Source organism: Segatella copri (assembly GCF_002224675.1).
Classification (GTDB): domain Bacteria; phylum Bacteroidota; class Bacteroidia; order Bacteroidales; family Bacteroidaceae; genus Prevotella; species Prevotella copri_U.
On sequence record NZ_NMPZ01000020.1, the window covers coordinates 1 to 57671 of the forward strand.

At 49.0% G+C, this 57671-nt stretch carries 46 protein-coding genes and 1 tRNA gene (1 of these 47 running past the window's edge); 27 read left to right on the top strand and 20 right to left on the bottom strand.

Annotated features, from left to right (window positions below; translation table 11 throughout):
• Window positions 1-477 precede the first annotated feature (477 nt).
• From CFT61_RS11785 to CFT61_RS11795, 3 genes are read left to right on the top strand one after another with little or no spacing between them, the layout of a single operon-like run.
• Window positions 478-1278: a polysaccharide biosynthesis/export family protein gene (locus CFT61_RS11785; protein WP_089544623.1), complete on the top strand. Its 801-nt coding sequence runs from the start codon at window positions 478-480 to the stop codon at window positions 1276-1278.
• 12 nt (window positions 1279-1290) lie between these two features.
• Window positions 1291-3810 (top strand): GumC family protein, encoded by a 2520-nt coding sequence (locus CFT61_RS11790; RefSeq protein ID WP_254918961.1) that lies wholly within the window; start codon window positions 1291-1293, stop codon window positions 3808-3810.
• 9 nt (window positions 3811-3819) lie between these two features.
• Complete coding sequence (locus CFT61_RS11795; protein WP_254918962.1) at window positions 3820-4554, top strand: tyrosine-protein phosphatase; 735 nt, start codon at window positions 3820-3822, stop codon at window positions 4552-4554.
• Between the two features lie 131 nt (window positions 4555-4685).
• On the opposite strand, the gene CFT61_RS17455 is transcribed toward CFT61_RS11795, so the two are convergent.
• From CFT61_RS17455 to CFT61_RS11815, 5 genes are all read right to left on the bottom strand, one after another.
• Entirely contained in the window at window positions 4686-4820 is a 135-nt protein-coding gene (locus tag CFT61_RS17455; RefSeq protein WP_158573412.1) for a smalltalk protein, read from the bottom strand.
• A gap of 17 nt (window positions 4821-4837) precedes the next feature.
• On the bottom strand, window positions 4838-5350 hold the full coding sequence (locus tag CFT61_RS11800; protein WP_089544625.1) for an N-acetylmuramoyl-L-alanine amidase: 513 nt from the start codon (window positions 5348-5350) through the stop codon (window positions 4838-4840).
• 45 nt (window positions 5351-5395) lie between these two features.
• Window positions 5396-5929 (bottom strand): hypothetical protein, encoded by a 534-nt coding sequence (locus CFT61_RS11805; RefSeq protein WP_089544626.1) that lies wholly within the window; start codon window positions 5927-5929, stop codon window positions 5396-5398.
• A 223-nt stretch (window positions 5930-6152) separates the two neighbouring features.
• Window positions 6153-6362 (bottom strand): DUF4248 domain-containing protein, encoded by a 210-nt coding sequence (locus CFT61_RS11810; protein WP_089544627.1) that lies wholly within the window; start codon window positions 6360-6362, stop codon window positions 6153-6155.
• A 159-nt stretch (window positions 6363-6521) separates the two neighbouring features.
• Window positions 6522-8834, bottom strand: coding sequence for a BT4734/BF3469 family protein (locus CFT61_RS11815; protein ID WP_089544628.1), 2313 nt, complete (start codon window positions 8832-8834; stop codon window positions 6522-6524).
• Between the two features lie 385 nt (window positions 8835-9219).
• On the opposite strand from CFT61_RS11815, the gene CFT61_RS11820 reads away from it, so the two are divergent.
• On the top strand, window positions 9220-9636 hold the full coding sequence (locus tag CFT61_RS11820) for a hypothetical protein (RefSeq protein ID WP_089544629.1): 417 nt from the start codon (window positions 9220-9222) through the stop codon (window positions 9634-9636).
• A 281-nt stretch (window positions 9637-9917) separates the two neighbouring features.
• On the opposite strand, the gene CFT61_RS11825 is transcribed toward CFT61_RS11820, so the two are convergent.
• Together CFT61_RS11825 and CFT61_RS11830 are read right to left on the bottom strand one after the other, a co-directional pair.
• Window positions 9918-10337: a hypothetical protein gene (locus CFT61_RS11825; protein ID WP_089544630.1), complete on the bottom strand. Its 420-nt coding sequence runs from the start codon at window positions 10335-10337 to the stop codon at window positions 9918-9920.
• Between the two features lie 20 nt (window positions 10338-10357).
• On the bottom strand, window positions 10358-12853 hold the full coding sequence (locus CFT61_RS11830) for a GH36-type glycosyl hydrolase domain-containing protein (protein WP_089544631.1): 2496 nt from the start codon (window positions 12851-12853) through the stop codon (window positions 10358-10360).
• Between the two features lie 159 nt (window positions 12854-13012).
• Between CFT61_RS11830 and CFT61_RS11835 the strand changes: the two genes are divergently transcribed.
• The 3 genes from CFT61_RS11835 to CFT61_RS11845 are packed head-to-tail and all read left to right on the top strand — an operon-like array spanning window position 13013 to window position 20515.
• Window positions 13013-18541: an alpha-2-macroglobulin family protein gene (locus CFT61_RS11835; RefSeq protein WP_089544632.1), complete on the top strand. Its 5529-nt coding sequence runs from the start codon at window positions 13013-13015 to the stop codon at window positions 18539-18541.
• Between the two features lie 31 nt (window positions 18542-18572).
• Window positions 18573-19637: a DUF1573 domain-containing protein gene (locus CFT61_RS11840; RefSeq protein ID WP_089544633.1), complete on the top strand. Its 1065-nt coding sequence runs from the start codon at window positions 18573-18575 to the stop codon at window positions 19635-19637.
• Window positions 19637-20515 carry a 4-hydroxy-3-methylbut-2-enyl diphosphate reductase gene (locus CFT61_RS11845; RefSeq protein ID WP_089544634.1) on the top strand — a complete coding sequence of 293 codons (879 nt, stop codon included), beginning with the start codon at window positions 19637-19639 and terminating at the stop codon, window positions 20513-20515. Before CFT61_RS11840 ends, CFT61_RS11845 begins: the two co-directional genes overlap by 1 nt.
• A 270-nt stretch (window positions 20516-20785) precedes the next feature.
• Here the strand turns inward: CFT61_RS11845 and cmk are convergent, their stop codons facing one another.
• Together cmk and porQ are read right to left on the bottom strand one after the other, a co-directional pair.
• Entirely contained in the window at window positions 20786-21478 is a 693-nt protein-coding gene (cmk, locus tag CFT61_RS11850) for a (d)CMP kinase (RefSeq protein WP_089544635.1), read from the bottom strand.
• A gap of 57 nt (window positions 21479-21535) precedes the next feature.
• Window positions 21536-22483, bottom strand: a complete 948-nt coding sequence (porQ, locus tag CFT61_RS11855; RefSeq protein WP_089544636.1) for a type IX secretion system protein PorQ — start codon at window positions 22481-22483, stop codon at window positions 21536-21538.
• A gap of 159 nt (window positions 22484-22642) precedes the next feature.
• On the opposite strand from porQ, the gene CFT61_RS11860 reads away from it, so the two are divergent.
• The 10 genes from CFT61_RS11860 to CFT61_RS11905 all read left to right on the top strand — a co-directional run bounded on the left by CFT61_RS11860 (window position 22643) and on the right by CFT61_RS11905 (window position 31212).
• Entirely contained in the window at window positions 22643-23380 is a 738-nt protein-coding gene (locus tag CFT61_RS11860; RefSeq protein WP_089544637.1) for an energy transducer TonB, read from the top strand.
• Window positions 23381-23454: 74 nt separating this feature from the next.
• A complete protein-coding gene (locus CFT61_RS11865; RefSeq protein WP_089544676.1) occupies window positions 23455-24429 on the top strand; it encodes a polyprenyl synthetase family protein in 975 nt (324 codons plus the stop codon).
• 19 nt (window positions 24430-24448) lie between these two features.
• Window positions 24449-25225 (top strand): TatD family hydrolase, encoded by a 777-nt coding sequence (locus CFT61_RS11870; RefSeq protein ID WP_089544638.1) that lies wholly within the window; start codon window positions 24449-24451, stop codon window positions 25223-25225.
• 71 nt (window positions 25226-25296) lie between these two features.
• Window positions 25297-27834, top strand: a complete 2538-nt coding sequence (locus CFT61_RS11875) for a beta-N-acetylglucosaminidase domain-containing protein (RefSeq protein ID WP_089544639.1) — start codon at window positions 25297-25299, stop codon at window positions 27832-27834.
• 284 nt (window positions 27835-28118) lie between these two features.
• Window positions 28119-28206, top strand: a tRNA-Ser gene (locus CFT61_RS11880).
• Between the two features lie 33 nt (window positions 28207-28239).
• Window positions 28240-28953 (top strand): MotA/TolQ/ExbB proton channel family protein, encoded by a 714-nt coding sequence (locus CFT61_RS11885; RefSeq protein ID WP_089544677.1) that lies wholly within the window; start codon window positions 28240-28242, stop codon window positions 28951-28953.
• Window positions 28954-28969: 16 nt separating this feature from the next.
• Window positions 28970-29494 carry a hypothetical protein gene (locus tag CFT61_RS11890; protein WP_089544640.1) on the top strand — a complete coding sequence of 175 codons (525 nt, stop codon included), beginning with the start codon at window positions 28970-28972 and terminating at the stop codon, window positions 29492-29494.
• A 49-nt stretch (window positions 29495-29543) separates the two neighbouring features.
• Entirely contained in the window at window positions 29544-30143 is a 600-nt protein-coding gene (locus tag CFT61_RS11895) for an ExbD/TolR family protein (RefSeq protein ID WP_089544641.1), read from the top strand.
• Entirely contained in the window at window positions 30140-30604 is a 465-nt protein-coding gene (locus tag CFT61_RS11900) for an ExbD/TolR family protein (protein ID WP_089544642.1), read from the top strand. Before CFT61_RS11895 ends, CFT61_RS11900 begins: the two co-directional genes overlap by 4 nt.
• A 104-nt stretch (window positions 30605-30708) precedes the next feature.
• Entirely contained in the window at window positions 30709-31212 is a 504-nt protein-coding gene (locus CFT61_RS11905) for an Lrp/AsnC family transcriptional regulator (RefSeq protein ID WP_089544643.1), read from the top strand.
• 27 nt (window positions 31213-31239) lie between these two features.
• On the opposite strand, the gene CFT61_RS11910 is transcribed toward CFT61_RS11905, so the two are convergent.
• Together CFT61_RS11910 and CFT61_RS11915 are read right to left on the bottom strand one after the other, a co-directional pair.
• Window positions 31240-31761: a dihydrofolate reductase gene (locus tag CFT61_RS11910; protein WP_089544678.1), complete on the bottom strand. Its 522-nt coding sequence runs from the start codon at window positions 31759-31761 to the stop codon at window positions 31240-31242.
• 55 nt (window positions 31762-31816) lie between these two features.
• A complete protein-coding gene (locus CFT61_RS11915; protein ID WP_089544644.1) occupies window positions 31817-33244 on the bottom strand; it encodes a methyltransferase RsmF C-terminal domain-like protein in 1428 nt (475 codons plus the stop codon).
• A 137-nt stretch (window positions 33245-33381) separates the two neighbouring features.
• On the opposite strand from CFT61_RS11915, the gene CFT61_RS11920 reads away from it, so the two are divergent.
• The 3 genes from CFT61_RS11920 to CFT61_RS11930 are packed head-to-tail and all read left to right on the top strand — an operon-like array spanning window position 33382 to window position 35164.
• Window positions 33382-34137 carry a DUF6249 domain-containing protein gene (locus tag CFT61_RS11920; protein WP_142990631.1) on the top strand — a complete coding sequence of 252 codons (756 nt, stop codon included), beginning with the start codon at window positions 33382-33384 and terminating at the stop codon, window positions 34135-34137.
• Between the two features lie 33 nt (window positions 34138-34170).
• Complete coding sequence (locus tag CFT61_RS11925; protein WP_089544646.1) at window positions 34171-34710, top strand: RNA polymerase sigma factor; 540 nt, start codon at window positions 34171-34173, stop codon at window positions 34708-34710.
• Window position 34711: 1 nt separating this feature from the next.
• A complete protein-coding gene (locus CFT61_RS11930) occupies window positions 34712-35164 on the top strand; it encodes a DUF5056 domain-containing protein (protein WP_176425596.1) in 453 nt (150 codons plus the stop codon).
• Between the two features lie 16 nt (window positions 35165-35180).
• On the opposite strand, the gene CFT61_RS11935 is transcribed toward CFT61_RS11930, so the two are convergent.
• From CFT61_RS11935 to carB, 3 genes are all read right to left on the bottom strand, one after another.
• Complete coding sequence (locus CFT61_RS11935) at window positions 35181-37253, bottom strand: OmpA family protein (protein WP_089544648.1); 2073 nt, start codon at window positions 37251-37253, stop codon at window positions 35181-35183.
• 97 nt (window positions 37254-37350) lie between these two features.
• The gene (locus CFT61_RS11940; protein WP_089544649.1) at window positions 37351-39489 is read right to left on the bottom strand and encodes a DNA topoisomerase 3; all 2139 of its coding nucleotides are present in this window, start codon (window positions 39487-39489) and stop codon (window positions 37351-37353) included.
• Between the two features lie 249 nt (window positions 39490-39738).
• A complete protein-coding gene (gene carB / locus CFT61_RS11945) occupies window positions 39739-42969 on the bottom strand; it encodes a carbamoyl-phosphate synthase (glutamine-hydrolyzing) large subunit (RefSeq protein ID WP_089544679.1) in 3231 nt (1076 codons plus the stop codon).
• A 314-nt stretch (window positions 42970-43283) separates the two neighbouring features.
• Here carB and CFT61_RS11950 point away from each other — a divergent pair, with 314 nt between their 5' ends.
• From CFT61_RS11950 to CFT61_RS11960, 3 genes are read left to right on the top strand one after another with little or no spacing between them, the layout of a single operon-like run.
• On the top strand, window positions 43284-44021 hold the full coding sequence (locus CFT61_RS11950) for a (Fe-S)-binding protein (protein ID WP_089544650.1): 738 nt from the start codon (window positions 43284-43286) through the stop codon (window positions 44019-44021).
• A complete protein-coding gene (locus CFT61_RS11955; protein WP_089544651.1) occupies window positions 44018-45391 on the top strand; it encodes a lactate utilization protein B in 1374 nt (457 codons plus the stop codon). Before CFT61_RS11950 ends, CFT61_RS11955 begins: the two co-directional genes overlap by 4 nt.
• 40 nt (window positions 45392-45431) lie before the next feature.
• Window positions 45432-46010, top strand: coding sequence for a LutC/YkgG family protein (locus tag CFT61_RS11960; protein WP_089544652.1), 579 nt, complete (start codon window positions 45432-45434; stop codon window positions 46008-46010).
• 49 nt (window positions 46011-46059) lie between these two features.
• On the opposite strand, the gene CFT61_RS11965 is transcribed toward CFT61_RS11960, so the two are convergent.
• The 5 genes from CFT61_RS11965 to CFT61_RS11985 all read right to left on the bottom strand — a co-directional run bounded on the left by CFT61_RS11965 (window position 46060) and on the right by CFT61_RS11985 (window position 50707).
• Window positions 46060-46998, bottom strand: coding sequence for a GNAT family N-acetyltransferase (locus tag CFT61_RS11965; protein ID WP_089544653.1), 939 nt, complete (start codon window positions 46996-46998; stop codon window positions 46060-46062).
• Between the two features lie 23 nt (window positions 46999-47021).
• Window positions 47022-47435 (bottom strand): sugar 3,4-ketoisomerase, encoded by a 414-nt coding sequence (locus CFT61_RS11970; RefSeq protein WP_089544654.1) that lies wholly within the window; start codon window positions 47433-47435, stop codon window positions 47022-47024.
• A gap of 5 nt (window positions 47436-47440) precedes the next feature.
• Entirely contained in the window at window positions 47441-48622 is a 1182-nt protein-coding gene (purT, locus tag CFT61_RS11975) for a formate-dependent phosphoribosylglycinamide formyltransferase (RefSeq protein ID WP_089544655.1), read from the bottom strand.
• Between the two features lie 68 nt (window positions 48623-48690).
• Window positions 48691-49314: an AAA family ATPase gene (locus tag CFT61_RS11980; RefSeq protein WP_089544656.1), complete on the bottom strand. Its 624-nt coding sequence runs from the start codon at window positions 49312-49314 to the stop codon at window positions 48691-48693.
• Between the two features lie 19 nt (window positions 49315-49333).
• Window positions 49334-50707, bottom strand: a complete 1374-nt coding sequence (locus tag CFT61_RS11985) for an MATE family efflux transporter (protein WP_089544657.1) — start codon at window positions 50705-50707, stop codon at window positions 49334-49336.
• A gap of 270 nt (window positions 50708-50977) precedes the next feature.
• On the opposite strand from CFT61_RS11985, the gene CFT61_RS11990 reads away from it, so the two are divergent.
• From CFT61_RS11990 to CFT61_RS12005, 4 genes are all read left to right on the top strand, one after another.
• Entirely contained in the window at window positions 50978-52402 is a 1425-nt protein-coding gene (locus CFT61_RS11990) for a S8 family peptidase (RefSeq protein WP_437176827.1), read from the top strand.
• Window positions 52403-52474: 72 nt separating this feature from the next.
• The gene (xseA, locus tag CFT61_RS11995; protein WP_089544659.1) at window positions 52475-53776 is read left to right on the top strand and encodes an exodeoxyribonuclease VII large subunit; all 1302 of its coding nucleotides are present in this window, start codon (window positions 52475-52477) and stop codon (window positions 53774-53776) included.
• Window positions 53777-53954: 178 nt separating this feature from the next.
• Window positions 53955-54149, top strand: coding sequence for an exodeoxyribonuclease VII small subunit (gene xseB, locus CFT61_RS12000; RefSeq protein ID WP_089544660.1), 195 nt, complete (start codon window positions 53955-53957; stop codon window positions 54147-54149).
• A 188-nt stretch (window positions 54150-54337) separates the two neighbouring features.
• Window positions 54338-55354, top strand: coding sequence for a branched-chain amino acid aminotransferase (locus tag CFT61_RS12005; protein ID WP_089544661.1), 1017 nt, complete (start codon window positions 54338-54340; stop codon window positions 55352-55354).
• 200 nt (window positions 55355-55554) lie between these two features.
• Here CFT61_RS12005 and CFT61_RS12010 read toward each other — a convergent pair whose 3' ends face one another.
• Window positions 55555-57671: the 3' portion of a glycosyl hydrolase 115 family protein gene (locus CFT61_RS12010; protein WP_089544662.1), read on the bottom strand. Its footprint extends 10 nt past the window's final position; the window shows 2117 of its 2127 coding nt (coding positions 11-2127); its start codon lies off the right edge, out of view; the stop codon is at window positions 55555-55557.

Consider the following 57671-nt stretch of genomic DNA (forward strand, 5'->3'; position numbering starts at 1 on the left):
TATGTTTTTTTCCATAAGAAATTATATGTAATTTAAATTTTTCGATTTCTCTTCTTAGAATATAAATTCCTCGTAAATTCGACCGCAAAGTTAGCAATAAAAACTGAATTCCCCAAACTTTTCCCCATCTTTTTTCCCTCCGCAAATCCCTCCTGTTCTCCCCCTCAATAATTATTTTAAAATCAACTGTTTTTTTTTGTTAAAAATCACTTTTGTAAAGTGATATATTCTTTATTATCAATAAAAACCATTAATTTTGCAGCCGGAAAAAGCATTCTGGCTGCAAACCCGCTCAGAATCCTGGCGGCGCTATAGCAGAGCCAGCTACATCCTTCCCTTCAGAGAAAGGAAGGTTTGGTTAGAATGTGGAGCTCCCTTTGGGAAGGGATAATCTTCTATCATTTACAAATAGAAATATATAAATGAAGAAAAGGATAAAGGTATATGATTAAAAAAATGCATTATCTAGATAAAAAAATGAAATTTCGTAAATTTATGCTGTTAGGAGCCCTAGGGGTAGCGCTCTTAACTGCTACTTCTTGCGGCACACCGAAGGATGTAGCCTACTTTCAGGATTTAAACAACAATCCTGATACCGTTATCACCCTGCAGAACAAAGTGATTACTGTAAAGCCTACTGATAAGATCTATATCGGAGTAAAGAGCAAGGATCCGCAGATCTCACAGCTCTTCAATCTTACAGGCGGTACAAACAGCGGTGGTACTTACAATATGTCGCAGGATGCCTATTACTATACTGTAGATAGCAAGGGAAATATCGATTTCCCTGTAGTAGGAACCATTCAGGTAGCAGGATTAACCCGTGAGCAGATCGCAGAAAAGGTGAAGAAATCACTCCTCGACGCAAGTCTCGTCAAGGACCCAACAGTGACTGTAAGTCTCAGCAACCTCCATTATTCCATGATGGGCGAAGTGGCAAAGCCAGGTCAGTATGCCATTGATGAAGAAAAGGTAACCATCCTCGATGCTATCAGTAAGGCAGGTGATCTCACCATTCAGGGACGCAGAAACGATGTGATGGTACTCCGTCAGGAAAACGGCCACCAGAAAGTTTACAAAATCGACCTCTGCTCCGGCAAGGATATCTTCAGTTCTCCTGCTTACTATCTCCAGCAGAACGATGTGGTATATGTAACACCTAACGATACCAAGAAGAGAAGCTCTACTCTCAATGGAAATACTGTGCAATCTACGGGATTCTGGATGAGCATCTCATCTCTCATCGTTACCATTCTCACATTCTTGAAAGTTAATTAATATCAACAAAAAATGATACAGAATACAACTCCGGCGAATCAGCCAGCACAGCCAAATCCGATGGCTCGACCTAACCAGGAAGAGGATTTCATCCGTATTCAGGATCTCCTCTATCTCTGTCTGACACAGTGGCGTTGGTTCATCCTCTCACTGGTTGTAACCTGCGGCATCGCCATTTATTACAACCTCACCACCCCTAATGTATATCAGCGTACTGCATCCCTGATGATCAAGGATGAGAGCAAGGCGCAGGGCATTGGCGGCGATGTAGCTTCCATGTTCTCCGATATGGGTATGGGAAACATGAAGAGCAATGTAAACAATGAACTCATTGCCATTCAGTCACCAGCCGTTCTCCTCGAGACTGGTAAGAGATTGAAACTTGATGTGGATTATGCCATCGATGGACGTTTCCATAAGGAGGCACTCTATGGCGCAGATCTCCCAGTCACAGTAGATTTCGTAGGATTCACCGATGAGCAGAGCGGAAGCTTTAAGCTCCAGCTCAAGGGCGATGGCTCTTATGTTATCAGTAAGCTCAAGGGAGTTACCCGTGATAATCTCCCAGTAGATGACAGTGATGAAATCACCGGTAGAATCGGACAGATCATTCGCACTCCATTGGGTAAGATTAAGGTGGATAAGGCTCCTGCCTTCACACAGTTTGTTTCTGGTGAAGACGAATCGGTACTCTATGTATCACGTTCCAATGTTTATGCAATGACCGACCGCATCAAGGGTTCACTCTCTGCTAGTCTGAGCGATGTGAAATCTACCGTCATCGACCTTACTTATAAGGATGTGCTTGCTAAGCGTGCAGAAGATGTCATCAACAACATCATCATCGTTTACCGCAAGAACTGGTTGGAGGATAAGAACCAGATGACCATCTCCACCTCTCACTTCATCACTGAGCGATTGGGCGTCATCGAGCGTGAGTTGGGCGATGTTGATAAGAATATTTCAGCCTTCAAGAGCAGCAATCTCCTGCCTGATGTAGAGGCTGCCGCACAGCAGTATATGCAGAAGAGCACCGAGGTTGATAAACAGATTATGGATCTCAATTCCCGTCTCGCCATCGCTCAGTATATCCGAAATTATCTTACTGGTAAGGTTGGCAAGAACCAGCTTCTTCCAACTAATACCGGTATCGAGAGCCCTGGTATCGAACAGCAGATTACCGAGTACAATAAGAGTCAGTTGGAGCGCAACAATATCGTCGCCAACTCCAGCGAGCAGAACCCATTGGTAGCAGATTATGATCAGAGCCTTACCTCTATGCGCAAGAGCATCTCTGCTAGTCTCGATAACTTCGTGGTAACCCTGAAGACTCAGTTGGGCACCCTTCAGGCTAACGAGGCTGCTACTACTTCTCAGATTGCCAGCAATCCTAACCAGGCGAAGTACCTGCAGACTGTTGGCCGTCAGCAAAAAGTTAAGGAGGCGTTGTATCTCTTCCTTCTCCAGAAGCGTGAGGAGAACGAGTTGTCTAAGGCGTTTACCGCATACAATACCCGTATCATCACCCCTCCAACAGGAGACAACACCCCTGTGGAGCCGGTTCGTCGCAAGATCTTGCTCATCGCTTTGGTATTGGGCTTCCTTATTCCAATGGTAGTCATCTATATCCGTGAGAAGGCAAATACCACCGTTCGTGGCCGTAAGGATCTCAAGAAGGTCAACGTACCATTCCTCGGCGAGATTCCATTCTCTATCAGCCGCAAGAACCGTCCAACTCTCGAGCAGCGCATCAAGTTCTGGAAGAAACCTAAAGAGGTTCGTATGATTGTGGTGAAGGCAGGCAAGCGCGATATCGTCAACGAGGCTTTCCGCGTATTGCGTACCAACTTCGAGTTCACCATCGGAACCCATCCGGAGCAGAATGTCATCGTGTTCACTTCATTTAATCCAGGTTCTGGTAAGAGTCATATTGCTGCCAATATGGCGATGTCGCTCGCTATCAAGAAAAAGAAAGTTTTGTTGATAGATGGTGACCTCCGCCATGGTTCAACCTCTATGTTGATTCATAGTCCGGGCGAGGGATTGAGCGATTACCTGAATGGTAGAATCGCCGACATCCACGACATCCTCTATAAGGGTGAAGAAAACGGATTGGTTAAGAATTTTGATGTGATTCCTATTGGAACCATTCCTCCCAACCCAACCGAGCTTCTCTTCACTCCATTGCTTGAGCAGATGATTAAGACCATGCGCGAGGAGTATGATTATGTATTCATCGACTGTCCACCTATCGAGGTCGTCGCAGATACCCCAATATACGAACAGTTTGCCGATCGTACAATCTTCGTGGTTCGTGCCGGCTTGATGGAGCGTAGTATGTTGCCTGAGGTGAATGCCCTCTACAAGGAGAAGAAGTTCAAGAACATGACATTGATTCTGAACGGAACCAAGGCGCATGGCGGCAGATATGGCAGTCACTACGGTTACGGTTACGGCTATGGTTATGGCTATAACTATAATAAGGAAAAGAATGGGGGGGGCAAAATCTTAAATAATTGGATTATAGAATAATAGAAACAAATGTTTAAATTCTTCCAGAAAATATTTAATCAGAGTATGCCATCAGGGGAGCGAGAGCTTCTCCCTGGTGGCATTGATTTTCATTGTCATATCCTTCCAGGGGTAGATGACGGATTTCAGGATCCGGAAAAGAGTCTGGAGCAGTTGAGAATCTATGAGGCGAGCGGCATGAAGGAAGTGTGGTTCACCCCACATATTATGGAGGATGTACCGAATGAGCCGGAAGAACTCCGCCGTGTCTTTGCAGATTTCCAGGAGAAGTATCTTCAGGATTTTGCCCAGCGACATCCTGGATATCAGGCATCAGGAGCTGAAGGAACGAAGCAATCTTCTGCGACCGATGCAGAGCCGTTGCAATTGCATTTGGCAGCCGAGAATATGTTGGATGCTCTTTTCGAGCGTAGATTAAAGGCGAACGATCTTCTTCCGTTAGCCGAAAAGTATCTCTTGGTAGAGACTAGTATATTCGCCCCACCGATGAATTTCCGAGGCTTGTTGGAGCGCATCAAGAATAAAGGCTATACCCCGATTCTTGCTCATCCCGAGCGCTATCTGTATATGAAGAAAGAGGATTACGAGGCATTGAAGTCTCAGGGCATCAAGTTCCAGCGCAACCTGTTCAGTCTGAAGGGGCAGTATGGAGAGCGAGTTCAGAAGCGTTGCCGTCAGCTTCTGAAGTGGCAGATGTATGATTTCGTAGGCACCGATCTCCACCGCCTCTCGCGATTGGAGTAAAAATGGCAGCCGAGGACGGGCTAAAAGCCCCCAAGTACCTAGGTGCCTCAAAGAACGTAACCCCGGCGGATTTGCGTTCTTGAAAAAGTAAAAAAGGGTGCGCCATAGACTTATGACACACCCTCTTCTTTTTATCCTCTGCAGGATTGGACACAAACTGCAGAAGCAATTGCGGTTAAAACCGTAATAATCAAATCAATGATTTTTTTAAGAGTTTCTTTTTTCATAGGCACAATCAGATTTATAGGAAAATAATCATTCATCATTAAGAATCATAAAGTAATCAGAAAGGAAACAATTCTGCCGCATTAAAGCACGGACACTCCTTAGGAGTGGCACCCGGCAAATCCCTATGCCCAACGATTTCAGCCTGAGGAAACAGAATCTTCAACTGTAGCAGCAGATGACGAATCACCCTGTACTGAGCATGCGTCAGCGTGTTGGCAGGGCGACCCTCCTCATCCAAGCCACCCTCGTAGCAGATACCGATAGAACATCTGTTGTAAGGTCTGGCATGAGCACCCACCTCCAGCAGTTTTCTGAACTGCGTCAGGCTGCCATCTTTTCTGCAGTAGAAGTGATACCCCACGGTGCGGAAACCACGAGCCTTGTGGTCACGGAGAAGCTGCTTCTCCGTATAGTTGCGGTTGCATTTCGTTGCACTGCAGTGAATCACCAGAAAACGGACACTCTGGGGAGAATCCATCATTTTGCCGTCTTCGTTGTAGGCAAGGAGAAGGTGCTCATTGAGCACCTCCTCATCACCAATGGTCATAGGAAATTTTTCAGTTACCATCGTTTAGAGTTCTTTAAGATTCATTCAATCAATCAGTTAGTAAATCTAGAGACTTACGTTATCACCAGATTCGGAGCCGCCCTGCTGAGGGGTGTCGGAACCTCCCGATCCTCCCTGCGAACCGTTCGGATCGGTAGTAGTACCGCCACCACCATCATCAGAGGCATTTTTCTTCTTCTTCTTAGGTGCATGTCTCTTCAGGTTAGCATCCAAGTTCAGATTCACGAAGCGGAAGTCGCCGGTAGCACGTGCTCTCATTCTCACGCCCAGAACATTCTTGAGCACCGAGAAATCATCCTCAGTAGCTGCACCCTCCTTGTTCTTGATGCCAATGTAGAAAATGGCGAGGTTGTCCAGTTTCACGTTCTTACCAGCGAGCAGAAGCTCCTTGATGTGTACCACGGCATCAGTCAGGATGCCCTGAATGGTGCCGGCAGAGAAAGGCGAATTGAAGGTGTGCATCTGTTCTGCCAGAGCTTCCAGGTCAATCGTCTCAATAACGTGAGGCTTGGCATAATACTTGCCGTAAGCCTTCTCGTTCTTCTTGTTGTTGTTTTTCTTTAAATCGTACTCGATCATAAGGCATTAAAGGTTTGGGTTGTTGTTGTGTTTCTGTTAAGCGCTGCGCTATGAGACAGAGTACCGGCGGAAGGGCCCGGTCCGCGAAGTATTTCTGAATCACGATGCAAAGATACAACATTGCCAACCCCCCAAAGTACGATGGATATACGATGGTAGTACGATAGTCACCGAAATGGGCAAAACCACTTTTCTGAGTACGGTTTAAGGGTGGTCAGCCCCCTTATGGCTCGCCCAGATACTCGTAGATCAGCATCACCATCCGTAGGCTGAAAGTCTTGTCCCTGGGATGATAGCCTTCGTTCTTGAGCGCCGTTACCAGTGGAGTACAGTGGTTGATGAGTCTCATCAGATGATTCACAGCCACATGCTTGGATTGCAGAGGATAGTAGAGCCATGCCAGCTCAAACTTATTGTATATTTTTATCTTCATGTGATAGGTATTTTTTTGAAATGATACTCTTCATTGTTCAAGACGTCACTGAGAGGTCGTCAGAACGTCTCCAAGAGGTCGTCAGAACGTCACTGAGCACCCCTCAGAAGCATCCTGACGCATCGTCAGAAGCATTCCGGCGACCTCTCAGAACGTCACTTACTTTTTCTTCTTCTTATCATCCTGCATTTTGATAGTCAGATCCATCAGATAACTATTCTTCTGGCATCCGTCCCATTCCGATGGCGAGATGATCGCCTCGATGTTGATTTCGCCCGGCTGCTTCTCTATCACCGCCCATCCGTTGCCGTAAGAGCGGTGAATCTTCCTGAATCCCAGACTGATCATCACGCTCGCCAGGTTCTGCTGAGCCAGATTGTGGTTCATCGCATTGCAGCAGCCGATGCGCTCCATGATTTCGGAAGAGAAGCGGAACTTGATGAGACTCGGATCCGTGTCAGGCTGAGGTACACGATAGTAGCGCAGGATCTGGTCGGACATCAGGTTCACGCCCATGAACATCTCGTTGTGCGCCTTCATCTCCTGGATGTCCTCGTTGGTCAGCCAATATACCCAACCATCCTCCTTCTTCTTCTGTCGCTCCGTCACCTCCTTGCCCAGAGCCACCGCTTGACTATATACGTGGGTATAGTCGATCGGGTTGCTGATAGGGCTCACGATGTTCTCCACCAGCCAAGGGCAGTAGCGGCGGTTCTCAGGGTCCGTAATCAGGTGCATCGTATTGCTGGTGCCGCAGAGCGCCGCACGGTGCATCAGTTCTGAGCGGTACTTGTCGTAGGGGCGACGGATGGAGAACACCAGTTTGGTGACGTTGCTCTTGAAGGCACTCTGGTTCTTGCCCGTCACCTGGTCCAGCTCATCGCAGCACATCAGCGCCTTGCTGGCGAAGGCTTCCATCACATCCTTGTCGGTATAGTTGGCAGTAGATTCATTGATGAAGTACTTGCGCAGGATAGGAGGCAGGGTGTAGTAGAAGGAGGTAGTCTTGAAAATGCCGCCCCTGCCCACGAAGATGAGCATGGTCTGCGCCACCACGTTCGGCGTTACCCATGCCACCACCATCGCCACAAGCCATTTCTTGAAGTAATATCTGAATCGCTCCTGGGTATGACCGTAGCCCGGACAGTAAGCCACTGTCACTCTGTCGGCAAGTTCAGAGATGTAATCCTTCTTGCCGTCCCATTTGGGCAGATTCGAAAGATAGTCGTACATCGGATCCCAAGGCTCGCTGAAGTCGCTGTTGATCACGGAGTGCAGCTTCTGCGGGGTAATCGCCAGCCCCTCCTCATCCATCTTCGACCAGATGGAGTTCTCGATGTTGTCGTCTATCTGCGTCCAGTGATGGAACTTGCCTTTCAGGCTCAGGCTGAGGATCTCATAGTATCCGGTCACCATGTTGTGATGGAACTCATATCGCATGCTGAGCCACTGCTTGATTACCTTGGCAGAAGGGCGTTTGCCGTAGGTCTCACCCTTCTCGTAGAAGTGCCAGGTGCCTTTTCTCTCCACGTGCTTGTAGCAGGAGTTGATTACGCTCGCCGTATCGGGGTAGTCCTTGCTGAAGTGCTCGGTGGCATAGTTGAGCACCTCCTGCTGGTCGATGCCGTATCTCAGACAGATGTTGCCGAAATGGCAGACATACTCGTTGTGGCTGTTACTTTGGAAGATATAACCCTGTTCATCCATCATTTTCAGGATCTTTTCAGCGGCTTGTTCCATACTAGGCACACCTTTTGCTAATAGAATCATTTTCTGGGATGGCTTTTTGCGGGTGCGTTTCGCATACTTCGCCTGCAGCGCCTTCTTGGTATAGAGCTTCTTCAGGTCTTTCAGATTCAGGCTAAAGGTCAGGGCATTCCAGTTGAAATAGGCATGGGAGTCGTAGGCAAGTCCGCACATGCGGGTGATGTCCGTGCACTTGTCATCGGCAGTGATGCCGAGCAGCGCATTGTAGTACTCCATCGCCTTCTGCAGGTTGGCCTCGAAGAGTTCCAGAGCCGAGAGCTCATCATCATCCACGCTGTCGTAGCTGGCGATGATGCGGAATCCACGGCCGCTTGCCGTAACGAAGAGCACCTTGGTGTGCGGATCCGCCTTCGCCTTGCGGATGCACTCTTCCATGAGCTGTGCGTCCACGTGGTCGTAATCCAGGGCGATGTTGCGAAGCACCTTCTTGATGTTTCGCATCTCCTTGCCGTAACCATCCATCAGAGCAGCCACAGTGATGCCCGGCATCTGGATTTTCACCTCCTGTGCAAGCTGCTTGCTGATGGCGAGGCGCTGACGGTACTCCAGGGTACGTGCCTGGGTGAGAGGATCCTTGGTGATGATTCTCTCTAACTCCTCCCAGCTGGTGAGAGGACGACTTTCACTTGATGCGATAGCGTAGAAGAAAGAGGGCAAGATAGCCTCTGCATTCTCTTGATTGTTTGATGTTGTAGGTATCATCATTACTATTGTTTAAAATTGTAAGTGTTTATGCTGATAAAGGCATCAAGGATACAGGTGTGTGAAGGGGGGATATGAAAAAACTAGCGTTAAAGCACTGTTAAAAACAGTATCTAACTAGTTGATATTCATTTCTTTTATCTTTCGCGTACGCTGTTATATCAAAGATGTTAAGCCACCCCCTTCACATAAGCGTATGATTTGACGTGATTGTCAACTGGGCACAAAGGTAAGACAAAGGTTTGAAATAACCAAACGCGATTTCCGCATATCGGAAACCGTTAAATTAAATTTAAATAAAAATGAAAGTTTTAGTTTTCGTTAAGAAAGCAATGGCGTCAGCCATTCAGTTTGCAGGGAAAAAAAAGGCGTAGCCCGTTCCCTCGAAGTGTTCAACCGTTTACTCCGTCTGGTATATGATGGGGTACAGAAAGGCGTCAACAACGGCAGTCTTCAGGATCCTCATCACACCTGGGTGTTGAACAACAAGGATCTTCCAGCTGCCTATGGTGTATCGGGAGGTTTCATTCGTCGTGGCATGAACGACGATTTCGACCCCTTGTTGAGTGATGCGATTCGAATGACGGTCTGGTTATTGGATCATGATTTTCCGGTGACGGATCATCCGACGGAGCGAGAGGAGAAGGAGTATGAGAAGCAGCGAGTAGAGTTGCTGTTATCTTTGTTGGATGCGTTGTTGTCAGACAGTGAGCACATCTCGTATCATCACCGTAATCTCTTCAGTGCTCCCCTGAAGGATTTGGTTCTGAAGAACTTCTCGTCACCAGGCGGTTCAAAGAATTAATCCCCCCGAATCCCTCCGAATCCCCTCCCTCCCAACATCCCTTACTCGCCAAACAATGAAAAGCACCATCCCCCTCTCATCATCCCTTACTCGCCAAACAATCACAAACCATCCCCTCTCATCATCATCCCTTACTCGCCAAACGGGATTTTATGATTAGTTGATAGGCTTTAGCATATTACGAAAGTTCAGTTAAGTGATTTGAAATCCTGGTTGAATGAAATATGAAAAAGGCTAGCGTGCGTTTTTGCATGCTAGCCTTTTTTAGTGCTTGGGGTGCTTTATTCCTTTGTTTTGAGCTCCACTTCCTCCACATATTTCACTAATGAATCCTTGCCGTTGAGCAGGTAGTAATCTACGCGGACCACGTGGTTGATATCGGCATTACCCTTTACCTTGATGTGGCGGGTCTTGCTGTATATCATTGTATCGCGGCGGGATGGATAGGAGACGAGCTGGATGATGTCCTTGGTGGAACCACTGCCGATGTAGTAGATGCCCACACTATCCTTTCCGGCCTTGATTGCCGCCATCTTCGCCATCTTCTTGGCGTGGATAGCTGATGTATCTATCGGATAAAACTCACTGGCAGCTACCGTGTCACCGTCGTGCTGATCGGGTGCAAACTTGCAGCTTGTACTGGTTGTTGTGATAAAAGTTGTGGCAGCCAGAGCTGCCACAAAACATAAAATTTTCTTCATTATTATTTTGAATTAATCAGTTACATTTCAACCACCACTTCGTGCTTGCCTTCCAGGCAAGGAACGATGGTGCCTGCGATGGCTTTGCCATCCACCGTAATTTGCTTTACGCCTTTCTCCCTTCCTTCTGGGTTCTTCACCACGATGTGGTATTCGCCACCACGGAACTTGCGGGTTACCTCGTATTCATGGGCGGTGCTTGGGAGACATGGGTCGATGTTCAATCCCTCGTAATCCGGTTTGATGCCGAGGATGAACTCCGACACGGTGTACCACATCCAGGCGGCAGTGCCTGTTAACCACGAGTTCTTGCCCTCGCCAGGCTTGGCGGCATCCTTGCCGGCTACCATCTGGCAGTTGACGTATGGCTCCACCTTGTGCAGGGTCTGGTATTTCTCCTCTACATAGCTTGGCAGAATCTTGGTATAATGGTTCCAGGCATCATTGCCACGTCCGGCAACGGTTTCGCCGATGATGACCCAAGGATTGTTGTGGCAGAAGATGCCGGCATTCTCCTTGTAACCTTCCGGATAAGATGATATCTCACCCATCTCTACATGATAGGTGGTGTAGGCTGGGTTGTTCAGCACCATTCCGTGCTCGCACTCCAGGCGCTCCTTGGCGCTATCCAGTGCCTTGGCGCAGAGGCCTTCTTCCAGTCCGATGCCAGCCATGGTACACCAGCCCTGACTCTCGATGAAGATCTTGCCTTCCTCGTTCTCGTTGCTGCCTATCTTGTTGCCGAAGAAATCGTAGGCACGCAAGAACCATTCGCCGTCCCAGCCATGCTGCTTCACGGCTTCGCTCATCGCATCTACTGCCTGCTGCATGCGCTCGGCTTCTACCAGGTAATCTTCCTCGGCAAGTCCGGCAATCTCTCCTTCACGGCTATTGGATGCCTCCTTGGCAAGCTGCTTGCACAGCGCCACGTAGTCCTTTCCGGTTACAACGAAGAGTCCGGCAATCATCAGGCTCTCTGCCTTGCTGCCTTCGCCCTTGTTCTCGGTGGTCTGGAAACTCTCGTTCGGATCCCAGGAGAAGCAGTTCAGGTTCAGACAGTCGTTCCAGTCGGCTCTTCCGATGAGTGGAAGCTGGTGAGGACCCTGGTTGTTGATGACGTGGTTCATCGAGATCTTCAGATGTTCAAAGAGACTCACCTCGCTGCCTGGCTGGTTATCGAATGGTACCTGCTCGGAGAGGATGGAGAAGTCGCCCGTCTCCTTGATGTAGGCTACGGTTCCGAAGATGAGCCAGCATGGGTCGTCGTTGAAACCGCCACCTATGTCGTTGTTGCCACGCTTGGTGAGTGGCTGATACTGGTGATAGCAGCCGCCGTCTGGGAACTGGGTACTGGCGATGTCGATGATGCGCTGGCGGGCACGGGTAGGTATCTGATGGACGAAGCCTACAAGGTCCTGGTTGGAATCACGGAAGCCCATGCCTCTGCCGATGCCGCTCTCGAAGAAGCTTGCAGAACGCGACATGCAGAAGGTTATCATACACTGATACTGGTTCCAGATGTTCACCATGCGGTCGAGCTTGTCGTTTCCGCTCTTCACGGTGAAGATGTTCAGCAGGTTATCCCAGTACTGGTTGAGTTCAGCAAAGGCTGCATCCACCTTTTCGGTGGTATCGAACTTCTGGATGAGCTGATGTGCCTTCTCCTTGTTGATCACCTTCTTGGCAGAGAACTTCTTGTCCTGTTCGTTTTCTACGTATCCCAGGAGGAAGATGAGGTCGCGGCTTTCGCCCGGCTTCAGGGTTACCTCTATATAGTGTGATGCGATAGGGCTCCAGCCATGTGCAAAACTATTGCGTGGCTTGCCTTCGAGTACAGCTTCCGGTTCGGCAAACTCGTTGTAGAGTCCGATGAAGCTTTCACGGTCGGTATCGTAGCCCTGAATCTCTGTATTTACAGTATAGAAAGCGTAGTGGTTGCGGCGCTCACGGTATTCCGTCTTGTGATAGAGGGTAGAGCCTTCTACCTCCACTTCGCCTGTAGAGAAATTGCGCTGGAAGTTCTCCATATCGGTAGCGGCATTCCAAAGGCACCATTCTGCAAAGGAGAACACCTTGAGGGTCTTTGCTTCCGCAGTCTGATTCTTCAGCGTCATTTTCTGGACTTCAGCCCAGGTGTGGAGTGGAACGAAGAAGAGAACGCTTGCCTCTACGCCGTTCTTGCTGCCCGTGATGCGGGTATAGTTCATGCCGTGGCGGCACTCATAGCTGTCGAGTGGCGTCTTGCATGGTTTCCAGCCTGGATTCCATACGGTATCGCCATCCTTGATGTAGAAGTAGCGACCACCGTTGTCCATAGGTACCCCGTTGTAGCGATAGCGGGTGAGACGACGGAACTTTGCATCCTTATAGAAAGAATACCCACCTGCTGTGTTGGAGATAAGCGAGAAGAAATCCTCGTTACCCAAATAGTTGATCCAAGGCCATGGAGTTTTTGGATCTGTAATCACGTACTCGCGATTGGCGTCATCAAAATGACCATACTTTTTCTCTACCATTGTTTTTTTAATGTTTATTTTTAGGATTTTTGCATGAATTTGGTGCAAAGATACTAAAAAGTTTCAGTTTATAGGTTAGAAAACAGATATTTTTTGTATTTTTGCATTGAAAAGTTAGATGTTTAACAATTTGCGATTAACATAACATACAATTGGCTTATGAAAAGAAACATTATAACACTCCTCATAACCGTGTTTGCCATGCTGCAAGCAACGGCTCAAACCTACGACAACTTGTGGAAACAAGCTGATATCATCGCTCAGAAGGACCAGCCTAAGAGCGAGATAGGGGTGATGAAGAAAATCATCTCCAAGGCTACGGCGGCGAAAGACTACGGCCAGCTGCTGGCGGCTGAGATAAGGCAAGCTATACTCTGGAGAGAGATTTCGCCCGACTCGCTGACACCCAATGTGAAGCGGATGGAAACGGAAGCACTGAAAGCGAAAGACCCCGTGCTGAAGGCTGTGAGATATGCCGTGCTCGGCAAGGTGTATAGGGAGGTGAATGGGAAGAAGAGCGAGGAGTTCTTCAAGAAAGCCCTGGAGCAGCCTGAACTTCTTGCCAGAAATGCTTCTACCGGGTATGTGCCGCTGACGCTGAAGGGTGTGGATGGCAGTTCCTTCAACAACGATTTGCTGCATCTCATCGGTTTCGAAGCTGACAGCAAGGAGGCGTATCTGCTGATGTACACCTATTATAATAAGGTGGAAAATCGGGGTGCAGCCTGTCTCTGTGCCTACAAGCTTATCGAGAAATACCGCCAGGATGACGTAAGAGAGGTCAGAAAGTCGAAGTATCTGAATACCATCGACTCGCTCATCCACGTATATCAGGATATTCCGGAGGCAGGCGAACTTGCCGTGGAGCACTTCCGCTTCATGGAAGGTGCCACCGATGCCAAACCGCAGGATAAGCTCAACTATATCAACTATGCACTGAATAGATGGGGCGGATGGTCGAGAATGAATGTGCTGAGGAATGCGCAGAAGCGACTCACCGAACCGATGTTCCAGGTGCAGGATATGCCATTGGTGCTTCGCCCTTCGGAAAAGAAGTGGGTGCATCTGAATGTGCGCAATCTCCAGAATCTGAACATTCGGCTTTCCCGTCTCAATATCACAGCGGATAATGAATATGATGCCCAGAATGAGGCAACCTATAAGATGCTCCTGAAGAAGACCACGAAGCTGCATCAGAAGGATTTCAGCCGCAACTACTATGGTCGCCCGGATTACGAAGAGGTAAAGGATTCCATCGAAATCGGTGGCAATCTGCCATTAGGCGCCTATCTGATGGAGGTGACTTCGGATAATACAGGCATTGCTCCGCAGCGAGAACTCTTCTATGTCAGCAATCTGGCGGTGATGATCCAGCAGTTGCCTGATGACAGGCATCGTTATGTGGTGGTGAATGCTACCGACGGACAGCCAGTACCGGGTGCGAAAATCATGCTCTATGACAGGGATTATGATGTGAAGACGGGCAAGTGGAAGAGGCTGGTTCATGCCCGCTTGACTACCGATGAGAACGGCGAGGCTTACTTCAAGAATGTGGATGGAAACGTCTTGATTTCCACCAGCAATGACAAGTTTACGCCTGCTAAGGATATCTACCTCTCACGTGCCCGCTATTACGAGAAGAAGGATGATGAAACGAAATATCAGCTGTTTACCGACCGTGCCATCTATCGTCCGGGACAGAAGGTGCATGCCACTGCCGTTTCCTATATCGTGAAGAAAGGCCTGGATGCCAGTGTGCCGGGAAAGAGCATGGAACTGAAGTTTATCCTGAGGGATGCCAACTGGAAGCAGGTGGCTGAGCAGAAGGCTACAACCGACGAATATGGTACGGCATCTGTGGATTTCGAATTGCCTCAAGGTGGACAGACAGGCATGTATCATGTATCCGTGAATAACCGAGCTAACAGTTCCTTCCGTGTGGAGGAATACAAGCGTCCAACCTTCGAGATTACCTTCCCGAAGGTGAACGAGAAATATAACTGGGGCGACACCGTAGTGGTGAAGGCTTCGGCAAAGACCTACGCCGGTGTACCAGTGCAGGGCGCCAAAGTGGAGTATCAGGTGATCCGCAGAAACCAGCTCTGGTGGTGGGGCGCAGGTTCTGCCGGACAGTTGGTGAAGACTGACAGTTGCGTGACTCGTGAGGACGGAACCTTCGACGTGGAGATTCCGCTGGAGGCTTCCTTGTCAGGAAAAGACGAGGCTGATATGAGCGATTTCATGCGCATCGCCCGTTTCTTCAACTTCGAGGTCTCAGCCATCGTTACCGACATCAGCGGCGAGAGCCACGAGGGCGTGATGAGTCTGCCTCTGGGCACCAAGCCAACCATCCTCACGGTGAATCTTCCTAAGCGTATTGAGGCAGACAGTCTGAAGACGGTGACTTTTGCTTACCGCAATGCCAGCGGTATGGAGATATCCAGCAACCTGAAGTACCGCATCGACAAGGGCGAATGGAAGGATGCCGAGGCGAATGCGCCGATTTCTATGGCTGTATTGCCATCAGGTGTGCATGAGATGGAGGCAATCTGCGGACAAGACACCCTGCAGCAGAAGTTCACCCTCTTCAGCATCAAGGATACCCATCCGATGGAGCCAACCACTGAATGGTATTATCAGACGGCGAAGACCTTCCCGCGTGATGGAAAACCGGTATATGTGCAGGTGGGTTCTTCTGAAAACGGAGCGCACATTGTTTATTCCATCATCGCTGGCAACAAACTGCTGGAGAAGGGTGCCTGGGAGTTGGGCGACAGCATCGTTACCCTGCCATTCACCTACAAGCCGGAATATGCTTCGGGTGTGGTGATTAATTATAGTTTCGTGAAGAACGGCGAATGCTATACCAGAAAAATCAGCATCGCCCGTCCTTTGCCGGAGAAGAAGTTGAACATCACCTGGAAGACTTTCCGCGACCGTCTCACTCCGGGACAGAAGGAGAAGTGGACCTTGCAGATTACGACTCCCGACGGCAAGCCAGCCAAGGCACAGCTGATGAGTGTACTTTATGATAAGTCGCTCGACCAGTTGGCTGACCACACCTGGAAAATGTCGCTGGGATTCAGCCAGTGGTTGCCAGACTGCTATTGGAAGAGCAATCTGAAGTATTATGAGATGGGATTGTCGGGTACTTATCCTACCAAGTATTATGATGAAAAGGAGCTGGATGTGGATCAGTTTGATGGCAAATTCTTTAGCTATTATGCTTATATGCAAGCGGTGGAGCTGAGCAAGTTGGAACGTTCTTCTGGCGGAACCGTTGAGGCTGTTCGTATACAGAAAGACGAGCTGGTACGAGAAGAAGCGAAAGTCATGAGAATTCGTGGTTCTAAGATGGCTCGTGTCGGTGCTTTTGCTCCATCTGTCAACAAGGTTTTTGATGTAGTAGAGGAGATGCCGCAGTTTGCTGGCGGTTCTGGCTCAGACGCAGGACAGTTCCTCGACAAGGTACAGGTGCGTGAGAATATGAACGAGACCGCCTTCTTCTATCCTGCCTTGGAGAGTGACAACAATGGCAACGTAGCCATCAGGTTTACCCTACCAGAGAGCGTGACTACCTGGAAGTTCATGGGATTGGCTCATGACAAGGAGATGCGCAACGGTTTGCTGGTGGATGAGGCTGTGGCTCAGAAGACCGTGATGGTGCAGCCTAACATGCCTCGCTTCCTGCGTGAGGGCGATAAGAGCACCATCGTGGTGAAACTCTTCAATACTTCCGACAAGAAGGTGAGCGGCAACGCCCGTATGCAGATTCTGGATGCCGAAACCCAGAAGGTGGTTTGGCAGAAGACCCAGGGCTATCGCATCGATGCCGAGGGCTCTGCTACCATCTCCTTCGATGTTCAAGGTCTGAAAGAGGGTGTATATATTAATAAGGTGGTGGCTGCCGGTAATGGCTACAGCGATGGTGAACAGCACTATCTGCCGGTTTTGAGCGACCGTGAACTCGTGGTGAACACCCTGCCTATCACCCTGCATCAGAAGGGTGAGCAGAACTTCGACCTGAGCAAACTTTTCCTGAACAAGGAGGGCAAGCAGGCGAAGGGCGCTGAAGAGGCAAAGGTAACCATCGAGTACACCAACAATCCTAGTTGGCTGATGGTGAAGGCGCTGCCTGCTATCAGTAATCCTACCGAGGAGGATGCACTCTCCTTGATGGCTGCCATCTATGCCAACACCCTCAGCCGCCATATCCAGAAGACCTTGAACGTGAATGCCAAGGACATCGACGATGCTTCGGGCTTGGCATCGGCTTCTGATACCTTGCAAAAGAAGGTGAACAAGTATGTCGCTCTCCTGAAGAAACTCCAAAACAAGGATGGTTCCTTCTCTTGGTGGAAGGGCATGAGCGGTAGCAGATATATGACCACGGCTGTGGCAGAGATGATGGTTCGTCTCAATGCCATCGTGGGCAGACAATCCTTTACCGCAAGTATGCTTTCGGGAGCAATCGACTATCTGCGTCAGCAAACGGCTCGTGAGGTGAAGGCGATGAAGGAGGATGAGGCAAAGGCTGCGCAGAAAGCCGCTCGGAATGGCAAGGCTTACCAGGCTACGCCAAGCGAGATGGCTTTGCATTATCTCTATATTGTCGCAATGGATGGGACTTGTGTGAAACTCAAAGCTCCTGCTTTGAATGACATGGATTATCTCCTCGGAAAACTGAAGAAGATGACGGGTTCGTTGACCATCTATGGCAAGGCGAAGGCTGCTGTGATACTCGCCCTAAACTACGATTACAAGACGGCTGCCGACTACTTGAAGAGCATGGAGGAATATTCCGTCTATCGTGAGGATATGGGCAGATATTATGATACTCGCAAGGCGTACTATAGTTGGAGAAACTATAAGATTCCAACGGAGGTGGCTGCCATCGAGGCTCTGCAGGCTTTGGATGCTCAGTCTATAGCTGCTATTTCATCAGCATCGTCTGCTATTAGCAAACAGCAGACCATCGAGGAGATGCAGCGCTGGCTCCTGATGTCGAAACGCACCCAGGTTTGGGATACGCCGGTGAACACCGTGGATGCCGTCTATGCCTTTATGAAGGGTAATGAGAGCAACTGGAACAAACGGGCTGAGAATGCCGTGCTGAAACTGGATGGCAAGCTGTTGCCAATGCCGCAGGATTCTACTACGTTGGGTTATGTCAAGACCGAAAAGGCGGGTAAGGCATCTACCCTGAGCATCAACAAGAAAAGCGATTATACCAGTTGGGGTGCCGTGTATGCAGAGTTCAAGCAGCCGCTTAGCGAAATAGCCTCTGCCGAATCGGGCATCAAGGTGCGCCGTGTCATCGTTCCTGCTGAATCGCAGGGCAGGGGCAAGGCTCAGGCGAAGGTGGGAGAGAAGGTGAAGGTAACACTCATCATCACCGCCGACCGTGACTACGATTTCGTGAAGATTGTGGACAAACGGGCAGCCTGTCTGGAGCCTGTCAATCAGCTGAGCGGTTACCAGTGGGGTATGGAATGTTATGTTTCTCCTAAGGATAATACAACAAATTTCTATTTTGATCGTTTATCTAAAGGTAAGCATTTCGTAGAAATGGAATATTATGTTGACCGTAAGGGCGATTACCAGTCGGGCTCCTGCACGGCAGAGTGTACCTACAGTCCGGAGTTTGGAGGTCGTACGGAGGCATATAAGATGACAGTTAATAATTAATATAAGGATTGATAATTACGAATAGAATAGTATGAAACGAATGAATATATTGATGCTTTCATCGCTGTTGGCGGTGTCTGCGTCGGCACAGAAGATAAGTACTCAGAACGAGATCGTGGATTGTGGACAGGTAGTATTCCGCAAGCCGGTAACCGCTGAGTTCCTGATGAAGAATGAGGGCAGCAAACCGCTGATCATCCATCAGGTGTATAAGAGTTGCGGATGTACAGAAGTGGTGTATCCGAAGAACAGTGTGGCTCCTGGCGGCAGCTTCTTGGTCAAGGCGGTGTATGATGCGAAGCAGATGGGTACCTTCCACAAGCAGATATGCCTCTATAGCAATGCATCGGAGGAACCTTTTATCCTCTCTATGCGTGGTAGGGTAGTGAGCAATGTGGTAGATTTCGCAGGTCCATATAATGAACTGCTTGGCGAACTCAAGTCGGATGTCCAGGAGGTGGAGTTTGATGACGTAAACCGTGGCGACCGTCCGGTACAGCGCATCCATATCTTCAATCCTACAGAGGAGATGATGGAACCAGTGGTCATGCATCTTCCTAACTATCTCCAGGCGGCGGTTTCGCCTTCCAGGGTGGCTCCTCACCGTTCCGCAGAGATTACCTTTGTGCTGGATTCGAAGAAGTTGCGTGATTTCGGCTTGAATCAGACTTCTGTTTATCTGGGGGAGCGTCCTGGCGACAAGATTGCTCCAGAGAAGGAAATCGTGGTTTCTGCCGTCCTCCTGCCAAGTTTCGACAAGTTGACTGCCGAGCAGAAGGAACAGGCTCCGAAGGTTGAACTCTCTACTACCGATCTGAATCTGGGTAACTTCAACGGCAAGAAGAAGCGGAAGGGAGAAATCCTGGTTAGCAACCAGGGTAAGTCAGTTTTGGATATCCGAAGCATGCAGATGTTTACCATGGGCTTGCAGGTACAGCTGAAGAAGAGTAAGATTCAGCCGGGAGAGACCGTGAAGATGAAGGTGACAGCCGTGGCTGCCGATCTGAAGAAGTCGCGTGCCAAGCATCCTCGTATTCTCATGATTACCAATGATCCGGAGAATGCCAAAGTTGTAATTAGAATAAATGTAAAGTAATGCAGATAGAAATAGATCATGGTAGTGGTTTCTGCTTCGGCGTAACCACTGCCATCAAGAAAGCTGAAGAAGAGTTGGAAAAGGGCAGTACACTCTACTGCCTGGGTGATATTGTGCATAATGGTATGGAGGTGGAGCGCCTGCATGAGGCAGGGCTGATTACCATCGACCATGAGGAGATGAAGGAGCTTCACGGTGTGAAGGTGCTGCTTCGTGCACATGGTGAACCGCCTGAGACTTATGCGCTGGCAGAGAAGAACAATATTGAGATTATTGATGCTACCTGTCCGGTAGTACTCCAGTTGCAGCGCCGCATCAAGAAGCAGTATGTGAGCAATCCGGAGGCGCAGATTGTCATCTTCGGAAAGAAGGGACATGCCGAGGTGCTGGGACTGGTAGGACAGACCGAGAGTCATGCCCTCGTGGTAGAGAAGTTTGAGGATGTAGAGCATCTGAAGGAAATAGGTAAATTGGATTTCAACCGTGATATCTATCTCTATTCCCAGACCACCAAGAGTCTGGATGAGTTCCATCGCATCATCGAGTATTGCCAGGAGCATATCGTAGAGGGCGCAACCTTCAAGAGCTTTGATACCATCTGCCGCCAGGTGGCTAACAGAATGCCAAACATTGCATCCTTTGCCAGCAAGCATGATGTCATCCTCTTTGTCAGTGGCAGAAAGAGCAGCAATGGAAAGGTGCTCTTCAAGGAGTGCAAGAGCGTGAATGCCAACAGTTATCAGATAGAGAGTGCCGAAGAAATCAATATGGATTGGTTGAAGGGCGTGAATACCGTAGGCATCTGTGGTGCTACCAGTACTCCTAAATGGCTGATGGAAGAATGCAAGGAGAAAATCATCAAGGATACCTTATCATAAAGAGAAACAGGTAATCTGATGATTCATCTCATCAAATAAAAACAGGTGATAAATCTTCTCACGAGGACTTATCACCTTCAAAAAACAGTAATTAACTCAAAATTTATAATCTATATCATTACTACCTTGTCATTATGTCTGCAAAGATAAATAAAACAACGTTTTTTTGCAAAGCCAATTCTTTAAAATGGCAGTTTTTTTATATTAAACTGAAATTTTAATATATTTTTGCAATCGTCTTTGGACATTCTACGACAAAGTAGCTTTTTGTTACTTTTCTGCGGCTTTTTGATACTGTTTCATCAACCATTCCTTCTGTTCCGGAATTGTCATCTCGCTGTTGTCGAGTGTGATGGCATCATCAGCCTTGCGCAAAGGAGAGGTCTCACGATGGGTGTCAATATAGTCACGCTCCTCTACGTTTTTCAGAATAGCCTCGAAGTCGGCAGGCATTCCTTTCTCCTTGAGCTCATCGAAACGGCGCTGTGCTCTTACCTGAGAGCTTGCCGTAACGAAGATCTTCAGTTCTGCGTTAGGGAAAACGGTGGTACCGATGTCACGGCCATCCATTACGATGCCCTTGTCTTCGCCCATCTTCTGCTGCTGGGCTACCAATGCCTCTCTTACGAATGGGATGGCTGCCACTGGACTTACGTGATTGGAAACCTCCAGCGAGCGGATCTCCTTTTCTACCAACTCTCCGTTGAGATAGCAGTCTGGGCGACCGGTTTCGGCGTTGAACTTGAAAGAGATGTGGATGTTTGGCATCTCAGCCTCTAACGCTGCTACCTTTACCTTGCCATCCTCATCGAAGAGCTGGTGGCGCAGGGCGTAGAGCGTAACTGAGCGATACATCGCACCTGTATCTACATACACATATCCGATTTCCTTGGCAAGATCCTTTGCCATGGTACTCTTTCCACAAGAAGAGTAACCGTCAATTGCTATTGTAATCTTCTTCATATCTTTAAATCTGAAAAGTTTATCTGTTCTATAAATCTGTATTCAATAATCAGTATTCTATAATCTGTAGTCGATATTCAGCAGCAGACTATTGCTGCTGACATGGTATTTGCCGTAGGCGATGTTGAGATGGAAGCGCTCCAGATTGATACCGCCACCCAACGACCATCCGGCTCCATGACTGCTGGTTTCATCTTCTCCGTTTACGATTTTCATCTCATCGTGGCGTCGGAAATTGTAGCCGGCTCCCACCCAGAGACTTTCGCTCAAAAGCAGGTCGGCACCTAATACCGCATGGTTTCTGATTCCCTTATCCCAATGGTTCAGATTCACCAAGGTGGCTGAAACGCGGAAGGGAGTATTGATGAAGTGCTTGCTGACACCCACCTGTAGGTCGATCGGCATCTTCTCGTATTCTTCATCATAAGCCTTGAGCTGTCCACCCAGGTTTTTGGCTACTGCTGAAACCGACCATTCTTCTTCCGAATCGTAGTAGTTGAGTCCCAGATCCACCCCCATGGCGATGGAGTTGTAGTCACCGATATACGAGGTGATGAATTTGGCGGTGATACCACCCACGAGTCGTTCGCTGAGCAGGTAGGAGAAAGTACCCGCCAGGCAGATATCCTTAGCCGATAATTCCCCCATCTGGATGTTGTTCTCATCGGTCTGCTTCATCTTGCCATAATCCACATATTGGGCCGATACCGCCCACGAAGCTTTCTCTCCGGCGATGCGGTTGAATGAAGCTGATGCCATATTCACCCCCTTCATATAGTTCATGTAGTTGAAGTTGAGGGTACGGTCGTTCACCGACGCTAGCAGGGCTGGGTTATGGAAAGCAAGTGCCGCATCATCTTCTATCAAGGTGATGTTATCGCCTCCCAACGCAGCAGCATGGGCACTGACGGGGAGTCGGAGGAAGTTATACCCCGTCTGACTCTCTTGAGCCCCCATTTTTGTCGCGAAAAGCGTCAATATAATGGAAAAAACAACTTTTTTCATTTAAAATATCTAATTCTTTGGCAAAGATACGGCTTTTTTGAGAAATAAGACGTAAATTTGCAATGTTTTCGTAGAAAATAACGAAAGAGAATGTAAAATATTGCAGTTTGGACCCCAAAAACGGGTGAACAAGTCTGCAAATAGTAGATAATAGATATTGTGGAAATAAAGAAATCAGATCGTGCACAATTGGAGGACAAGCGGGTAACCTTTTTCCTGCTGGGACTCCTTATTGCCTTTACGCTTCTTTTTGTAGGATTGCAGTATTCCAGAAATCCGCAGGGAGATGACGACTGGGCTGAGAACTTTGAAGATCTTTCGCAAGATATGGAAATGTCAACTCCGCCCGATCAGAAAGATATGGTGAGTGCGGAGGCTGTGGCGAAGGCACCTGCCTCGCAGGCTATCACTCAGGAGGTGAAACCTACCGAGCAGCAAATGGTCAAGAAGACACCGGAAAAGATCAGCACTACTACCAGCAAGCTGGTAATCGGTGATGGTTCGGGCGTGGTAGAAGGGGCTGACGTCAAGGAGGCGGCTCCTGAGACAGCGGTGGATCCGGCAGATACACAGGCTGAGGCTCCTATCAAGTTTACCGTGGTGCAGAAGATTCCGGAGTTCCCGGGAGGTTGGTCGGCATTTATGCAATGGCTCACCAAGAACCTGAAGTATCCGCAGGTGGCGCAGAACAACAAGGTACAGGGCACGGTGGTGGTAACCTTCATCGTGAACAAGGATGGAAGCATCGCCAATACCAAGGTAAGTACCTCGGTGGATGCTGCCCTTGATGCTGAAGCGCTCCGCGTGATGAAGATGATGCCCAAATGGAAACCGGGTATGGACAAGAACAAGGTGTGCCGTACCATGATTGCTATTCCGGTGGTATTCAAGTTATAAAAGATAAAATAACTACATACTCAATTTTAAGACAGATTATAAATCAGATATTATAAATTAGAAATATGATAGATATGAAGACATCAGAAGAATTATTGGTAATGGTGAATGATTTCCTGGCAAATCTCCCATACAATCGTAAACCATTGTCGCTTTACGAACCGGTGAAGTACGTACTCTCTTTAGGTGGAAAGCGTATTCGCCCTGTTTTAATGCTCTTGGGATACAATCTCTTCAAGAATGATCCTGAGAAAATTCTGATGAATGCGATAGCTCTTGAGACCTATCACAACTATACGCTCTTGCACGACGACCTGATGGATAATGCTGACCTCCGTCGTGGTCATGAGACTGTACACAAGAAGTGGGATGCCAATACTGCTATCCTCTCTGGTGACAGTATGTTGGTGTTGGCTTACGAGAGAATGGCACAGTGCGACGATCAGCATCTTGCCAAGGTGATGAAGCTCTTTACTACTACAGCCCTTGAGATTGGAGAGGGACAGCAGTATGATATGGAGTTTGAGAACCGCAATGATGTGAAGGAAGAGGAGTATATCGAGATGATTCGCCTCAAGACCAGTGTGCTTCTTGCTTGTGCCCTGAAGATTGGTGCCATCCTGGCTGATGCTTCTGCTGAGGATGCTGACAATCTCTATAAGTTTGGCGAGCAGATCGGCTTGGCTTTCCAGCTGCAGGATGATTTCCTCGATGTATATGGTGATTCCAAGGTGTTTGGTAAGGCTATTGGTGGTGATATCACTTCCAACAAGAAGACTTTCATGCTCATCAATGCCTTCAACCATGCCAACGATGCCCAGCGTGCTGAACTCCAGAAATGGGTGGATGCCAAGGAATTCGACCGCAATGAGAAGGTGGCTGCTGTTACCCGTCTCTATAACGAGATCGGTATCGACAAGATGGCACAGGATAAGATTGCCTATTACTTCGAGCAGAGCAAGAAGTATCTTGATGCTGTGAATGTGCCTGCTGAGCGCAAGGAAGAATTGGCGAAGTATGCACAGAAAATGATGAAGCGCCAGTACTAATCATCAAGTTTAAAGTTCAATGTTCAAAGTAATAGATACGCATACTCATCTCGATGCAGAAGAGTTTGATGAGGATAGAGCGGAAGCTTTCGCTCGTGCCAGGGAAGCGGGGGTAGGCAAGGTGTTCTTGCCTGCCATTGACGTGAAGACCACGCACGCTGTCCTGGCATTGAGTCGGGAATATCCGGGTTATGCCTATCCGATGATCGGTTTGCATCCTGAAGAGGTGAAGGCAGACTGGAAGGATCAGCTGGCTGAACTCCGAAAGATGCAGATTTCTGACTTTATCGCCATTGGCGAAATCGGATTGGATTACTACTGGAGCCGTGAGTTCGAGCAGGAGCAGTTGGAGGCATTCGAGGAACAGGTGAAATGGTCGGTAGAAACCCGACTCCCCCTGATGATTCATTGCCGCAAGGCACAGAACGAGATGGTGCACTTGCTCCGTCAGTATCAGAAAGACCTGCCTGGCGGCGTGTTCCACTGCTTCACCGGCAATCAGAAGGAGGCTGAAGAGCTTCTCTCTTTCGATAACTTCGTGCTGGGTATCGGCGGTGTTTCTACTTTCAAGAGCAGTCATCTCAGAGAAGACCTTCCGGCTGCGGTTCCGATGAATCGCATCATCCTGGAGACCGACAGTCCTTATATGGCTCCCGTGCCTTATCGTGGCAAGCGCAATGAAAGCGCTTTCGTGATAGAAGTGCTCAAGACTCTGGCGAAGGCATACGGAGTGAGTGAGGAGAAATTCGCTGAACAGACGAATAAGAATGTAGAAAGCGTCTTTCAGCTGAATTAAATCAGAAAAGCGTCTTTCCCCTATGAAATAATAAAAATTATAAGCTTAATATTAAAACCAAACTATTCATTATGACTAGAAAAGTGATTTTGGCTGCTATGTTGATGGCAGCATTTGCACAGGGCACTCAGGCACAAGACCTGAGCGGCCAGCGTTCTGAAAAGCAGGACGTGCACATGATTCCTGGTAAGAAACTGGATCATCACGGACTCATCGTGAGTCCTACACCACATCTCCTGAATGTGGATGCTGCTAACCGACTCGACCTGCAGAAGGGTGTCAAGGTGATTGACAAGAAAGGTAAGTTTGCTGATGATGTGAAATTCCTGACCGCTAACGCCAAGGGCATTCGCCTGACCATCGATTTCGGTGAGAAGCTTGCTGCTAAAGCAGGAGTGAAGCCTGTATCGGGTGCTTACAGCCTGAAGGCTGATGCCAAAGGTATCCAGATTGTGGGATACGATGAGCGTGGTGCTTTCTATGGCTTGCAGACCTTGCGCCAGATTGTAAACAGCGAGATGGCAAAGGGCCAGATGCCTTATACCACTTGCAACGACTACCCTGATCTTCCTAACCGTGGTGTGGTAGAAGGTTTCTATGGTGAGCCTTGGTCTCATCAGGTGCGTCTTTCCCTCATCGATTATTATGGAAAGAACAAGATGAACACCTATCTCTATGGTCCAAAGGATGATCCTTATCATAGTTGCCCTAACTGGCGCTTGCCTTATCCTGAGAAAGAGGCTAAGAACATCAGCGAACTCGTACAGGCTTGCCGTCGCAACCGTGTAGATTTCGTATGGGCGATCCATCCGGGACAGGATATCAAGTGGAACGAGGAAGATTATCAGAACCTGGTTCACAAGCTTGACTTGATGTACGACCTCGGTGTACGTTCTTTCGCTATCTTCTTTGATGATATTTCCGGCGAGGGTGCCAACCCAGTGAAGCAGTCAGAACTCTTGAACCGCCTGGCTAAGGAGTTTGTGAAGGCTAAGGGCGATGTTACACCGCTCGTGATGTGTCCTACCGATTATACCCGTCTCTGGGCAAATCCAAAACCAACTGGTTCCCTGGCTATCTTCGGTAATACCCTCGATCCATCCATCAATGTATTCTGGACAGGTGATGTGGTATGTAGTGACTTGACCCGCGAGACGCTCGACTGGGTGAACTCCCGTATCAAGCGCCCTGCTTATTACTGGTGGAACTTCCCAGTTACTGATTATGCACGCCATATCATCATGCAGGGTCCTACCTACGGTTTGCAGACCGACCTGACCAACAAGGATCTCTGTGGTTTCGTGAGCAACCCAATGGAGCATGGTGAAGCTTCCAAGCTGGCTCTCTACGGTGTAGCTGACTATGCATGGAATATCGCCAACTATAATCCACTCGACAACTGGGAGCGTGGTCTGGTAGATCTCACTCCAGAGGCACACGATGCTTATCGTACATTCGCCATGCACTCATGCGATACAGAAACCGGTTATCGCCGTATCGAATCATGGGAAACCAAGAGCTTCCGCATCGACAACTTTACAGATGCTGAGTTCAATGCTTTGCAGAAGGAATTTGAAAAGGTGAAGAATGCACCTGCTCAGATGGAGGCAAACTGCAAGAATGCCTTGTTGATGAAGGAACTCCGTCCTTGGTTGACCGAGTTTGGCAAATTGGGTAACCGTGGTCTGAAGACCATGCAGCTCATCAAGGAGTACAAGGCTGGTAATGACCAGGCATTCTGGGATGGCTATGTAAACAACCGTATGAGCAAGGAAGATGTGGCTGCTTACGAGAAGCATAAGTCTGGAACCATGGTATTGCAGCCATTCTATGAGCAGTCTATGGATGATATGGCTTCTGGCTTCTTCAAGAAGTTGACTGGCAAGGTGCCTGCTTTCTATAAGGGTATCGGTACTTATGCTACCTTGAGAACTACCCAGAGCAAGGCGATGTTTGACAACGATTCTACTACCTATTATACATCTGGTAATGGTCAGAACACTGGCGACTGGATTGGTGCTGATTTAGGTTGTGTTCGTTCTGTTTCTGAGGTAAGAATCCTTCAGGGACGTAACTCTGTAGATGATGTGGATTACTTCGACAACACCGTTTTGGAGTATTCTCTTGACAAGAAGGAGTGGAAGGCGCTGACCGGTGAGTTGAAGAAGCAGTATGTCATCAACTGGAAGACAGATTCTCCTGTTGAGGCTCGTTATATCCGCATCAAGAAGTTGAAGTCTGACAAGCGCAATTGGGCTGCAGTCCGTACCTTCGAGGTGAACCCAACTACCCCAGAGCGTTTGAGCTTTACTGTAGAGGCTAAGGATATGCAGGCAGCGATGTATGGTTTCGATGAGAACCCTTGCACCTCATTCATCAACGAGGGTACCCTTACCATGGGTGTAGAAAAGAATGTAAAGGGTTACACCCTGCTGTTGAAGTTGGCTCCAGGCAAATCATTGGTATGTCGCCAGCTGAATGCCAAGGGCAAGGTATTGGCAACAACCAACATCGACCAGTCATTCTGCAAGATAGAATTGGTGAAGAAGGCTGCCAAGCTTCAGCTGGATGGTTCAGCCGAAATCTTCGAGATAATTCCTGAAAAGTAAAGGACAGAACTTTCGCAAGTGGTGAAGTCCGCTAGGTGTCTCGCCGAATTTGCAATTCTGCCGGGACGCCATACGCCCTGAAAGGGCAAAAGCTCCTAGCCCAGGGCAACACCCTGGGTTAAATATGCAACCAACAAGTCGCCCTGAAAGGGCAAAAGCTTTAAAATAGATGCTTTTGTCCTTTCAGGGCGCTTGTTTTATGTCATCTCTAGTTAAAGAAATGTAAAAAGCAAACGAATATGTGGATTTTCGAATAAAAAGTGATAATTTTGTACTCCGAAACTGGAAAGGTGCTCGAGTGGCTGAAGAGGCACGCCTGGAAAGCGTGTATTCCCCTAAAGGGAATCGGGGGTTCGAATCCCCCTCTTTCCGCTTTTTTATATATATAATAAGGTATATATGATTATGAAGAAAAATACAGCTATTGCGCGTTTCGCAATATTCATTTTCACAGTAATGTGTTCTTTGCCTGTCATGGCGCAAGACGAGAATATCGGATTTCATCAAGCTCTTAAGACGAAGTTCATAGAGGGTAATGCCGGCTTTATGTCGCTCGTTGCCATCGCTCTCATTGTGGGTCTGGCTTTCTGTATTGAGCGCATCATCTATCTCAGCCTTTCTGAAATCAATGCCAAGAAGCTGATGCAGGATATCGACCAGAAGGTAGAAGCAGGCGATGTGGAAGGTGCCAAGGAACTTTGCCGCAATACCCGTGGACCTGTAGCTTCTATCTGCTATCAGGGATTGATGCATATGGATGAGCATCTCGATGATATCGAGCGCTCGGTAAGTGGATATGGTACCGTGCAGGCTGCCAACCTGGAGAAGGGATGTTCCTGGATCAAGCTCTTCATCGCCATGGCTCCTTCCCTCGGATTCCTGGGTACGGTGATTGGTATGGTGATGGCTTTCGACCAGATTCAGCAGGCGGGAGATATCAGTCCTACCATCGTGGCTTCGGGTATGAAGGTGGCGCTGATTACTACCATCTTCGGTATCATTGTTGCCTTGATTCTGATGGTGTTCTATAACTATATCCTTTCCAAGGTAGAACATCTCACCAGTCAGATGGAAGAATCGGCTGTTACATTGATGGATATCATTGCCAAGAGAAAATAGCTTTATCTTTGAATCTATGGTTAAATTTCAATTTTCAAAATCGAATTCAAAGGCGAAAAACAAGTCTGCCGAACAGATATCTCAGAAGGTTTTCCGTCTGATGATAGGTTTGGCTGTGCTGGTTTTCGGTCTGTTCTATCTGATAGGCTATGATTTGCCTTTCGATGAGAACCCCGACTTCAATGCCCCTCTTTTTACCGATGTGCTCATCTTCCTGATGTGGCTTTTCCTGATAGGAGGAATAGGCTTGGCGGTCTATTCGATGGTGAAGGATTACCGGAGCAGCAGGTCGGAGGCTGTGGTGAATGGTGTGCCGGTGCGTCGTATCTTCCGTATCACCTGGCTTACCTTGCTGGCAGTTCTGATTCTTACCTTCCTCTTGGGAGGTTCCGATCCGATGCTCATCAATGGCGAGAACTACGCCGACTGGTTGTGGCTGAAACTTTCAGATATGTTTGTCATCACCTCGCTGCTGATGTTGCTGGCAGGCATTGGAGCCGTTTGCTTCGGTGCCACCCGATATATCCGAAAGAAGCAGTAACAGCCTGTAATTATCAATCAAAAAATAGTTAGTATCATATCATAAAGCAATGCTGATAAGAAGGAATCGTAACGAAACCCCGGGATTGAATACCACCTCAACAGCCGACATCTCGTTTATGCTGCTGATATTCTTCCTTGTAACCACATCCATGGATGTGGATAAGGGATTGTTGCGCCAGCTGCCTTCGCCTGAACCTCAGAAGAAGGAACAGCAGGAATCGGTGGTGGATAAGAACAGTCTGATGGCGATTCATCTTACGGCTGGAGATACGTTGCTGGTGAACAACCAGCCGATGAAGCTGGAAGATCTGAAGCAGGAAACCGTCCGCTTTGTACATCGCCTGGGTAAGAAACATCTGATTTCCATCGAGAGCGACCGTGATGCCAACTACAACCTCTATTTCCAGATGCAGAATGAGTTGATGGAAGCCTATGCGCAACTTCGCAATGAGGCAGCCCAGAAGAAATATCATAGAGACTTTGCGCTTTTGAACAATGATCAGAAGGAGCAGGTGCGTAAGCTCTGTCCTCAGCGCATTACGGAGTCGTATGCCAATGCGATGACTCATGAAGACAAGAGTGTAGATGCTGATGCGGAAGAGAAACAGGAAGCCCAGTCTGCTCAGGAGAAAGGAGGCGCCAAATGATGAATTTTCGTAAAAAATCGCATTCGGTTCCGGAATTGAATACGTCATCTTTGCCGGATCTGATATTCTCAGTACTCTTTTTCTTTATGATCGTTACCCACATGCGACAGGTTACCTTAAAGGTGGAATGCCGTATGCCGGAAGGAAAGAATCTCACACGCCTGACCAAGAAGTCGGCGGTAAGTCATATTTATATAGGAAAGCCAACCAAGGATCTGCAGGGCAAATACGGCTCAGGTACCCAGATACAGATGAATGACAAGTTTGCCAGTGCTTCTGATGTGCAGGATTATATCTCTGCCGAGAAGAAGCGGATGTCGCCTGAAGACCAGAAACTGATGACCGTTTCCATCAAGGCAGACCAGGACACCAAGATGGGAGTGATTACCGATGTGAAGCAGGCACTGCGCCAGGCAAAAGCATTGAAAATAAGCTATTCTGCTGTTGAAAAAAGGAAATAATATGCTCTAAAAGGAAAAATAATATTAATTTATTATTTTTTTTATTAGAAAAGTTGCTTTTTTATTAGAAAAATGCTACCTTTGCAGGCAAATAATAATTAATTATGGCAAAACAAGTATTAGATTCATTAGATAGGCATATTCTGAAGCTGATTTCTCAGGATGCCCGAATTCCATTTCTGGAAGTAGCACGTGCTTGTAATGTAAGCGGTGCTGCCATTCATCAGCGTGTAGCTAAACTCACTAACCTTGGCATTATTAAAGGCTCTCAATTTGTTATCGATCCAGAGAAGATTGGTTACGAAACCTGTGCATATATGGGACTGTTCCTCAAGGAACCAGAAAAGTTTGATCAGGTGGTAGAGGAACTCAAGAAGATTCCTGAGGTAGTAGAGTGTCATTATACTACGGGCGGTTTTGATATGTTCATCAAGATTTATGCAGTCAACAACCACCATCTCCTGGAGATTATCCACGATAAGTTGCAGCCATTGGGTCTTTCCAGAAGCGAGACCATCATCTCCTTCAATGCAGCCATCGACCGTCAGCTCTCTCTGAAGGATATCCAGCAGGTTTCTGATGAGGAAGATGAAACAACAGAAGAATAAGAATTTATTCAACCGTACTGGTCGAATTTATTTTCTGATATAGGTGAGGAATGAGAACGACAATCCGTTTTCATTCCTCATTTCTTTTTCCGTCACTTCCCAGGCAGAACTGTCGATGGCAGGGAAGAAGGTATCTGCCTGTTCCGGCTCCTTATCTACGATGGTGAGATAGAGTTTCCGGGCTGCAGGAAGAGCCTGGCGATAGATGCTTTCTCCGCCAATGATGAAGATTTCTTCCGGACTGGCTATTCCTGCATCTTCCTTGGGGGCAGACAAGGTGTCGCCTTGAGCAGCCCTGAGTGCTTCTTCCAGGGTAGGATATACTTCGCCCCCATCTATCTCTTTCAGACTTTTAGAGACAACGATGTTGCGGCGATGTGGAAGAGCACCATTAGGGAGAGATTCAAATGTCTTTCTGCCCATCACGATGGTATGCCCCGTGGTAAGTTCACGGAAGCGGACCATATCTGATGGTAAATGATAGAGCAGTCGGTTCTGGTAGCCGATGGCTCTATTGTCTTTAGAGATACAAGCGATGATGCTGAGCATATTCATTCCTGATGTCTGGTTCTTCTTGATGAATTCTTATCTTGTTTCTTGATACTTATTTCTTGCTGATTACACAGGGTTCTTCCGGCACGTGGCTGCTCTTGATTTTCCACTCTTGTGGATAGAGGTTGTTGGCACGGTTGCCGATGTTCTTCTCCCAGCCCAGAGGCATCTGCTGATAGGTTACGAGCACGTAGCCTTTGGGGGTGTCAGCAGGAAGATTCACAGCCTCTTTGCGCAGGTAGCGGATGGCATCCTCGTAGGAGAGTTCTACCTGTGGGAAAACCTCAGTGTTGAGTTCGGTGGAGAGTGCCAGACTCTGGTCGGGAATGATGTCTTTGCCCTTGCTTGTTCCCAGTTTGATGCCGGCATGTATCACCTTCAGGTTTCTGGCAGCATCCTCATAGATGGCTTTCCATCGGCTTGGGATGGCATAGAAGTTATCGTCTTCGGCTATCGTTTCATAGTCGGAAGACTTCAGCCAGTCTGTTGGAACCTGCAGACCCTTTCCCTTGTTTCCTCTATTCTTTCCTTTATCCTTGTTCTTGTCTTTTTTCTTCTTTTTATCTTCCTTCTCCATTTCCGGTTCTCCCTCTTTTCTGAGTACCGCGAGGAAGATGCCTTCTCCGCGGGTCTTGCCTGGGAGGAAACGATAGACAGGGATGTCTGTGCCTATGAGATTGCCCGTGATATTCCATGCTTCATCGATATCGTTGAGTGCAATAGCATCAGCCCCCAGCTCCTCACAGATCCAGGCGATATTCTCTTCGTCTTCGTGGGCATTGAAGGTGCAGGTAGAGTAGATGAGGAGACCGCCTGGTTTCAGGCAGTTCCAGATATCGCTTACGATTTCACGCTGCAGATGCCAGCAGTTGTCCACATTCTGCAGGCTCCATTCGCTGATGGCGCCATCATCCTTGCGGAACATACCTTCGCCGGAGCAGGGAACATCAGTGAGGATGACATCAAACTGAAGTTTCGACTTCTTGTAGTCGCGTGGATAGTTGTTGGTGACGATCATATCGGGATGACCGAACTTCTGGATATTCTCTGCAAGAATCTGCGAGCGGGTGCGCATCGGTTCGTTGCTGAAAAGAAGACTACCTTCCGGCAGGGCAGCACGTACAGCGGTAGATTTTCCACCTGGAGCCGCACAGAGATCGAGCATCATCACGGGGGCGTGAACGAGTTGTCGGATCACCAGATCCACGAACATGGAAGAAGCCTCCTGCACGTAATACTTTCCTGCATGGAGCCATGGGTCGAAGGTGAAGTTAGGACGGGTGGAGAGATAGCGACCGGTGGAAGGGCACCATGGAATCGGTTCGCCCGCAGCATCTTCTCCCTCCTTGCATTTGAAAGGATTGAGGCGGATACTGGTAGGTGCTTCTTCCTCGATGATGCCCTGTTTCAGTTGCTGGAACAGTTCATCGCCCATCAACTCTTGGGAATATTGGATGAAATCTTCTGGTAATGTCTTCATATAATGCCTTTATTCTTGATTTTGTTTGCAAAAATAAGAAAAATTTCGTTTCTTTGCAACTAATTTCCCAAGAGATGCGTCTAAGACATAGAAAAAATAATAAATAACAAGGTAAAACTATAAAAATATTGTTAGATATGAAGAAAGCGATATTAACATTGGCGCTCATCATGAGCATCGGAGCTACCCAGGTATCTCTGGCATCTTCGGCTCCAAAACATCGTTATCATCCAACTACCCAACAGGTGGATAAGCAGGCTTCTCCTGCCGCTGCAAAGCAGGAAGATAAGCAGGCTGCAGCTGAGCAGGCATCCGCAGCTCAGGATGATGAGGCTATTGCTGCCTATTCTGATACAACCGCAACGGATACTTCCGACTATGCTGATGTAGATGACAATGACAACCATGCTTATCATTCCAAGTATAGTCTGGGCAACTATGATGATCCTTTCGATTTCATCGGTTCGGTATTTGGTGGCGGGGCGTTGTCTGTTATCGTCATCTTCTGTATCATCTTCGGTCTGCTGTTTGTCTTTGCTCCGCTGATCATCGTGTTCCTGGTTATCAGATATCTGATTCGCCGCCACAATGACCGGATGAAGTTGGCGGAGATGGCGATGGAGAAGGGCATCAATGTTCCGGAAAGCGACCGTCCGATTGACAAACAGAGCGATGAATATCTGGTGAAGCGAGGATTGAGAAATGCCTTTCTGGGCGCTGGCTTGTGCGCTATGTTCGCTTGGTGGGAAGCTGACTTCTTGGCTGGTATCGGAGCCCTGGTCTTCTTCTATGGATTGGGACAGACCCTGATAGGTTCACTTCCAGCCATCAAGGATTGGTGGAGAAACCGCCATGGCGATCAGGGCACAGGTTATAATGGAACTCCGGTGTAAAAATCAAACAACAGTTATTAGTTAATATATATAGTGGAAAAGTTATCCGATATTTCTCTCGTCACGAAGGTGGTGATGCTTCACGACCGCAAGTCGTTCGACTTGCTGGTCAAGAAGTATCAATCACCTGTTCGTGGGTTCTTCCTACGGCAGACGCTGGGGGATGCGCAGCTGAGTGACGACTTGGCGCAGGATACCTTTGTGAAGGCTTATACCCATCTGGCAAGTTTCAAGGGTACAGCCAGCTTCTCCACTTGGCTTTATCGTATCGCTTATAATGTGTGGTATGATTATACCCGCAGTCATAAGGAAACACAGGATATTGATACACCGGCGGTTGCCCGGCAGAATGCGCAGGGAGTGAATACCGGACTGAAGATGGATTTGCTCAATGCCCTACGGATATTGAGCGAGAACGAACGGACATGCATCACGCTGCAGCTGATGGATGGTCTCTCTATAGATAAGATAGCAGAAGTGACGGGGATGGCGCAAGGCACCATCAAGTCGCATCTCTCTCGTGGAAAACAGAAACTTGCAAGTTACTTAAAGCATAATGGTTATGACCGATAAAATGATTGATAATAGAAATGGTATGGAGCTTGAACCGCTGAGCGCCACAGACGATCAGCTCCTTCAGGCTTTCTTTGCTGATAACAGGATGGAGGAGATTCCGGATGATGGATTCTCTGATAGGGTGATGCAGGCATTGCCGGGTCTTGAGCCGGAAAAGACCGTGCTGTCTCTTGAGCAGGAGCAGGCATTGGCTAAGCGTCTCCGATTGGAACATCTGTGGACGGCAGCCTGTGTGGCTGTCGGCGTAGTGGCTGCTGTGGTTTGCCAGGGATGGGAGCAGATACAGGGCTGGCTCTTCTCTATGAAGATAGATTTCCTGCTTACTGGTTCCCGTGCCCTTACCCATATGCTTGATGCAATCATGCAGACGCAGAATCTCCTGATGATGCTCGCTGGCATCGTAGTCCTCGTGATGGTCTGGGGATATAATGAAGTGGCGGATGCCAGATAAGAAAAAACTCTTTCTGCTAGTAGAAGAATGTTTTATATCCGTTGTCTTCGGATACTTTCTCTTGTCTTGGCTTTGACTTTGGCGGGTTCTGCAGGTTACCTTTATTGTCGAACATCTTGTAGGTGGTACGAAGAACCGTAAACTCGGTGCGGCGGTTCAGCTGGTTGCATATCTCCTGATGCTCCCTGGTCTGCTTGAGGATGAAATCCTGGGTGAGCACATCGTCTTCCTTCAGCCAGGGATATTTCTCCGTGAGCTTCCTGCGGATTGTCTTCGGGCGTTCCTTGCCATATCCCACAGGGGTAAGGCGATCTTTTTCAATGCCGTGAGCTATGAGGTAATCCACTACCGACTGGGCGCGGCGCTGAGACAATCGCTTGTTGTACTCGCTGTTGCCTTTGTAATCGCAATGGGCACTCAGTTCGATGGTTACGTGGGAATTCTCTTTCAGCAAGGCTACGAGCTTATCCAGAGCCTGGGTGCTGGCTGGCGTCAGGGTAGCTTTGTCAAAATCATAGAAGATGTTGTCGATGAGTACTGGGGCTGAGATGGAAGCCAGCGGGAACTGGAGCACGTACTCCTTGCTCTCCTTTGCCGAATCTATCCGCAACTCCTCCTTGTGGTTGAGGAATCCCTTGCAGGAAGCCATCACAAGATAATCTACCTCAGGATGGATAGGCAGCGTAAACGAACCGTCACTCTTGACCGGCAGTTTTCTGTAGGTGCCATCGTTGCCTACTACCATCACCTGTGCGGCAGGAAGTTCGTAGCCGTCTTTTTCGTAAACCCATCCCTTCATCGTGGTGACAATCTCCGGATTATTGAAAGAATAGATATGGTCGTAGCCGCGGCCATCCTTTCTGTTGGAAGAGAAGAAGCCACGGTTGTGTGGTCCCTCGAAGGTCATTCCGAAATCATCTGCTTCAGAATTGAGGGGATAGCCGGGATGCTCTATCTTATACTGCTGGGTCTTTTCGTCTATTCGGGCAATGTAGATGTCGAGACCACCCATTCCGATATGTCCGTTACTGCTGAAATAGAGGTCGCCGTTAGGGCGGAAGGTAGGGAACATCTCGTCGCCCGGCGTATTGATGGGGGCACCGAGGTTTTCCACACCTCCCAGACCTGAAGGAGTGATGCGCACACGCCAGATATCGTAACCGCCCATTCCGCCCGGCATATCGGAAACGAAATAGAGCCATTCACCGTCAGGACTGATGGCAGGGTGGGCGTAGGTGCTCAAGGTATCCTGGGTGATTTCCAGCTTCTGAACCTTTCCCCAGGCAGCATCCGAACGGGAAGAGGTGACGATCTGGGCAAATCGGGGAGAGGCTGGATCGGTGACGCATTGGGTGAGATACATCTCCTTGCCATCGGGAGTGAAGCAGCAGGCTCCCTCATCATAGTCGGTATTCAGACCAGTGGCGATGGCTTCCGGTCTGCTCCATTTTCCCTTGTCGTCTTTTTCTGAATAGAAGATATCGCCAGCCTTGGTGCCGGTGATTCCGCTGAGTTCATCTCCCTGTGCGTCATTGCGGGTGGAGGTGAAGTAGATCTGTTCGTATTCATCGCCCAGGAGCATCGGTGAATAATCGGCTCTTCGGGAGGTGAAGACATCCATCTTCTTTACCTGATATCTGCTTCCGGCTTTTTTCCAGCCGGGAGTCATCTGGGCAGATCTCAATCCGTTCTGGGCTAGGATATTGTCGGGCATGGAATCCACGAGGATTCTGAATTCCTTTTCTGCCTGCTTGTATTCGCCGTTTTTCAGGAGCAGACGGGCGTAAGCCAGACGGTCATCGAGTGAAGCCTGGTTATAGCGGATGGCATTGCGGTAAGCATTCACAGCCTTGGGGGTAGCATTGATCTTGTTGTAGCAGCGTGCCATCTTCAAGGCAAGCTTTCCCCGGTTTTCACGCTCCTTGGGAGGTGTCTTGGTGTAGGCTTGCTTGAATTGGTCGGCAGCATCATAGTATTCGCCTAAAGAAAGGAACTTTTCTCCCTTCTTCAGGTTCTTGTCAATGCCGCAGCTTATCAGAAGGAGGCAGCAAAAGGCTGTTATGATTTGGTAATATCTAATCTGCTTCATATAATTTAGAAATAGAAAGCCCTAATTATGATAATAACGAAAGGGTTACGCAATTATTATAATTAGGGCTTTATTGTCTGTATATTTTTCCGGAAAATTACATCTGCGAGAATGGCTGGCGATATTGGCAGCCAGATTTCCAGTTGCTGCAACCATAGGCGGTCTTGCCCTTGATGATGACGCCCTTTCCGCAGAGCGGACATGGCTTGCCTACCATTGGGTCGGCTGGAGCTGGCTGAGGGGTTTCATCCTTTTTCTTGGCTGGTGCTTTCTTTGCTGCCGTTTTCTTCTTTTCCGGTTTTTTCTTGAGATCTTCTTCCGTCATGATGGTGACTCTTCGGCTGCTGTTATCCGATAGAACATCGATGACAATCTGGTTGATCTGCTCTTTCAGGCCGTTGATGAATTCGGCAGGGTCGTAGGTTTTGTGCTCGATGTCTCGGAGCTTTTTCTCCCAGATACCGGTCAGCTCACAGCTCTTCAGGAGTTCCTCGTGGATGGTGTCGATGAGCTCGATACCTGTTGGTGTTGCCATCAGGTTCTTGCGCTGGCGGCGGATGTAGTGGCGCTTGAAGAGAGTCTCGATGATGCCGGCACGGGATGATGGACGGCCGATGCCGTTCTCCTTCAAAGCCGCACGAAGTTCCTCGTCTTCCACGAATTTACCCGCTGTCTCCATCGCACGGAGCAGGGTTGCCTCGGTGTAATACTTAGGCGGCGTGGTCCATTTCTCCGTCAGGGTAGGCTGATGGTTGCCCGATTCGCCTTTCACGAAAGAGGGGAGGGTTCGCTCTTCTACCACTTCCTTCTTGGTGCCGTTTCCGTTTCCGTCGCCTGCATTTCCGCCATCGTTTCCGTTGGCGTTATCTGCATCGTCGTCATCGGCATTCTTCGCATCCTTGGCATAGACTACTCGCCAGCCTGGTTCCAGAATCTCCTTACCGCTCACCTTGAACTCTATCTTTTCCGGTTTGGGTCCGTCCTCGTTGATAACCTCGCCCAATACGGTGGTGGTAGAGAATTTACAATCCGGATAGAACACGCTGATGAATCGCTTGGCGATGAGATCATACACGTTTGCCTCCATATCGGTGAGTCCGGTTGGCGGAACTCCGGTTGGGATGATGGCGTGGTGATCGGTTACCTTGCTGTTATCGAAAACCTTCTTGCTCTTCGGCAACTTCTTGCCGGTGGCTGCGAGCTGCTGGATGAGCGGCAGATATTTCTGCTGACTCGCTATCTTTGCCTGGCTCACACCATTCAGAATCTGCGGACATTTCGGATAGATATCGTCTGTGAGAAACTGGGTATCTACACGAGGATAAGTGGTATATTTCTTCTCGTAGAGACTCTGGATGAGTTTCAGCGTAATATCGGCAGAGTAGGCAAACTTCTTGTTGCAATCCACCTGCAGCGAGGTGAGGTCGTAGAGATGAGGGGGTGCCTCGTTTCCCTTCTTCTTGCTTACATCGGTAACGGTGAAGGGTTTGCCGGCGATGGTGCTGAAAGCCTTCTCGCCTTCCTCCTTGCTGGTAAACTTGCCGCTGGTGGCTGTAAACTGGGTGTCGCGATAGATGGTGGCGAGTACCCAGTAAGGTTCGGAAACGAAGTTGTCGATTTCCTTCTGGCGGTTTACGATAAGGGCAAGGGTAGGGGTCTGCACTCGGCCGATGCTGAGCACCTGTTTGTTCTGACCGTATTTCAATGTGTAAAGTCGGGTGGCGTTCATGCCGAGAATCCAGTCGCCGATGGCACGTGAAAGTCCGGCAAGATAGAGCGACTGATATTCCCCCTGGTCTTTCAGTTCCTGGAAGCCCTGCTTGATGGCTTCATCGGTCATGGATGAAATCCACAGTCTCTTAACGGGGCATTTTGCCTGCGCCTTCTGCATCACCCATCTCTGGATGAGCTCTCCTTCCTGTCCGGCGTCACCGCAGTTGATGATGCTGTCGGCAGCCTGCATCAGTTTTTCGATGGTGGCAAACTGCTTCTTGATGCCTTCATCGTTGATGAGCTTGATGCCGAAGCGCTGTGGAATCATCGGCAATGCCGAAAGGCTCCAATGTTTCCACATTGGAGTATAATCATCCGGTTCCTTCAGCTCACAAAGGTGGCCGAAAGTCCATGTTACTTGGTAACCATTACCTTCCATATAACCGTCGCGTGCCGTGGTAGCTCCGATGATTCGGGCGATATCCTTAGCCACGCTAGGTTTCTCTGCTATACAAACTATCATTCTTTATTCTTATTTCTGTTTGCAAAGGTACAATAAAATAATGAAATAGCCATCATTTCAGCTTCTTTTTCTCATGGCGGGGAATAAAATATTCCACAAAAAAGGTCGCCCTGAAAGAGCAAAAGCTTCTTGCATTCAAAGCTTTTGCCCTTTCAGGGCGACCTTGCTGATTGTTATCTAACCCAGGGCGCTGCCCTGGGCTAGGAGCTTCTGCCCTTTCAGGGCGTGTTCGTATAAATCTGCGTGCGATTACTCGTACTCCTGCCAGCTCTTGATCTGAAGCTGGTCCTGGCTCAATGTGCAGAATGCCTCGATGAAGGCGGAAGCCAGACGGGCATTGGTGATCAGAGGAATGTTGTGGTCGATGGCACCACGACGGATTCTGTAACCATTGGTCAACTCACGCTTGGTGTGATTCTTAGGAATATTGACGATGAGGTCGAACTTGTGGTCGGCAATCATCTGCATCACGTTAGGGAGATCCTTGTGGTCCTCATCAGGCCATCCTACGGCTGTAGCCTTCACGTTGTTCTCGTTCAGGAACTTCGCTGTGCCGGCTGTAGCATAGATGGTGTAACCGTTCTTCACCAGCGCCTGAGCAGCGTCGAGCAGGGAAGCCTTCTCCTTCGCACCACCACTTGAAAGCATGATGCCCTTGTCCTTTGAAGGAATCTTGTAGCCGGTGGCAATCAATGAGTTGAGCAATGCCTCCTCGAAAGTATCACCCATACAGCCTACCTCGCCGGTAGAACTCATATCTACACCCAAAACAGGGTCGGCGTTCTGCAAGCGGGCGAATGAGAACTGTGAAGCCTTCACACCCATACGGTCGATATCGAAGGCAGACTTGTCTGGTTTCTGATATGGCGCATCGAGCATGATGCGGGTAGCAGTCTCGATGAAGTTGCGCTTCAACACCTTGCTCACGAATGGGAACGAACGGGATGCACGGAGATTACACTCGATAACCTTCACATCGCGACCCTTAGCCAAGTACTGGATATTGAAAGGACCCGAGATGTTGAGCTCCTTGGCGATGGCACGTGAAATCTTCTTGATCTGACGGGCTGTAGCGAAGGAAATCTGCTGAGCAGGGAAGGTCATGGTAGCGTCACCAGAGTGAACACCTGCATACTCTACGTGCTCTGAAATACCATACTCAACAATCTCACCGTTCTGAGCCACACCGTCAAACTCAATCTCGTTGGTCTCGGTCATAAACTGAGAGATAACCACTGGGTACTCCTTAGAAACCTCAGATGCTGCCTCCAGGAAGCGACGCAACTCGTCATCGTTGTGGCAAACGTTCATGGCTGCACCAGAAAGAACGTAAGATGGACGAACGAGCACAGGATAGCCTACCTCGTCGATGAACTTCTGAACATCCTCCATTGATGTGAGGGCGCTCCACTTAGGCTGGTCGATGCCCAACTTGTCGAGCATGGCAGAGAACTTACCGCGGTTCTCGGCACGATCGATGTTGACAGGAGATGTACCCAGAATTGGCACAGACTGGCGATGGAGCTTCATAGCCAGGTTGTTTGGAATCTGACCACCCACGGAAACAATCACACCACGTGGTGACTCCAGGTCGATGACATCGAGTACACGCTCGAATGAAAGCTCATCGAAGTAGAGACGGTCGCACATATCGTAGTCGGTAGATACGGTCTCCGGGTTGTAGTTGATCATGATTGACTTGTAACCCAACTTGCGCGCTGTGTTGATAGCGTTTACTGAACACCAGTCGAACTCTACAGAAGAACCGATGCGGTAAGCACCCGAACCGAGAACGATGACAGACTTCTCGTTCTTGTAGTAGTTGATGTCGTAACCCTCTACAGCGTATGTCATGTAGAGATAGTTGGTAAGGTCAGGATGCTCGCTTGCCACTGTAGGGATGCGCTTTACGGCAGGAAGGATGTTCAGCTTCTTGCGCAGGGCACGAACAGCGAGAACCTCCTTCTCCATATTGGTATCCTTGGTCTTCAATACGAAGCGGCCAATCTGGAAGTCAGAGAAGCCCAATACCTTAGCCTCGCGCAATACCTCGGCTGGAATCTCCTCCAAAGTATTATATTCAGAAAGCTTGTGCTTGTAATCTACGATATTCTTCATGCGCTCGATGAACCAAGGGTCAATCTTGGTCAGTTCCTCGATGCGCTCGATGGTGTAACCTTCCTCCAGAGCCTGGGCGATGGCGAAGATACGGAGGTCGGTAGGGTTAGAAAGCTCCTCATCCAGGTTGTCGAACTTGGTGTGGTCGTTGCCAACGAAACCGTGCATTCCCTGACCAATCATACGGAGACCCTTCTGGAGCATCTCCTCGAATGAGCAGCCGATAGACATGATTTCGCCTACAGACTTCATGGAAGAACCAATCTTGCGGCTTACACCAGCAAACTTGGTAAGGTCCCAACGAGGAATCTTGCAGATCATATAGTCGAGTGATGGAGCCACATAAGCAGAGTTAGGAGTACCCATCTCGCCAATCTGGTCGAGTGTGTAACCGAGGGCAATCTTAGCTGCAACGAAAGCCAAAGGATAACCTGTAGCCTTAGAAGCAAGGGCAGAAGAACGGCTCAAGCGAGCATTGATCTCGATGATACGGTAGTCGTTGGTCTCAGCGTTGAAAGCATACTGGATGTTGCATTCACCCACGATGTTGAGGTGACGGACGCACTTTACGGCGATGTCCTGCAACATCTTCACCTGCTCGTCGGTGAGAGAACAGGTAGGAGCCACAACGATAGATTCACCGGTGTGAATACCCAGTGGGTCGAAGTTTTCCATAGAGGCAACGGTGAAGCAACGGTCGTTCGCATCACGGATGCACTCGAACTCAATCTCCTTCCATCCCTTCAAGCTCTCCTCAACGAGTACCTGAGGTGCGAAAGTGAAGGCAGATTCAGCAATCTCCTTGAACTCCTCTTCAGTCTTGCAGACACCAGAACCGAGACCACCCAGCGCATAGGCAGAACGGATCATGATAGGGTAGCCGATGTTGCGTGCCGCAGCCACAGCCTCCTCCATGTTCTCGCAAGCGTGGCTTACTGGAACCTTGAGGTCAACCTTGTTGAGCTCCTTTACGAAGAGGTCGCGGTCTTCTGTGTTCATGATAGCCTCTACCGAGGTACCCAATACATCCACACCATACTCCTTGAGCACACCGCTGAGGTAAAGCTCTGTACCCACGTTCAAACCAGTCTGGCCACCCCAAGCCAGCATAATGCCGTCTGGGCGCTCCTTCTTGATAATTTCAGTTACAAAAAAAGGTGTCACCGGCAAGAAATAAACCTTGTCAGCAATACCTTCACTCGTCTGAATTGTAGCAACATTAGGATTGATAAGGACGGAACTGATACCCTCCTCGCGCAGCGCCTTGAGAGCCTGCGAACCGGAATAGTCAAACTCACCTGCCTGGCCGATCTTCAAAGCACCGGAACCCAGAACGAGGACTTTCTTAAGCTGTTTCTTCATCATGTTATTTAACTATAAGTTTATTCTTAATAATAAAAAGTCTCTTCTGAAAATGTCTTGTTTAGTATCTATTTAGTTTCTTAGTCAGATTACTACGGAAGATACACTATTTCGGGCAGCAAAGATACGCTAAATATCTGAATCATCCAAATTTTCTGCCATTCTTTACAGTTAAATAACATCAATTATTTAAAAATCCTTTCGGGATTGTCTCATTTCTGCTATTTTTTTGTTACTTTTGCAGCGCCTACAGAAAATGTAGCAGAAAGTTTCGATAATAATAAAACAATAGATAACAAGAGTATTATAAAACAATGAAAGTCGGATTATTCGTCCCTTGTTATGTGGATGCTTTATACCCTGAAGCGGGTGTGGCTACATACAAGTTACTAAAGCACTACGGACTGGATGTCGGTTATCCCGAAAAGCAGACTTGCTGTGGTCAGCCGATGGCTAACGCGGGTTTTCAGGACAAGTCGGAGAAGGTCATAGAGACATTTGATGAGCTGTTCAAGGATTACGATTACATCGTAGCTCCTTCAGCTTCATGTGCCGCTTATGTTAAGGTGTATTACCCTAAGATTCTGGAGGGTAAGCACGAGTGTATTTCATCCAAGAAGATCATGGATGTTGTGGAGTTCCTTCACGATGTGCTGAAGGTGGATCATGTGCCGGGAAAATTCCCGCATGCGGTGAGTGTGCACAACAGTTGCCATGGTGTGCGAGAACTGGGTTTGTCGTCTCCATCTGAGCGACACATCAAGCCATTCAACAAGATTATCGACCTGTTGAATATGGTGGAAGGCATTACCATCCACGAGCCGGAACGCAAGGATGAGTGCTGCGGATTCGGCGGTATGTTCTCTATCGAGGAGCCTGCCGTTTCTACCCGAATGGGAGAGGATAAGATCAAGCGCCACATGGCTACGGGTGCCGAATATGTCACCGGACCGGATTCTTCCTGTCTGATGCACATGGCGGGTATTGCCAAGAAGGAGAAGATGCCGATCAAGTTTATCCATGTTGTTCAAATTTTAGCTGCAGGACTATGAGTACAGAACATTCCAAGAGAGCTGCGAAGTTTACGCAGAACGTAGAGAAGACCACCTGGCACGACGCTACCTTCTGGTCTGTTCGTCAGAAGAGAGATAAGATGGCGCAGGAACTTCCTGAGTGGGAAGACCTCCGCGAACATGCGTCTGAAATCAAGATGCACACCATTACCCATCTTGCCGATTACCTCGATATGTTTTCCAAGAACCTGGAGAGCCGTGGGGTGAAGGTGCACTGGGCAAAGGATGCGCAGGAATTCAATGAGATTGTGCTCGGTATCCTGAAGGATCATAACGTGAAGAAGATGGTGAAGTCAAAGTCGATGCTTACCGAGGAGTGCGAGATGAATCCTTATCTGGAGCAGCACGGAATCGATGTGGTAGAGACCGACCTGGGTGAGCGCATCATCCAGCTCCTGCACCAGAAGCCAAGCCACATCGTGATGCCTGCCATCCACCTGAAGCGTGAGGAAGTGGGACAGATGTTCGAGGAGAAGGGAATCTCCAAGGAAATCGGTAACTACGATCCTACTTATCTGACCCGCTGCGCCCGCCATCATCTCCGCGACCAGTTTATGGAAGCAGGAGCAGGTATGACCGGCTGCAACTTCGGCGTGGCTGCCACAGGCGATTGCGTGGTCTGCACCAACGAGGGTAATGCCGATATGACCACTTCCATGCCTAAGCTCCACATCGTGGCGATGGGTATCGAGAAGTTGGTTCCTGACTATAAGTCACTGGCTGTATTCCAGCGTCTGCTCTGCCGCTGCGGAACCGGTCAGCCTACCACCGCCTTTACCTCTCATTTCCGCCAGGCTCGTCCGGGTGCTGAGATGCATGTGGTTCTGGTGGATAATGGCAGAAGCGATATTCTCGCCGACAAGGACCACTGGCAGACCTTGAAGTGCATGCGCTGCGGAGCCTGCATGAACACCTGTCCGGTTTATCGCCGTTCAGGCGGATACAGCTACACCTATTTCATTCCGGGTCCTATCGGTGTGAACCTGGGAATGCTGAAGAATCCTCAGAAGTACAGCGACAATGTTTCAGCCTGCACCTTGTGCTTGTCTTGCGACAATGTATGCCCTTCCAAGGTAGGTCCTGGTTCGCAGATTTACGCTTGGCGCCAGAGTCTGGAGAGATTGGGCAAGGCTAATCCTGTGAAGAAGGCGATGTCGAATGGCATGAAATATCTCTTCGATCGTCCTGCGCTCTACACCACAGCCTTGAAGTTTGCGCCACTTGTCAATCTGATTCCTGAGTGCTGCACGCACTTCAGCAACTGGAATGCGTGGGGTATCGGTCACACCATGCCTGAGTTTGCGAAGAAGAGCTTCCACCAGCTTTGGAAAGAAGGAAAGGTGAAGTAGTGGCTAATCATAAAGTTCAAAGTTCAAATTTCAAAGTTCAATGAATAAAGAAGATTTCCTGAACAAGTTGCGTAAGAATACGCACGTTCAATTCGATATGCCTGCCGTAGATGTCAAGGGAATCCAGTATGAGGATACCTTGAAGCAGTTTATTGAGATGACTGAGTCTGTGGGTGGACACGTGATAGAGGCTGAGGCGGGCGAGAGCCTGGATGAGCTGGTGAAGAAGGCTTATCCGGAGGCGAAGGTCTTTGCTTCCAACCTGCCTGAGATTACCATCGCGCAGAAGAATCCTGATACCGTGGCTGAAGCCAACGACCTGAATGGTACCGATGTGGGTATTGTACGTGGAGAAGTGGGTGTTGCCGAGAATGGCTGCGTCTGGATTCCTCAGACCATGAAGGAGAAGGCGGTGCTTTTCATCTCCGAATATCTCGTGATTTTCCTTCAGAAAGATAAGGTTGTTAACAATATGCATGAGGCTTATGCCCGTATCGAGATGGATCCGAAGTATAATTTCGGTATTTTCATCAGCGGTCCTTCCAAGACTGCCGATATCGAGCAGGCGCTGGTAATGGGTGCGCAAGCTGCCCGTGGTGTGACAGTTATACTTTTGTAAAAGGCAGAAATCCCGAAGCTCACTATCGTGTGAACTTCGGGATTTCTCTTTATACTGTCCATTCATAGGTGTCGTAAACCACGCCTCTTCCTCCGTAACCTTCCTTGTGGGCGATGAGGCCCTCATTGATCCAGGCTCCCTGCTGTTCCGTAGAACTGCCGAAGTCCAGATAGGGATAATCGGGGTAATCATGATACATAATCTGTTCGTAGATAGCCTCCATGGCTCCGAATTCCTTTCCCTCATCGTTGGTAGAACTGTATTGTCCGTGTACCACTTGCTGGGTAATATAAAAGGTGAGGCCTCCTATAATGTGCCCGTTGCGATAAGCATTGTATTGGATGATATTCTCGGGGAATCGACTTTTCAGAAGTTCCATTTCCTGAAGCGTGTGTACCGGTTTGGCACCAAATCGCTTTTCCAGGTTCTCATTCAATACCTCCCAGAATTCCGACAGACTTGCATCTCTCACTACGGTCACTCCATTCTGATGAGCCTTCTTCAGACGGCGTAGGTGGTCTTTGCGCCAGCGCAATTTCTGCTGCATGAAGATGGTTGTGCCGATATTGCGGAGCGAAAGATGAGCCTTGCATTTCCAGAAGATGGCATAGAGATCTTCTTCTGAAGGATGGAGATGATAGATCCAGGGAATAGGACGATACTGTACCTTCTCGAAACCCTGAAGACGCAGATAGACATTCAGTTCCTCAAAGAGTTGGCAGACATCTGAAATCGTGACGTGAATGTTCATGATCAGTCCGCCATAGGTGAGTCCGAAATGCGAGCAGAGGGTCTTGCCTACCTGATGGGCTGGCAGGATGGAATGGAGCTTTCCCTTCTTGAAGAACAGGAGAGAATAGTCCTTGAACCTATCGGAATGGTAATCCATATAGTTGCGGTAAAAGAGAAACGTAGCGTTTCGGGCTTTTGCCACATACGCATCCCATTGCTGGCGATATTCGGGAGTGTATTTGATGATTTCAAACATGATGTCTTGCGTATTGGATAGTTTCAAGCATGATGCCTTGCGTATTTGAGAAACTCGTCGTAATCATAGATATAATCAGTTTCTTCGTACAATTCCGAAGCCAGGACCAGACAGACCGAACCGGCAGAGAAGTTTTCCAGTGTTCGCCAGATGCCTGTGTTGACGAGTAGTCCCTGGTCGGGGCGGTTGAGAAGATAGGATAGCTTCCGGTTTCCATCATCCAGCGTAACCGTGAAGGAACCGCTGGCTGCGATGATTACTTCCAGGCATTCCCTGTGGGCGTGCCCTCCGCGGGCAGCACCTGCCGGAATATCGTAAGTCCAGTAGGTGCGCCTGATGTGAAAGGGCACATCCTTGAAATCCTCCACATTCGTAGCCTGGAAGTCTTCGGATTGATGCGTGTTCTGGAAACGGATGATTTTTCCTATTTCTTTCATGAATCTTATTTCTTCATATATGGGTCGGTTCCCAAAACGGTCTTTGCCAGGCGCTTTGCCTTGTCGCGGAGCGCATTCAGGTCATCGCCCTTCTCGCCGTAGCAGAGCACGACACCCATGCGGCGACCTACGTGAGCCTCTGGCTTTCCGAAGATGCGGATGCGGGTATGATCCTCCTTCAGCGCATCGAGCATGTTGTAGTTCAATGGCTCTGTGCTTTCCTCAGGAGAGAGGATGACGGCAGAACAGCCGATGTGCTCCAGATGGATTCCGGCGATAGGCAAGCCCATCACGGCACGGAAGTGGAGCTCAAACTCGCTCAGGTTGGTGGTGTGACCGAGGGTAACCATACCTGTATCGTGTGGACGAGGGCTCAACTCCGAGAAGATTACCTCGCCCTGCTTGCTCAGGAAGAACTCTACGCCCCAGAGACCAGCACCGGTCAGCGCCTTGGTTACTTCGCCGGCAATATGCTCTGCCTTCTTCAAAGCCTCCTCTGGAAGCTGGAATGGCTGCCAACTCTCGCGGTAGTCGCCTCCCTTCTGTACGTGTCCGATAGGTGGGCAGAAGAGGGTAGGCCCATCCTTCTGGGTTACGGTGAGGAGGGTGAATTCTGAATCGAAGTCGATGAATTCCTCGATGATCACTTCCTTCACGTCGCCACGGCCTTCTTCCATCGCCTCCTTGTAAGCCTCCATCAGCTCATCGTCGTTGTGAACATAGCTCTGTCCATGGCCGCTGGAGCTCATCAGTGGCTTCACTACGCATGGGAAACCGATTTCGTCGGCTGCGTTCTTGAACTCCTCGAAAGTCTTTGCATAGAAATACTTGGCTGTGCGCAGACCCAGTTCCTTGGCAGCCAGGTCGCGGATAGCACGGCGGTTCATGGTGTAGTTCACGGCACGTGCCGAAGGCACAATCTGAATGCCCTCCTTCTCGAAGTCGAAGAGGCGCTCTGTGCGGATAGCTTCAATCTCAGGCACGATGATGTCTGGGTGATGTTTCTCAACCACTGCGGTCAATGCGTCGCCATCGAGCATTGAGAACACTTCTCGCTCGTCGGCTACCTGCATGGCTGGTGCATTGTCATACTTGTCGCAAGCGATGACATACTGTCCTGCTCGCTTTGCGGCGATGGTGAATTCCTTGCCCAGTTCGCCTGAGCCCAAAAGCATAATCTTCTTCATTTATATGATGTTTAATATTTTATGTCCCTAAAATTAATCACTAATCCCTAATAATTAATCACTAATAATTAATCACTAAGTCCGAATTTCTTTCTGATAAATTCTGCGATAAACTTCTCTGTCTCCTCTATTCCCAGATGGCTGCTGTTGATGCAGAGGTCGTAGCTCTCGCTGTGTCCCCACTTCTTGCCAGTGTAGTAATCGTAGTAGGAGGCGCGCTGTTCCTCGTGGCTTTCGATGAACTTGCGGGCGGTGGCTCTGTCGATGTTCTTTCGCTTACACACTGCCTTGATGCGGTCGTCGATGTTGGCGGTGATGAAGATGTTGATTACATTCTTGTAGTCACGCAGCACATAGTCGGCAGTTCTGCCCACAAACACGCAGTTGCCCTGGTCGGCAGCCTTCTTGATGGCGTCGCTCTGGAACTTGTACAGACCTTCCTGCGAGAAGTCGTTGTGATAGAAGCTGTTGTCGCTCAGGAAGGGCAGATGTGTGTGGAAGAGAGACTTGAAGAATCCCTTCTGCTCATCGTTCTGCTCGAAGAATTTCTCAGAGAATCCACTCTCCTTGGCGGCAAGGTTCAGCAGTTCCCGGTCGTAGCACTTGCAACCGAAATCCTCCGCCAGTTTCTCGGCGATGATATGGCCGCCGCTACCTATCTGGCGACCTACGTTTATGATAATCTTGGTCATAAGCTTAAAATTTTAGCTGTTAACTGTTAACTTTCATGTTTTCTTTATGTTGTCTTTTCAACTTGTTCATGTACCATGACATTACGATGGCAGCGATGACTGCGGCTGAGAAATCGGAGATAGGCATACTGTACCATACGCCGTCAATATCCCATATCATCGGCAGGAAAGCCAGGAGCGGCAGAAGGATGAGCAACTGTCTCGACAAGGAGAGGAAGATGCTGATCTTCACCTTTCCGATACACTGGAAGAAGTTCGTGATGACCATCTGGAACCCGATGATCGGGAAGCAGAACATCACCACTCTGATAGCCTTGATGCCCAAGTCTATCAGCTGCTTATCGGTAGTAAACATTCTCGCACAATAGTAAGGCAGGAACATCGCTATCAGCCAGCCCGTCACCATGATGGCGGTGGCGGCGATGATGCTCAGGTTCAGCACGCGCATCAGTCTATCCAGTTTCTGGGCACCATAGTTGTATCCGGCAATAGGCTGCATTCCCTGGTTGACGCCTAATACGAACATGATGAACACCATCGCAATACCATTGGCTATTCCGTAGGCACCCACGGAAAGGTCGCCTCCGAAACGTACCAGCTGGTTGTTGATGAAGATGACGATGATGCAGGCGCACACGTTCATCAGGAACGGCGAAATGCCGATGGCGAGGATGTTATCTACGAGTTTTCTCTTCAGTTTGTAGATTCCTTTCTTGAAGTGGAGCAGCTCGCTCTTGTTGCTGAAGAGCTTGAACTGCCACATCAGCGCCATCAGCTGCGATAGGATGGTGGCGATGGCGGCACCCTGTATTCCCCATTTGAAGACGAGGATGAAGAGGGCATCCAGTATCACGTTCATCACCACCGTGAAGATGGTGGCGTACATCGCCTGCTTGGGCTTGCTCGCTGCTCGGAGCAGGGCGTTCATGCCGAAATACATGTGGCTCACCACATTGCCCAGCAGGATGATGACCATATACTCATGGGCATAGATGAGCGTCTGGTCGCTGGCTCCGAAAAATCTCAGGATAGGGTCGAGGAAGAGCAGACAGATGATGCTCAGTCCGATACCGATGATGAGATTCAGTGAAATCGTGTTACCCAGAATGTTCTGCGCTGTGGCATAATCTTTTTGTCCCAACTTCACGCTGATGGCTGTAGATGCTCCTACGCCCACACCGGCTCCGAAAGCGGTGGTGAGGTTCATGAAGGGGAAGGTGATGGCGAGACCCGAGATGGCCATGGCTCCCACACCCTGACCGATGAATACGCGGTCAACAATGTTGTAGAGCGAAGAGGCGGTCATCGCAATCATCGCTGGCAGGGCATACTGAACCAGCAGCTTGCCCACAGGCTTCGTACCTAATTCTAATGTCGCTTGTTTATTTTCCATTTATATCTGTTTTTTCCTCATAGCCGCTCGCTCAGCTTCTTTCAGAAAGCAACTGCGGCGGCTACTTGTCTGCAAAATTACAAAAAATATCTGATACCTTATTATATATATAAGAAAAACTTGCATTTCCAGATAAAAACTTCCCTTTTCTTTTGGCATTCTCGTACAAAAACTGTACTTTTGCAGCTTAGTATAAACAATAATAATCTGATTGGGCAACAGCAGTCAGACGAGAATGTAACAATATAACAATCGTACTACCGATAAATGATGAAAAGATATTTGATGCTTTATGCATTTATTCTGTCCACCTTGACATTGTTGGCTCACGATGACAAGGTAACTGGCATTCTGGAGACCGATATGGTGTCTTTCCCAGGTGGAAAATGCCAGATGTATCGTCTTTACCTCAAGGATAAAGACCTCGACCATACGCCCTTTTCGGTGAACCGCCCTTCGGAATTCCTCTCCCAGCGCTCCATCGACCGACGTAAGCGCCAGGGCATTCCTGTAGATCTGACCGACCTTCCCGTGGCTCCGGCTTACGAAAAGCAGGTGGCTGAGGCAGGCATCGAGATTGTGGGGAAGAGCAAGTGGAACAATACGTTGCTCATCCGCATCCATAAGGACAAGGAGCTTCGCAAGCTGGAAGGCCTGGAATTCATCACCAAGAGGAAGAAGGTGTTCCAGGCTCCCGATTCCGTAAGTCAGCGTATGCGCTCGAATGTGCGCAATGGACTGAACGAGTGGAGTCAGGGCGATGGATTCTATGGCGCAGCTGATGCTCAGCTGAAGTCGCTGAACGGCAAAAGACTCCACGAAAGTGGCTATAGAGGCAAGGGAATGATGATAGCCGTATTCGATGGCGGATTCATGAATGTGGATAAGATTCCTGCCCTGCACAGCATCAAGCTGGCGGGTGTGAAGGATTTCGTGGTTCCTGAATCCAAGAATGTCTTCGGAGAGATGGAACATGGCACGATGGTGCTCTCTACGATGGCTGCCAATGCGCCCGACTTCTATGTGGGTGTGGCTCCTGAGGCGCAGTATCTGCTGATAAGATGCGAGGATGAACGCACCGAGAGCCTTGCCGAGGAGGATTACTGGGCAAGTGCTGCGGAATATGCTGACAGCTGTGGCGTGGACGTCATCAATTCTTCGCTCGGCTATCATGGCTTCGATGATTCCTCGATGGATCATCACTATTATGAGCAGGATGGCAACACCGCCCTCATCTCCCGAACCGCATCGATGTGTGCCGACAAGGGAATCGTATGCGTGAACTCTGCCGGAAACGACGGTATGGGTTCCTGGAAGAAAATCAATTTCCCTGCCGATGCCACGGATATCCTCACGGTGGGAAGCATCAACGAACATGGCATGAATGCTGCCTTCAGTGCCGTAGGACCTACGGCGGATGGCAGAATCAAGCCTGATGTGATGGCCTTCGGAAGTCCTACCTGCGTGATTACCGGCAGGGGCAGCATCATCAATGATAATGGAACTTCGTTTTCCTCTCCGCTGGTAGCGGGTATGGTGGCTTGCCTCTGGCAGGCGCTGCCTGGCAAGACTGCCAAGCAGATCATCAAGCTCGTAAAACTGGCAGGCGATAACCAGCAACATCCCGACAATGTCTTCGGATACGGTGTGCCGGATTTCTGGAAAGCTTATCAGACGGGAAAAGCGATTAAGTAGTTTATAGTTTATAGGGCAAACTTGCTCTGCTAGCTATAAACTATAAACTGTAAACTTTAAACTATAGACAGTATGGAACGACTTCGATTGTCCCTTTTTGAATTAAACTCGATAGTCAGCGAAATCATTTCGATGTCCTTACCCGACAGCTATTGGGTGGAAGCGGAACTCTCCGAGGCTCGCGAGGGCTATGGCGGCCACTGCTATCTGGAACTCATCCAGAAGGATGAACGCTCCAATACGCCGATAGCCAAGGCGCATGCCAACTGCTGGCGAAACCGCTGGATGCTCATCAAGCCGAATTTCGAACGCATCACCGGACAGCGCATTCATGCCGGCATGAAGGTGCTGCTCAAGGTGCACGCCCTGTTCCATGAGAACTATGGTTTCTCTTGGATTGTAGATGACATCGACCCCAACTATACGATGGGTGATATGGCTCGCAAGCGGTTGGAAATCATCAATACGTTGAAGGCTGAGGGCGTCTTCGAGCTGCAGAAGGAGTTGGTGCTCCCGATGTTCTGCCAGCGCATCGCCGTGATTTCGAGTGCCACGGCAGCCGGATATGGCGATTTCTGCAATCAGCTTGCCGATAATGATTACGGCTTGCAGTTCACCACCCGCCTCTTTTCTGCCACGATGCAGGGCGAGGGAGTGGAGCAGAGCATCATTGCTGCCCTGGACAGCATCAATGCCGAATATGAGGAGTTTGACTGCGTAGTCATCATCCGTGGCGGTGGTGCTACCAGTGACCTTTCCGGTTTCGACACCCTGGCGCTTGCCGAGAATGTGGCTAACTTCCCGCTGCCTATCATCACGGGAATCGGACACGAGAGGGATGAGAGTGTACTGGATATGATTTCCTTCCAGCGGGTGAAGACACCGACTGCCGCTGCCGCCTTCCTCATCAATCATCTCGCCGAGGTTTATGCCCGGGTGATGGATGCACAGGAAACCATCGTGCAGAACGTGAAGCACCGGTTGCAGGTGGAGAAGATGAGGCTAGAGAGATTGAGCAGCACCATCCCCGTGCAGTTCTCGCTGGTGAAGACGAAGCAGGGGGCGTATCTCGACCGTCTGATGACTCGCATTACGACGAATCTGCAGTCGAAGGTTTCGGATGCGCAGCGCCGTTTAGAGATTCTCTCGCAGAATATCCAGCCGGTACTGGAGCGTAAGATGCTCAATGAGAATCATCGACTGCAGCTTCTCCAGCAGCGCATCCAGGCGCAGGATCCGGAGCTGCTGCTGAAGCGTGGCTACAGCATCACGCTGAAAGATGGCAAGAGCATCCGTTCTGCCTCGCAGCTGAAGGCTGGCGACATCATCGAAACGAGATTCGCCGAAGGCAATATTAAATCGGAAGTGAAATAATTCCCCACATGCCCTGAGGCAATAGGAATTTCCCACACGCCCTGAAAGGGCAGAAGCTCCTAGCCCAGGGCAACGCCCTGGGTAATAAAGGACGCAAACCTGTCGCCCTGAAAGGGCAAAAGCTTTAAAATATCCACTGTTAACTGTTAACTCTGTTAACTCCAAAAACAATAAAATTATGGCAAAAGAAGAAATGAAATACGAGCAAGCTGTAAGAGAGCTTGAGCAGATTGTAGAAAGAATGGAGAATGATGAACTGGATATTGATCAGCTCTCCGAGCAGTTGAAGCGTGCCAAAACCTTGGTGAAGCTCTGCAAGGACAAACTCACCAAGACCGATGAGGAAATCAAAAAGCTTCTCAGCGAGGATTGATTCCGCTTCAAGTAACGGCGCAAGAACGAAAAAGTACCCATAAAATGGTAAAATAATGCCTCAAAACGGCAGAAATACGTAAAATAATAACGTTTCTACTAAATTTATCGCAAAATAGTTGCAGATTAATAGAATATTTTGTACTTTTGCATTCAAAATATTAGTAGAACATTAAAAAATAAGATGTTATGAAAGACTTAGATTGGTCTAATTTGTCATTTGGCTATCGCCAGACTGACTACAATGTTCGCTGTTACTATCGCGACGGCAAATGGGGCGAAATAGAAGTTTGCTCTGATGAGTATTTGAAATTGCACATGGCTGCAACCTGTCTCCACTATGGTCAGGAGGCATTCGAGGGCCTGAAGGCTTATCGTTGCCCAGACGGCAAGGTGCGCGTGTTCCGTATGGACGAGAATGCTGCCCGCCTGCAGAGCACATGCCGTGGTATCCTGATGCCAGAGGTGCCAACAGAGTTGTTCGAGGAGATGGTGAAGAAGGTGGTTCGCCTCAACCAGGAGTGGATTCCTACCTACGAGAGTGGTGCTACGCTCTATATCCGTCCTTTGCTCATCGGTACAAGTCCTCAGGTGGGTGTGCATCCTTCTAAGGAGTATTGCTTCCTCATCTTCGTAACCCCAGTGGGTCCATACTTCAAGGGTGGATTCTCTACCAACCCATACGTCATCATTCGTGATTTCGACCGCTCTGCTCCTCTCGGAACAGGTATCTATAAGGTAGGTGGTAACTATGCTGCTTCCCTCAGAGCCAACAATATCGCTCACGAGAAGGGTTATGCATGCGAGTTCTATCTCGATGCCAAGGAGAAGAAATACATGGATGAGTGTGGTGCTGCCAACTTCTTCGGTATCAAGAACAATACATACGTTACTCCTAAGAGTACATCCATCCTCCCATCTATCACCAACAAGAGCTTGATGCAGTTGGCTGAGGATCTCGGTATGAAGGTAGAGCGCCGTCAGATTCCTGAGGATGAGTTGGATACATTCGAGGAGGCTGGTGCTTGCGGTACTGCTGCCGTTATCAGCCCTATCAGCTACATTGATGACCTGGATACAGGCAAGCGCTACAACTTCGGCGAGAAGCCAGGTCCTGTCTCTAAGCATCTGTATGATACCCTCCGTGGCATTCAGTATGGTACTGTAGAGGACAAGCACGGTTGGACAACCGTAGTTATTGAGTAAAAACCAATAAGAGATAATATTAAGTTCAGAGCACTTTGAGGAGTTTTCGCTTCTTGGAGTGCTTTTTTTTATATGCTTCTTTAACACTTTCCGGGCTTCATAGATGGCAAGGATCGGTCATCTATTAAGCCTCCTGCTTGCCATCTATTAAGCCTCTTTCGTGTCACTTTCGTGTCGCTTGTTTATCCTTGTATTTCCCTTTATCTCGTAACCGGGAATACGTAGTATTCTCTATCTACATCGAAATCAAGCACCCACTGGTCAACGATGATATTGTCATCCAGCGCCTTGATTTCTACTGTATGGTAGCCGTCGAGCAGGGTTACGTAGAAGCTCTTGAGCGCCTGTCCGCGCCAATGGTTCATCTTCCATTCCTTGGAGTTGTAATCCTCCTTCATCTGGCAGATTACCGGCTCTGCGCCGTCAATGCTTACGCTTACCCGCATATTCTTCTCGTATGGCAGATAGCTCGGGATGGTGGCGAGGGTGAATCTCGCATCTCCTATGCTGCTGCTTACGAATCTGTATCTCAGGATGGCTCCCTTTGGCAGCTTCACGGCGTTGCTGCTATGACCCAGCAGCGGTTTCAGCTGGATCTTCTCCGCAGTTCCATCTTTGGCAGCAGGTGCCTGGAAGGCATTCGTCCAGTCGTATGCATTCTTGGCGGTGATGTTCTTGGTGAATGTCACCAGCGGCTGGAGATCTTGATTTCTGTCGAAGGCATCCTGCATCAGAAGCTTGATATCCTTGGCAGGTAGGGTGCCCGGCAACTGCGGAGCCTGCATTTCTGCCCCATCTGTAGCGATGATGCTGCTCCATTTGCCCTTGCCCAGCTTCAGATAGTAGGCGTTGAGCTGCTTCAGGGTGTTGAAGGCATTGAGGCTCACGGCAGCCGAAGCCTTGGCTTCATCATCATTCGGGAACAGTCCCGGACGGGCGATGTCTCTGGCTTCCTGTGCCTCCAGCTCCTTTTCGGCGATGAGGGCAGCAGAGAAGATAGGATATTTCACGATTTCGAAGAAACCGTCTCGCTGATCGGCAGGAAGGGTTCTTTCCAGATTGGCAGTCTTGGTCTTCAGCAGGTCGTAGGCGTAGAGATAGCGCTCCAGTTCATTGCCGAATTCGCCCGAATGGAACTCTGTATCGCCGTATGGCATTGCCATGAAGGCTGGCTGTCGGATGCTGGTCAGGCGATAGTATTCCTCCATCAGAGGCTTGATTTTCTTGGCTGCCACGTTGCCGAAGAGACTGCCGAGCCAGTTCTGCAGGTAGCTGCTGATGCCTCCCTGCAGCGCCTCGCCGTTCCAGGCAAGGTCTGAAATCATGGCAAGCTGCAGCGAAACCATCTTCGGATTGGTTACGTTGGCAATCCATGCGCAGTCTTCATCATGATGCATCTCCGAGCGATGGGATTTCTCCCGGTGCTCCGACTTGGTTTCCAGATAATCTCTGTTGTTGAGCATTTCGAGCACCAGGGCAGGGGAAACATTCTCCAGCTGCATCTGGTTGCCGGCACAGATCATCTTCACGTTCTCCAGGGTCTTCTTATGCTTTTTCTTGTGTTTCTTGCCGGTGATTTCCGTCACCTTGTAGTTTTCGGCAATGCAGATGTCGAAGCTATCCACCACCGCCTTGTTGTAGGCAGCCTCGTGCTTGCCGTCCACCTGCCAGAGGGTGTTGGCTCTCAGTCGCAGCATCAGTCGCGCCAGCTGACTGTAGTTCTTCTGATTCATCCACTTGCTTCCGTTCAGGGCAAGACCTCTGAATTCGATTCTCGGGATTTCTATCTTCTCCGTTCCCACCTGGGTAGAGAGATTCTGGCGTGGCTGCGGCTTCAGGTCGTTCCATCCTGCCATAGGCGAAACGCCAGCCATGCGCGAGAGTTCCATGATAGCGTAGGCAGTGCCTCGGGCGTCGCTTCCTATCACGATGATCTTACCCTTTCGGGTTCCGATGTAGAAAGCATCCTTGGCTGTGATGAACTTGTGGAGAGGAGCGCCGAGCTTTTCTACGGCAGAAAACTCCTTGTTGGTGAGTTGGTTGAGCTGGTAAATCTGGATGTTGGCACTGGCTTTCTCCTTCGCCTCGTTGCCGGTTACAGCCTTCATGTCGTTGGAAAACATTCTGAGGGCAATCTTCACCACAGGCGCAGTGGTGGCGTTGATAGAGTAGCTTACCTTGCCCGAAGCATCCGCCCAGTTGATGCTGGTAGCTGCAGTCACATTCTCTTTCTTCTTACTCTTGCTGAAGGTTTCAGCGCCTGCCTGCTGCACGTAAAAACAAGCCAGAGAAAGGGCGAAACCTACTATGATTTTCT

What these genes read in the sequence shown, in the direction of transcription:
- carB (WP_089544679.1), bottom strand. Translation starts at nt 42,969, where the DNA reads ATGAAGAAACAGCTTAAGAAAGTCCTCGTTCTGGGTTCCGGTGCTTTG.
- CFT61_RS11835 (WP_089544632.1), top strand. Translation starts at nt 13,013, where the DNA reads ATGAAAAGAAACATTATAACACTCCTCATAACCGTGTTTGCCATGCTG.
- CFT61_RS11905 (WP_089544643.1), top strand. Translation starts at nt 30,709, where the DNA reads ATGGCAAAACAAGTATTAGATTCATTAGATAGGCATATTCTGAAGCTG.
- CFT61_RS11825 (WP_089544630.1), bottom strand. Translation starts at nt 10,337, where the DNA reads ATGAAGAAAATTTTATGTTTTGTGGCAGCTCTGGCTGCCACAACTTTT.
- CFT61_RS11930 (WP_176425596.1), top strand. Translation starts at nt 34,712, where the DNA reads ATGATTGATAATAGAAATGGTATGGAGCTTGAACCGCTGAGCGCCACA.
- CFT61_RS11845 (WP_089544634.1), top strand. Translation starts at nt 19,637, where the DNA reads ATGCAGATAGAAATAGATCATGGTAGTGGTTTCTGCTTCGGCGTAACC.
- CFT61_RS11960 (WP_089544652.1), top strand. Translation starts at nt 45,432, where the DNA reads ATGAATAAAGAAGATTTCCTGAACAAGTTGCGTAAGAATACGCACGTT.
- CFT61_RS11910 (WP_089544678.1), bottom strand. Translation starts at nt 31,761, where the DNA reads ATGCTCAGCATCATCGCTTGTATCTCTAAAGACAATAGAGCCATCGGC.
- CFT61_RS11970 (WP_089544654.1), bottom strand. Translation starts at nt 47,435, where the DNA reads ATGAAAGAAATAGGAAAAATCATCCGTTTCCAGAACACGCATCAATCC.
- CFT61_RS11985 (WP_089544657.1), bottom strand. Translation starts at nt 50,707, where the DNA reads ATGGAAAATAAACAAGCGACATTAGAATTAGGTACGAAGCCTGTGGGC.
- CFT61_RS11875 (WP_089544639.1), top strand. Translation starts at nt 25,297, where the DNA reads ATGACTAGAAAAGTGATTTTGGCTGCTATGTTGATGGCAGCATTTGCA.
- CFT61_RS11840 (WP_089544633.1), top strand. Translation starts at nt 18,573, where the DNA reads ATGAAACGAATGAATATATTGATGCTTTCATCGCTGTTGGCGGTGTCT.
- CFT61_RS11980 (WP_089544656.1), bottom strand. Translation starts at nt 49,314, where the DNA reads ATGACCAAGATTATCATAAACGTAGGTCGCCAGATAGGTAGCGGCGGC.
- CFT61_RS11865 (WP_089544676.1), top strand. Translation starts at nt 23,455, where the DNA reads ATGAAGACATCAGAAGAATTATTGGTAATGGTGAATGATTTCCTGGCA.
- purT (WP_089544655.1), bottom strand. Translation starts at nt 48,622, where the DNA reads ATGAAGAAGATTATGCTTTTGGGCTCAGGCGAACTGGGCAAGGAATTC.
- CFT61_RS11950 (WP_089544650.1), top strand. Translation starts at nt 43,284, where the DNA reads ATGAAAGTCGGATTATTCGTCCCTTGTTATGTGGATGCTTTATACCCT.
- CFT61_RS11965 (WP_089544653.1), bottom strand. Translation starts at nt 46,998, where the DNA reads ATGTTTGAAATCATCAAATACACTCCCGAATATCGCCAGCAATGGGAT.
- CFT61_RS11810 (WP_089544627.1), bottom strand. Translation starts at nt 6,362, where the DNA reads ATGAAGATAAAAATATACAATAAGTTTGAGCTGGCATGGCTCTACTAT.
- cmk (WP_089544635.1), bottom strand. Translation starts at nt 21,478, where the DNA reads ATGAAGAAGATTACAATAGCAATTGACGGTTACTCTTCTTGTGGAAAG.
- CFT61_RS11940 (WP_089544649.1), bottom strand. Translation starts at nt 39,489, where the DNA reads ATGATAGTTTGTATAGCAGAGAAACCTAGCGTGGCTAAGGATATCGCC.
- CFT61_RS11990 (WP_437176827.1), top strand. Translation starts at nt 50,978, where the DNA reads ATGAAAAGATATTTGATGCTTTATGCATTTATTCTGTCCACCTTGACA.
- CFT61_RS11920 (WP_142990631.1), top strand. Translation starts at nt 33,382, where the DNA reads ATGAAGAAAGCGATATTAACATTGGCGCTCATCATGAGCATCGGAGCT.
- CFT61_RS17455 (WP_158573412.1), bottom strand. Translation starts at nt 4,820, where the DNA reads ATGATGAATGATTATTTTCCTATAAATCTGATTGTGCCTATGAAAAAA.
- CFT61_RS11790 (WP_254918961.1), top strand. Translation starts at nt 1,291, where the DNA reads ATGATACAGAATACAACTCCGGCGAATCAGCCAGCACAGCCAAATCCG.
- CFT61_RS11815 (WP_089544628.1), bottom strand. Translation starts at nt 8,834, where the DNA reads ATGATGATACCTACAACATCAAACAATCAAGAGAATGCAGAGGCTATC.
- CFT61_RS11915 (WP_089544644.1), bottom strand. Translation starts at nt 33,244, where the DNA reads ATGAAGACATTACCAGAAGATTTCATCCAATATTCCCAAGAGTTGATG.
- CFT61_RS11955 (WP_089544651.1), top strand. Translation starts at nt 44,018, where the DNA reads ATGAGTACAGAACATTCCAAGAGAGCTGCGAAGTTTACGCAGAACGTA.
- CFT61_RS11885 (WP_089544677.1), top strand. Translation starts at nt 28,240, where the DNA reads ATGAAGAAAAATACAGCTATTGCGCGTTTCGCAATATTCATTTTCACA.
- CFT61_RS12005 (WP_089544661.1), top strand. Translation starts at nt 54,338, where the DNA reads ATGAAAGACTTAGATTGGTCTAATTTGTCATTTGGCTATCGCCAGACT.
- CFT61_RS11890 (WP_089544640.1), top strand. Translation starts at nt 28,970, where the DNA reads ATGGTTAAATTTCAATTTTCAAAATCGAATTCAAAGGCGAAAAACAAG.
- CFT61_RS11785 (WP_089544623.1), top strand. Translation starts at nt 478, where the DNA reads ATGAAATTTCGTAAATTTATGCTGTTAGGAGCCCTAGGGGTAGCGCTC.
- porQ (WP_089544636.1), bottom strand. Translation starts at nt 22,483, where the DNA reads ATGAAAAAAGTTGTTTTTTCCATTATATTGACGCTTTTCGCGACAAAA.
- CFT61_RS11795 (WP_254918962.1), top strand. Translation starts at nt 3,820, where the DNA reads ATGTTTAAATTCTTCCAGAAAATATTTAATCAGAGTATGCCATCAGGG.
- CFT61_RS11830 (WP_089544631.1), bottom strand. Translation starts at nt 12,853, where the DNA reads ATGGTAGAGAAAAAGTATGGTCATTTTGATGACGCCAATCGCGAGTAC.
- CFT61_RS11935 (WP_089544648.1), bottom strand. Translation starts at nt 37,253, where the DNA reads ATGAAGCAGATTAGATATTACCAAATCATAACAGCCTTTTGCTGCCTC.
- CFT61_RS11870 (WP_089544638.1), top strand. Translation starts at nt 24,449, where the DNA reads ATGTTCAAAGTAATAGATACGCATACTCATCTCGATGCAGAAGAGTTT.
- xseA (WP_089544659.1), top strand. Translation starts at nt 52,475, where the DNA reads ATGGAACGACTTCGATTGTCCCTTTTTGAATTAAACTCGATAGTCAGC.
- CFT61_RS11805 (WP_089544626.1), bottom strand. Translation starts at nt 5,929, where the DNA reads ATGATCGAGTACGATTTAAAGAAAAACAACAACAAGAAGAACGAGAAG.
- CFT61_RS11800 (WP_089544625.1), bottom strand. Translation starts at nt 5,350, where the DNA reads ATGGTAACTGAAAAATTTCCTATGACCATTGGTGATGAGGAGGTGCTC.
- CFT61_RS11895 (WP_089544641.1), top strand. Translation starts at nt 29,544, where the DNA reads ATGCTGATAAGAAGGAATCGTAACGAAACCCCGGGATTGAATACCACC.
- xseB (WP_089544660.1), top strand. Translation starts at nt 53,955, where the DNA reads ATGGCAAAAGAAGAAATGAAATACGAGCAAGCTGTAAGAGAGCTTGAG.
- CFT61_RS11900 (WP_089544642.1), top strand. Translation starts at nt 30,140, where the DNA reads ATGATGAATTTTCGTAAAAAATCGCATTCGGTTCCGGAATTGAATACG.